Genomic DNA, 57,545 nt, shown 5'->3' on the forward strand with positions numbered 1-57,545 from the left:
CGCCCTGCTACCGTCACGCCTTACCCCGTCTGGACTTGAAAAGCGGCCGCCCTCGCGAATTCCCTCGAGCTCCTTTTGCTGGAAGCTGTTGGAAGGCCATGCAAGCCGAGTATGAGGTGAGCTGGAAACCGAGTTTCTGGCTAGCTGCCGTGGCTAAGCTGCGGGCCGGAACTTCTGATGACACGATCCTGTCAATGAACCAGGCACAGGGCAGGCGTCGCGACATGTAACCGGAGCTCCTTGGTGAAATCGACCTTGCCAGGACCGTCTTTGAGCACGCTGAGAACCGCGGCGCGAACCTAGGCTTGGTGCTTCGGACAAGCCGGGCGTCCTCGCTTCTCAGCTCCGGGCGCTTCGTCGATCGCGTCGTGTTCAGCGCTGCGAGCGCCCGACAGTCTGATGAAGCCGGTGACCATCGACGCGATCCCGGGCGCTGTCGGAGCCATCCGTTCTGTCGGTGCTGTCGATGGCCGCGCGAACGACCACGTCGAACGCGGGGCCCTACATTCTTGCTGACCGGCGCGAGCGCGATATCAGGCGGCAGAGAGCCGCGACCAAATTGTCCAGTGCTAGGACGGACGTTACCTGAGCGCAGCGCTCCGAATCTTGAGCGGCGCAGTCTCAGGAATCAAGAGCATGGCACAGAGCCCGGCCGCGCTCGCGACAAGCATGTACCAGGCCGGCGCCAGCGCGCTCCCGGTCAGGTGGATCAGCCAGGTGACGATGGGTTGGGCTGTACCTCCGAAGATCGCAATGGCGAAGGCGTAGGTCGTCGCGAAGGCGCCGCCACGAATGTTCTTGGGCAAACCTTCGGCCATGCTCACATAGAAGGCGCTATACGGAATCGTTCCGATCATGGTGAGCGCGCCGAGGCCTCCGAGAAGTGCGAGAGCACTGCGGCTCTCCGAGATCCAGAAGAACACTGGATAGGTCATCAGCAACGCCGCGATCTGCGGCCAAATCATGATGTGCCGGCGGCCCGCGCGGTCTGCGAGCCAGCCGCCCAGCAGTGCGGCGGCAATTCCTACCGTATTGCAGATGAGTGTGGCGCCAAAGGCGAGAGGCGCGGAAACCTGCAAGGTGTTCAGCGCATAGGTGGTCATATATCCCGTGACGTAAGTGATGATCGTGCAGCTGGCCAAAATGACAAATCCCAGACTCATGATGCGGCGAGCGGCAGGCTGCCTGCTTACAGGCTGAACGCCGGGAGCCGGCGTGTCGGGGCGATGCAACGTTTCGGGCAGGGCGCTCCGCAACCAGAGTCCGAACGGCAGCGTAGCGGCGCCGAGCAAAAGCGCGATCCGCCATCCGTAAGCACTGAGCGCCTCGCTTGTCATGGTCAGGGAGAGTATTTCTCCCACAAGCGCTCCGGCCGTCGCGGCAATCTGTTGGCTGGCAGGCTGGAACGAAACAGCAAGACCGCGCCGTTCGGCCGGGGCCGTTTCCATCAAATAGGCAGTCGTCGGACCAACTTCACCGCCCAGTGCGAAGCCCTGCACCAAACGTGCGAAAATCACCAGTAGCGGCGCGGCAATTCCTATTGTCTCGTACGAAGGCGTCACCGCCAACAAAAGGACTGCGGCGCTCATCATTGCAAAGCTCGCGGTCATGGCGGGTCGGCGGCCGGCTCGATCCGAGTACGAGCCGAGCACGATGGCCCCGATCGGTCTGGTCACAAAACCAGCGCCGAAGGTTGCGAGCGACAGCATGAGGCTGGCGAACGGGTCGCTTGCCGGGAAGAACGTCTGACCGATCTGGATAGCGAAAAAGCTATAGGTCCCAAAGTCGTAGAATTCGAGAATATTGCCGATGGTTGCGCCCAACACGGCGCGGCCGGTCAAGCGTTCGTCTGCCGGAACAAGGACCGCCTCCGGCTTCTTTCGAGTCATTTGTCCGGCCAATCTCGGTCCGTCTGAAGCGCGATGGCTGGCCTGAGCATTTCGATCGGTGAGGTCGCGCCACATTGCACTTCACCTACTCTATACGCCGTCTGGTTGAGGTGGTCGGCTCCGCGTCTTGGTGCTCTGCATGTGCCTGACGCATGCCGGACCGAAGCTCACGACGGTGAGTGCAATAAAAATGCCCGCCCCTCGCAACCCCATTCAAAACTTGAACTGATCGCGGCAATCGCAGCAAGCATGAATGAACGAACATTCCAACTGCCGGGGGGCGCTCCAGTGCAGTGGCGAGTTTGCGACAACAATGGCCGTCGCCGAACATTGCAGTGCCTGTTTTTCACGCGAAGAACCGTCGTGCATGTTGCTGCGTTCAACTGGTTGCGCACGGCGGACGCATCAGGCGATTTGGCCCAACTTTTGCTCCGCTGCTTGTTGGTTGCGCGCAGCCGCCGCCTCGTCGGATTGGGTCTGCTGCAGAATGCAGGACCTTCGTGCGATCAAAAGGCAATAGGAGTTCGCATTGCTAACGGCACCATGAAATCGATCGACATAGGCGCGGCACCGCAGGCGGGCGGTCATATTCGGTCTGACGAGCAGCGCTCGGCGGGTCGCAAATGGCAAGCGTGATGTGCCAGAGTCTGAGCTCCAGGAATTTGAAATCAAAGTCACCAGCAATGGGGACACACCTCCTTGAGCGGACTTGGTTTCATCAAAGCCGATCCAGGGAAATGGCTTTCCTTTCGTATTGAAGTGCTGCCGTCAGGTATCGCGCGCGAACTACGCACGCCGATGTCTGACCAATGACGGCCGCGCTTCGCTCGCCCATCTGCGTGCACCCGCGCTCGAGTTAGATGGCAAAACACACCTGTAATCAATGCATCGAAGAGAATGTGTAGTGTAGTATGAAGACGAAGACGAAGACGAAGACGAAGACAGTTACGGCCATCGTACTTGCGGCTAGTGCGTCGCTGGGTTCGCCCAGTAGGGCCCTTGAAACTTTCGATGTCACGGATACGAACGGCGTGACCTTCATGCGAGCGCAGATATTCGGACCCGGCGATGGTCCTTATTGGGAAGGTGACGGGGTTTCAACGAGGAATTTGCCGAAATCGGAAATAGATCATTCATTGGCGGCGATTCGGTATTGGGCAGAAATCATCAAGCTTATGCCGGGTCACGCGCCGGCCATTGTCAACTTCGGGGGAAATAGCGAGAAAAACGCATCTGCCTATAGTGGTATGTCCCCCGGTGGCGGCACCAAGGTGCAGGCGTCGCTCATGGGCCAGGATCCAGGCGAGCTGCACTACGGTGCGCATGGCATGGTTACAATTGGCCTGATGGGGTTTTCGTCCGAAGCATACATCCCTTCGCAATTGCCGACGACTGCAAAGATTGGTCTTACGCCCGTAGTGCTTCATGAGCTCGGCCATGCACACGGTATGCTCAGCACTATCAACTATGAACCATCTCCGTATTTCCCTGGGCCGATATCAACGTATTTCCCGGAAAAGATAAATGCGTGGACCGAGCATTTGCGCGACGACAATGGCAAACAAGCCAAGCCTGGGCAGACGATCTATTGCTCCGTCTGCACGAACCTACCAGCTGACGACGTTTTCGATCTGCGCCGCGATCGGGGCTATTTCGCTGGAAAGCATGTGAGTGAAGTGCTGGCCGGTGCCATGCCTGGTATTCCGGTGCGCGTAATGGACGAGCATGGTCGACGGGATGCGCCCTTCGCCTCGCATAGCGAGCTTAAGAACAGCCTGATGAGCCACCAGGGATACCGGAACTACACCGCCCTGATGGAGGCGGAGATCGCCGCGTTTCAGGATATGGGCTACAGCATCGATCGGCGCAACCACTTCGGTTACTCCATCTACGCCAATGGCCAGACTCTGGTAAACGACAATCCCTTCTTCGCTCGTAATGCTGACGGCACCGCCTATCTGCCGAATACGTACAATACGGCTACGCTCGGACTTGGGCTGCACGTCTATGGCAGCGGCAATATTGTGGTCCAACGTGCCGACCTGCTTTCGAAGGGAGCAGGGGGCGCCGGCATCCGCGTCGACGGCGAAAACAACCAGATCATAATCCCGCCCGGAACCCGCGTGTACGCCGATGGCGCCTATGGGCGCGGCGTCATGTTCGCCTATGGCAAGGATCACACGTTTACTCAGCGCGGGGACGTGCAGGCTCTCGGCGAGCATGGCATCGCAGCAAGTTTCGACTTTGGCAACAATGCGATGGGCAACGACCTTGAATATCGTGGCTCGTATATTCGCACGATCGGCAATAACGCGGCGCCGATGCTGAACGAAATCGAGGGCCCCCTCGTCAGCAAATTCGATCTGACCGGGCGCCTGGCTGGCAGTCATGCAGCGATGTACATGTCGAACAACGGTTATGTCGGCGAGATCAATGTAATGCGTGGCGCAATGCTGTCAGGGGACATCCTGTCCGATTACGCCCAGCTTGACGAGAAAGGTGCTCTGCGGCTGACCAAATTGACATTCGGTATGACGCCTGATGCGAACGGTCACTCAACGCAGGAGCCCGACCAAAGCTTTGCGACCCGTTATGAAGGGAATATCATTGGACGCAACCTGTCGCTGCAGTTGTCGGGCGGCGTCACGCTGTTTACCGGAAATCATGAACTGTATGACGCAACTGTCGCGCAAGGCGCAACCTTGTCCGGCAATGGCAGTTATCTGCTCAGTACTGACGGCCGCTTCACCAATAGCGGTGCTGTCGCGCCTCTTATCGGTCGCCTTGACAGCAGCATAACGGTGAATGGCGACTATCTGCAGACCTCGACCGGTCGCTTGCAGGTCGCGGTGAATGATAGCGGTGCGTTCAGTCGTCTGGTGGTGAACGGCAATGCGACTCTCGACGGCACGCTCACGATCATCCCGCAGCGTGGCTGGTATGGCAGCGGCTTCAAGTTCTCCTCCAATCAGTGGCTGAATGCAACAAATCTCTGGGGCTCGTTTGCGAACGTGACGACATCCCTGCAATCACCGACCTTGCTGGCGAGTGCTACAGCCGAGGGTGGCAACACCTATGCGTTGACGCTCTCCCGTCCATCCGATGCTTACTCGCGATATGGAGCCGATGCCAACAGCCGCGAGGTGGGCGCGGCGCTCGATCAAGTCGCCGGCAATGCTGCGTCGGGGCTGCACCCGCTCGTCGCGGCACTCGACTTCTCCTCGCCTGACGGCACAGCGGTGACATCTGCGCTGCGACAGCTCTCGCCCTCCGTCTATGCCTCCGAACAGGGCAGACGTATCAATGACAGCTTCTATGCGCGATCGGCGGTTTACGACCGCCTGGAACAGGCGTTTGGCGGGGCGCCATCATCAGCGATGAATGCAGTAGGTTATGGTCCTGAGCAGAAAAGGCCAGGTGACGATTCCGTCCCTGCCATCGGTGCCATCGCCGCGGCGTCTTCTGATCCGCCATCCTATGACCTGCAGGGTTATGCCGCGTGGGCTTCTGCCTTTGGCGGATGGACGACCCAATCAGGTGACGGCAATGCCGCAAGCACCAGATCCAGCATCAGCGGCTTCATGACCGGTATCGACAGGCCGGTATTTGAGGACTGGCGCTTCGGTGTTCTTGCTGGCTATAGCCGCTCCACTTTCAAGGCTGGCGCTGCTTCGTCGTCAGGCCGCAGTGACAATTACACGTTCGGGACCTATGCCGGCACCGAGTGGACCGCACCGGAAGGAGCCGTCGCATTCCGCTCAGGCATTGCCTATACATGGCACGATCTTGAGATGAGCCGCAACGTTAGAGTCCCGGGGTTCAACGACAACTTGATCTCGGATCACGATGCGGGCACTTTCCAGATTTTTGGCGAATTGGGCTACAAAGTCCATCTCGGCAAGTATTCCATGATCGAGCCCTATGCCAATCTCGCCCACGTTCGCGTCGCGACGGATGCTTTTTACGAAAGGGGATTGAACGGGGCGGCGCTTGGTATTCGCGCTGACACGATGGATACGACGCTCTCCACGTTCGGCGTCTACGCGACGACCCGTATTCAACTTGGCCACATTGCCGCGACTGCGCGCGCTGATGTTGGCTGGCGTCATGCCCTGGGTGACATTGTTCCGCTGTCGACAGCCAGCTTTGCTGCAGGTTCCAGCGCTTTTGCAGCTTCGGGCGTATCCATCGGCAAGGATGTGGCACTCGTGCAATCCGGTCTGGACTTCCAGATTTCGAGCAACAGCACCCTTGGCATCGCCTATCAAGGCCAGTTCGGTTCAGGCCTCACCCAGAACGGACTGAATGCCACCTTCAACGTGAAGTTTTGATACGCATGCTCAATCCATTGTGGCCCGGCGCGCTGCGCGCAATGGACCATGTTGGCTTCGATACAGATCTCGTGGCCAAAAAGCCTGGCCGGCGAGGTTGGCCTGCTTGAACGCCGCGCTGGTAAGCGCGATGTCGTTGCCGGCGCATTCGCCATCGCTCCCGATCTTCAACTGATTGACTTGATGTCGGGTCCCGTTCAGATCGGCCTTAGCGAACCTCCAAAGGGCATAGCCTAAGGTCACCAGCTCATTGGTCGCAAGAGCGTGCTTGCTTGGCCTGCCATAGCGATGGCACAGGGTTTCTGTCGCCCTGCTCAAGCCAACGCAATCCGAACCGGTCGGCGACGGCCTCCAGGCAGCTGTTGAGCTCGTCCTTTTCGGCCGGATCTTGGGTGAGAACATTCTGCGTTTGGGAGCTAGTCAGGCACTCCGGGGTCTCCATTGTCAATTGTGGTCCTGCCGGGGCCCCGGTCGCCCCGGGAATGTCCTCCGCTTGAACACATAGGTGAACTTGATCTTCAGGGCTGTGGAGTGGGCCCGACTGGACCTCGTCGGCGAAAGCGGGAGAGCAGGAGCGCCAGACGTGAACGGGGCGCACCGGAGGGGTTCGGACGCCTCCAGCCGGCATTCCCGCCGACGGAGTGCCTAGTACCCACTTTTCTTGGAACGTGAGTCGTGATTCAAGGTCGGGATGATACCCGAAGCAAGAGAAGTCCGCCTTTCGAGGCAAGATCGCAAGGTGCTAGAGGCGTGTTGTCGCTCACCGATGACATTGCAGCGCGATTTGAAGCGGGCGCGGATAGTCTTGTTGGCGGCGGACGGGCGCAGCACCCGGTCGATCGCCAAGGAAGTTGGGGTCCAGCCGCGGATTGTCAGCCTTTGGCGGCATCGCTATGCCGACCATGGCCTTGAAGGGCTGCAAGACAAGCCGCGACCGGGCAAGCAGCCGATCTATACGAAGACGACCGACAAGCGGATTCTGAAGCTGTTGGATAAGCCGCCGCCGCACGGGTTTGCGCGCTGGACCGGTCCTCTGCTGGCCGGAGCGCTGGGCGATGTTGACGTCCAATATGTCTGGCGGTTCCTGCGCAGCCACAAGATTGACCTCGCGGCTCGCAAGTCCTGGTGCGAGAGCAACGACCCGAACTTTACGGCCAAGGCCGCCGATGTTGTCGGCCTCTACGTCGCCCCGCCGGCGAAGGCCATTGTGCTATGCGTGGACGAGAAGCCTTCGATCCAGGCTTTGGAGCGAGCGCAGGGTTATCTGAAGTTGCCCAATGGCCGCGCCTTGACCGGCCAGAGCCACGATTACAAGCGGCATGGCACCACAACATTGTTTGCGGCGCTCGAAGTCGCCACCGGAAAGATCATCGCAACGCATTCAAAACGCCGTCGCCGCGTCGAGTTTCTCGATTTCATGAACAGCCTCACCGCGGCCTTTCCGAGCCGCCAGCTTCACGTCATCCTCGACAACCTTAACACCCACAAGAAGAACGAGGACTGGCTCAAGGCCCACCCCAACGTGCAATTTCATTTCACGCCGACAAGTGCGTCCTGGCTCAATCAGGTCGAGGTATGGTTTTCGATCTTGCAGGGGCAGTCGCTCAGCGGCACCTCCTTCACAAGCCTCAAGCAGCTTCAGGACCACATCGATGCCTACGTCAACGCGTACAACGACAAAGCCGAGCCCTTCGTCTGGACCAAGAAAAAGGTCCGTCAACGCCGTTTCAAAGGCCGCCGTATCACTCAGCTCTGATTCCGGGTACTAGTTTCAGGGCCAGTTACCGGGAGGCGCGGTGGGCCGGACAGGTGCCGCGTCGGTCCAAAGCAGCGTGCACTTCATCGAGCTTGATGGAGGCCCGCTTCGCGACGAGCTGCCGTAGGAACTCCTCATGATCGTCGATCTGTGACTGGACGCCGAACTTGCGCGGCGCGACGGCACCGGTCTTCCGGCAGTCCTCGGCCCACGGATGGCCTAGCGGTAGGGTAGGTCCATAGCAGGGTGGATAACGTCAGGAAGGCGAGTGCCCGTCTTACGTTTTGCGGATCTGCCGGGGCCTGGTTTGTTTCCCGCCGGGACAGGGGAAGCAATCGTGGACGCCGAGGGCGCAGTGCCAGGAGCCAAGGGGGACTGACTGGACGGCCGAGCAGGTCGCCATCGTGGTCGCCAATTATTTCCTGATGCTCGAGCGGGAGCGGGCCGGCGAGAAAATCAGGCTATTCGGATTACGGTGTGGAGCACGTCCAATTCTTCGTTTAATCCGCAGCCGATGCATCCGGATGCCTGTTAGCTGGTTGCAGTCCAGGGATCGATTATCGTCAGACCGGCAGCATTGAATGCACTCGTGTCGCGCGATGCCACCGCGAAGCCGTGTGCGGCGGCGATCGCGGCGATGTAGCCATCGGGCGTGGGGAAGCCTTTTCCGGCCGCGCGCGCCTTAACGGCGAGTTCGGCATAGCGCCGCGCCGCGGCGGTATCGAAGGGCAGGATGCGGGCCGTGAAAAGGTCCAGCACGCCGTCGAGCGCAACTGCCAGCCTGTCCTTGCGCCTGCCGCGCGGCAGCGCGCCGATACCGAACAAAAGTTCGGCGACGGTAACGCTGGAAAGAAACACCGTCTCGGCCGCTTGGGCGTCGAGCCAGTGGCGGACCGATGGATGCGGTTCGGGCTTCATCGCCTCGGAGACCACATTGGTATCAAGCAGTATCACTCGAGGTGCATCGGCTCAGCGGGACGCACGTCGCGCCCATGTTCAAGTGCCTCGACATCGGCATTGGTGAGGCCAATCTTGCGGCTCATCTCCGAAAGGGCGGTGCCTAGCCGCAGCCGGCCCTGGGGACGCACGGCGGCCTCCAGAATGGCGCGCATTTCCGCTTCCGCGCTGCGATTGTGCTGCGCCGCACGGACTTTCAGGGCGCGATGCGCCTCCTCAGAGAGGTTGCGGATGGTGACAGCGGCCATGATAGCGTCCTCCGGAGATTGATTGCGATGATATCAAAGTAGAGCTCTTGATGGCATTTTTCAAGGGTGATCGCGGTGCTCACGCGCCGGGCCCCGGGAAACCTAAGGATGAGCGCGGCTGGCGCGGCGCCTCCATTCCTCCCTCTGCGGATAATCCGATTTTTTCCAACATCCCCACACCGTAATCCGGATAGCCGAAAATCAACATGGCCGATCTGTACCGGCGGCTATCGCCGGAGGTGGGGCGATCCGAAAAGGCGATCGAAATGGAAGCTCGGCAACGTGTCGGCCGTCCTGGAGGAGCCCGGGATCGCCCGGATCCCCGGGGCTGCTCCGGCCAACTACCAGGATTCCCTGGTGGAGGCCGTTGAGGCCCAGTTAGGGCAGCATCCGAAGTGATCGACTGTGTCGGTGAAGCCGCCTTTCACGTCGGCTGGAGGCCGGTTCTGGTCCCGCCACCGGCGTTTTCCGAATTCGGACGCGCAGGATGACCGGCCGGCGCTGCAGCGCCTAGTTGGCAAGTACGATCCGGCAGCCAGAGACGAACACAACCGCTCCCTGAGGCGCGCTGGCGAGGAGATGGTGTTCAAGTTCGAGTACGACCGGCTGTGTCAAGCCGGCCGGCGCGACCTGGCCAAGAAGATGGATTGGCCCGCGGATCGCGGCGAGGACCATCGGGGTTACGACATCAGATCCTTTGCGCCAGACAACGGCGAGGAGCGGCTGTTCGAAATCAAGACCACCAACAGGCACGCTCGCACGCGCGTCTGGCTGTCCCGTAACCAGGTTGAGACGGCTGCGCATAACCCAGCGGGCCTACCGCGTCCGGAGAATCTTCGACTTCAGTAACGGAGCGGAGATGTTCGACATCAAACCGCCGCTTGATGTCTGCTTGTGTTTGACGCCGGACAAGTACGTGGCCGTGCCGAGGTGAGGCTCCAAGCAATTCCGAATACATCATCGGCGGCTCTGTCATTAAGACGTCCAATGGTCGACTGATCTCCACGACAGCTCGGTGGAAATATGGTTAGCCTTTACGCCCCGATGATTTGCATTGGGGCGGGCGGACTTGCCAGCGCCGGTACTAACCGACACTGATCATATTCGTGATGTCAACCGCGATGTCGCAGCAAAGAGTTCGATTATCGCGAGCAAGAATTTGGCGCTCATTGAGGGATTGAGGCCAGGAAGCGCCTTGCAACCACCCACAAAGCCGGGTGGTCGGGGCTGATCTCGCTGCGCGCGATGACGACCCGCGCGACTAACTCGTGGGACAATAGTCAAGCACCTAGGCGACATTGTCCGCTGACGCGCCAAACGTATTCGCTTTCGCACTAAGCTCTCGGTCAATTGACGCTGCTTGAGAGCTGAGCGGGTACCGGAGAGTCTTGAGCGTCAAAGTATTCTTCGAGCTCACCAACCGCTCTTTGCTCCCATTCGTCGGCCTGTGTCAGCAACGAGATTCGTTGGACTGGGCGGAATGCTGCAGCTTGACGGCACAGCGAAGCTATTGCGCGGTAGCGACGCACGTTTTCCAGAATTGCCGATCCTGTCATGTTTGATTTTTCCCATTCAGCTTCGCGACGCGAACATGAGGCGGATCGATTTTCGATTGGTTAGCGGCCGGCTCGGAAAGCATCTATGGTTGGCAAATCCTTGCGATTTGTAACCTCTCTGCCCCCTCAACACGGGACGTCTGATTTCCAACCGAAGAATTTTGGCCATGGGCATGATTGGGTTCTGGATACGGGACAATTTTTGGTACGTGGCCGAAATAGCCTCGCCATCCACCGCCAGAACGAACGTTGACGGGTTGGAAAAGATCAGCGACGAGCGGTATCGGAAGTGATGCGTCGGTGCTGTAGAGTGCGCTCCAAAACATCCGGAGGTGCAGCGCATGGCGATCGTATTCATTACTGGAAGCATGGATGGTCTCGGCCGGGCGGTGGCGCAGTCGCTACTCGATCAGGGACATCGATTGGAGCTGCACGCGCGATCGGAAGACCGCGCCGCAGCCCGGAGAGCTCGCGTCGTGCTCCGAACGTGTTGGGGTCGAGACCTGGAGAGCGGCGCCGAGACGAAAGGCATCGCGGACCAAATAAAGGCGATCGGGCGCATTGATGCGATCATCCAAACACAGGCGTCTCTTAATCAGCGGGTCCCAGGTTCGAGCCCTGGTGCGCCCACCAATCTTTCAGGGAAATCAATAGGTTGGGCGATCTTCGTGAGAGCGCAAGCTTCCCTTGCGCGCTGGGTCACAAAACCAATTGGGGAGCTCTCTTCGTCGATTGCGACCGCGGAGATAAGCGAGTGGCTTGGTCATGGCCTTGCGCTCGGTCTGCGCTCGCGTGAGGCCGAGGGGAGCTTCGTAGGTTGTTGGCGAAGGCCCATGCAAGAGCGAACTACTATTGTCGGCAACGGGGGGCTTTTCGCACGCCTTGAAGCGAAGGTTTGAAGGTCGCGACGGGCCGAGCCGAAGGCGCTGCTCTCGGTTACCTGCGGAATGCGTCGAAAGTATCCATTAGCTGATCGTCTTCCGGACTGGACAGCCCTAGCGCAGGACCGTGAGAAGGGAAGATGAGCAGCGACAAAGTCATGTCGTGGTATTCGGAGAATACGACGGACTCTAGCACGGGCTCGCGCGCATTCCACACGCCCGCCGGATGCTGAATTTCAGTCACGCCTGCGGCGATACCGAGAGCTGCGAGCGAGTGCTCGGGGACCGGTGTTGTTATCTGTTTGGCTTTGAAAAACACCCCCGACCTGAATAGCGCGTCACTGCCCCGAGACCAGTCGACGAAACCATCTTTGCTGACCACCAGCATGGCCCGACGCTTCGTCGCCTTTAGCCAGTTGAGGACGACTGCCGTGAGTGAAACTTCATAGCGGTCTCGCAACGTTTCGAACTGGGCCAACGTCGGCTTGATGAAGTCGCGCGTCTGCTCTCGGAAGTCGTCGGGAGGCATCAGTACGAAGGCAGCAAAGCTATTGGCCTCCGCCTCTATGCGGCCATACTCGGAATTCCACGACCACATGTCGCGCCGCGAACAGTAAAAAGGCTCGCCGGAGAGATGACGGTGCGCGAGATAATGCCCCAGCTCGTGGGCCATCGTGAAGTTGATGCGTCCTTTCGATGTGTGGCCGGTGTCGTAGAAGATCGCCCACTCTTTGTCGTCGTTGGGAACGAGAGCACCCTCGAACTTCCCAGCGAAGTTCTTGCCCTCGACGTGCACGATGGGATCGCCTGGAAAAACATTCCGAGAATAGTCCTGGGCGATTTCGGAGATCCTGATAGGAAAACGGGGCTCGCCCAGCAGCTTCTTACCTTCGCGGACATAAAGCGAAACCCGGGAGGCCCAACCTTCCCACGTCGTCGGCATCTTCATTTCTTCCGGCTCCAAGTGTCGATCATGTCCATCACCCGCCCCTTGGTGTCGTCATCGAGATTGTTGAATTTGCGGAAGAAGGCTTCTTTGACCTGCTGATCGTCGAAGCCCGCCTTGTCATCGACCAGGTAGTCGGTGGTCGTGTCGAGCACCCTTGCAATGTCGATAAGTTTTTCGGCCGATGGCTTGCGCTCGCTGCGGTTCTCGAGCTCCCACAAGTAGCTTTTGCTGGCGCCGCTGAGCTTGGCCAACTCGTCCAGCGAGTAGCCCTTCTTCTTACGGAGTTCTTTCAGCTTCTCGCGGAGCGAAGCGGGCATTCGCGGCAATTCTCCAGCCTATGCAATGAGTTAGTTTGTGTTCGATATACCGTACGGGAACGTGCTTGACAAGCGAACAATAGGTGTGTTCGATATACCGAACGTTTTCGTGATGGAGTCGGCTGGAGCCGCGGGTCGGATGACCTAACCCGGCACTGTGGTCAGGGACCCAGTGCTTACGACAAACTGGAGTTTTCTCGTGAGCAATTCCTGGAAATATGACCGCGCGAAGGAGGCGATCGACAAGCGCTTCGAAGAGGTCAAGACGGTCGAGATCGTCGATTACAAGCGAGAAATGTCGCTGGAGTCGATCCCGACCAACAAGGCCTATCGGGTCGACAGCGTCCATCTCTACGCCGACATTCTCAACATGGGCGACATCCTCGCCACGACCGAGAAGGAGGGCGAGCGCTGCCATAAGCGAACGTTGCGCTTCCTCAACCTCCACCAGCGCGCGGTCCATAGGATCCTGTCGCGCTGCGACGCACGTCGGGTGGACTTTCACAACCAGCGTCTTCATTCCCTGGTCGCAAAGCCATATGGGACCGACGAGGCGAAGAAGCGGGTTTGTCGTGCGGTCGCGATCGGCAAGCTCATCATCGACGTGCTCGCCGAGACCGGAGACGACGACGAGGACATTCCCAATGCGAAGGTCAGAATCGGCATCGACAGTGGTTTGACGCTGGCCGTCAACAACGGGCGCAACGGCAACCGCGAGCCGCTGTTCCTGGGGTCGGCGGCGAACCTCGCCGCCAAGCTGGCATCCAACTGGCGGGCTGAGGGCATCTACCTCACGAATGGGGCCCGCCAGGCGGCAGGTCTCGAACAGGCTGAGGACGGCAAGGAGGGAACGACGCCGCTCACGGCGGACCAGATCGCCTTTTGTCAGGATGTCGCCAAGCTCGAGGTCGGCAAGGACGCAATAGTCAAGGAATGGCGTCAGGACAACAACGACAACCCGATCGGCTCGTTCGACTTCTCGCGTCCGACGCCGCCGCTGCGCAGCTTAGACATCTCGGTCCTCACGCCCGGCAACTCCCGCCGGATGGAGGCCGTGTCGGTCTACGCCGATCTCGACGGGTTCACCAAATACGTCGCCGACAACATCGACAAGAAGGCTGCCGACGTCGTGCGCTGCTTCCACGTCATCCGGTCGGAACTCGACCGGGTCGTCGCCTCCGACTTCGGTGGCCGTAGGATTCGCTTCATTGGTGACTGCATCCACGCCCTTCTGATGGAGGGAACGGCTCATACCACTTACGAGGAGGATACCATTTCGGCCGCGACGCTGTGCGCGGGTGCGTTGAGGAGCAGCTTCGACCTCGCCCTCGAGCGTCTGAAGGCGAACAAGGTCGGCGTCGCCGGGCTCGGCTTGGCGATCGGCTACGAATTTGGCCCGATGACCGTGACGCGTCTCGGCATGCAGGGCGATCGCGTCCGTTGCTCGGTGAGCCGCGGCGTTCTCGCCTCGGAGCAGGAGCAGTGTCGTTGCAACGGCATCGAGACCGCGATCGGTCAGTCGGCATACGACGCCGGCAGCGACGCGGTCAGGAAGCTCTTCGGCAAGACGCGCAAGCTCTCCAGCCTCGACTACGACACGGCCGTGGACTCGCTCGAAGCGGAGGGCGACAAGGTCGCAAAGGACGCCGCGATCGCTGCGTACGCGGTGGCGGCTCCCGCAATGGCCAAGGCGGTCGAACAGCCGTTCCGCCCCTTCAGCGAAATGCCGTGAATGCCACCGAGCCCATTTGAAATCATCAGCGGTGTGTCGGCTGCGCATCATGCGCAGCCGATCGTGCTTGAGCGCAACCATGCCATCCTGGACGTCGCCCCGCCGACCGTCTCCGGGGCGCCCGGGCCGACCTACAGGCTGAGGATCGAGGGAGTCGGTTATGCCGCCGTGGTGCGCGAAGTCACGCCGACGCTGTTGCCTGCGTGTTGTCCCGAACGCCACATTAGTTGCGACGGCACCTTCTGCCTGTACTGGGAGGAAGCCGAACCTCTCTCCGTCACGGATGCGGATTCGGCTTCGGTCTGGTTCGGCAAGCTCCTCGTGTTCTTGCGCAGGCAGCGGGTCGCTGCGGCGCGGCGGCAATGGCCGGCCAAATCCGAAGCCAGAGCGCACGGAATGAGTGCCGCGCGGCACCAAGCCGTGGCGGAGCGTGCCGCCTCCGAGCTCGGCCCCCGATTCAGAAAGCATCTGGACGAGCTGCGTCTCAGCACGCAGCGCAAGTCGGTCGCGGGCCAGCCACGGATACGTCTTCTGCGCGACGGCGTTCGTCTGGTCACGGTCTCGGAACGGGATTCCCGCCTGATGACCAAGCGGGCCCGCTGCAAATGCGATGATGCAGCACGGCTTGGCCTTCCGGCGTGCTCTTGCGACGACCATGAGGCCTCGCTCACGGATCTCACTGTCGCATTGCACGGCTGGAAACGGGCGGAGGAGGATTTTTATGCAGCCTACACCGCGCTGGGTATCGAATGCTGCGGAACCATGGACGACTGTCCGCTGCGGAAGGAAGCCGCGTGATGATCAACAGATTTCACGGCGAACGGGGGCATGTCCTTCTGATCGAGGAACTGCGAAAGCAGAAGATCGCGGTCGGGATCGCCGGTGCCGCGGAAGCGCTGGCCGACAGCGGGGTCCTCGAAGCCGTCGTCAAGGACCAAACGCTGGTGGAGCAGAACGGTACAGACAACGACATCTACCTGGTGGTCGCCGGCGCGTTCCGCGTAGTCGTTAACGGCAAGCAGGTCGCTCGCCGCTTCAGCGGCGATTCGATAGGCGAGATGGCGACCGTGTCGCCGATCCAGAAGCGCTCGGCCACTGTCGTCTGCGACGAGGACGCGGTGGTGTTGAAGATCGAGGAGCCGAAGTTCTCGGAGATCGCCACGCACTTCCCGGAAATCTGGCGTCGCGTCGCCCAAGAGGTGGCGAGGCGTCTCGAGCAGCGGAACGTATTCATCAGAGAGCCCAATGAGAAGATCCGCGTCTTCGTCATCTCGTCGGCCGAGGCCCTGCCGGTCGCCCGAGCGATTCAAAACGCCTTCGCACATGATCCGTTCGCTACCGTCGTCTGGGCCGACGGCGTCTTCCGGGTCACGAACTACACGCTCGAATCCTTGGAAAACGAACTCGACCGCTCCGACTTCGCCGTGGCCATCGCCCATCCCGACGATCGGACCGAAGTGCGAGATGTGGACTGGCCGACGCCGCGCGACAACGTCGTCTTCGAGCTCGGGTTCTTTATGGGACGCCTGGGTCGAAGCCGCGCTATCCTGATGGAGCCACGGGCGACACGCGTCAAGTTGCCGAGCGATCTCGCCGGCGTCACGACGATTAGCTATCGTTACGACCCGAAGGACCCGGCCCCAAGCATGGCCTCCGCCTGCAACGAACTGCGCGAGCACATCATACGGCTTGGGCGAAACGTCTGATGGCTACGCGGCAGTGTCGGGGCGCAGGCGAGCGTTCGACCGCGTCCGGGTCACCGTCTTGGCGGCACAGGTTCAACCCGACGTCATCCGTCGGTTGCTGGCCTCAAACTTCGCTGCGAGGCCAACGAAATGGAGGCTGCGTTGAAAAGACTTGCCATCTTTCTTGACGGAACGTTCAACACGCTCAACAACAACACCAACGTGTGGCGCTTGCGCTCCCTCACATCCGAGACGGCGGACCAGCGGGTTTATTACAGCCAAGGCGTCGGCACGATTCGCGGCGAGGTCTTTCGCGACGGCGTCGCAGGCTATGGCATCGACAACGAGATCATCGAAGCCTACACTTGGCTGATCCAGAACTTCGACGACGGCGACGAGATATTCATCTTCGGTTTCAGCCGCGGAGCGTATACGGCTAGAAGCCTTTCCGGCCTGATCAGCAAATGCGGGATCCTGAAACTAGGTGCGCCGCTTTCGATAGAACAGCTTTACGCGCGGTATCGGCTGTATGTGGCGCCGACCATCGGGTCGTTGCTCGGAAAGCCGCTACCGCAGGACGCCTCCCTCGAGGAGAGATGGCTGACGAAGTACTCGAGGCCGACCAAGATCAAGTTTGTTGGCGTTTGGGACACCGTCGGCTCGATGGGCATCCCGCACGGTAGCGCCGAAGCCAAAGTCCACAAGTACCGTTTCCTCGACACGCACCTGCGCCTCGACAACGAATATGCGTTTCACGCGTTGGCACTCGACGAACACCGCGAGGACTTCGAGGCGACGTTCTGGACGCGGACCGTGAAGACAGGAGAGGTGGGCGCTCCCGATCGGCCGGTCGGGAACGTCGAGCAGTGCTGGTTCGTGGGTTGCCACGCGAACGTTGGCGGTGGATACGCGAGCGATCCGTTGTCGCAGCGGCCCTTGGTTTGGTTGATGGATAAGGCCGGAGCGCTGGGACTGGTCTACAGGACGCGGTCGACCTCGACACGGCACAGATCGCGCCGCCAACAACGACTCATACGCAGAGTTCGGAAAGGGGATCTATCACTTCTTCTCGAAGCGGTTCTATCGCTCCGCTGGAGCCACCCCGGAGAAGGGGACGGCGGCGATGACATCGCGCATCAATGAGACGATCGACGGATCGGTATTCGCCCGCTGGCGCGCTGACGAGACCTATCGTCCGCTGAACCTCGTCGCTTGGGCGAAGAGCAAGCAGGTCGACCCCGCCAAATTCGTCGACACCGTGATGGCTGCCGATCCCAATGTTGTCGTGCCATGACGGGGACGCCCGCGGCAAATCGCTCTTGCGCGAGACGGCACGCCTGTTCCCCGCGCACGGCCTCGGTTCCTCCTACGCGAGCGCGCTGCTTCAGGTGAGGCGTGCGGTAAGGTCGGGCGCGCGGAGAGACAGAACAAGGCGGACCATCGGCTCGGACCGTCGGGTCCAATCATTCCGAGTATTGGAGCAGCCGCGGAACGATGACCGTAGAAGGCCGATCGGCGACCTTTCTGCGTTCTAAAATCCGGATTATCGTATGGGAGGCGGCTGACCGAAAATGCTACGAAATACTCTGTGTTTGTCGTGGGCAATCTCTAGCCGCGTCCCGAATTAAGGGGCAAGGAAATCAATAGAAGAGTCTGTTTCGATGCGAGGCCATACTATGGTCAGAGCGGGTAATCGTCCGGACGGTGAGATCGTCTCGCGATCATTTCCTGGCTTTGAGGACCAAATCCACTCGTCGCACTCAATTGGCGCGATAGTAGCCGAACTGGTGAAACTGGACGTTGACGCATCGGCCGCGCTCGAGGGCACCGATCTTACCATTTCTCATCTCGATTCCCACGCGACGAGAGTTTCTTATCGGCAACTCGACAATGTTATTCGCAATGCCCTGAATCTTTCGAGCGATTCAGCGATCGCGCTACATGCCGGTCGGCGGATACATGTAACGTCGTACGGAATGTACGGATATCCGCGCGCCATCGAGAGGGACCCCGGAGATGATAAAGACGCTTCTCGCTCCCATTCGAGCGGTCACGCGGTTTCCTCTCGTTCAATTCGCCGTGGTGATCTTTGTAATCTTTGTGCTGCAGGCCGCCGATGATAGCTCTCTCTTTGGCCAGATTTTCGGTGGCCTAGACAGGCTTGTAGATGAGACAGTTCGGTCGGTTTCGGCTGTTTTCACCGTCAAATCATTCACGAAGTCATGGCTGACATTCGGCTTTATGATCGCCTATGTGTACCTGGCTTTTTGGCTGATGCTGTTAATTTGCGGCGCGGTGATGCGATCTCTAATCGATTACGCGGGCCGGATGAACTTTTTGTGGTCGAGGAATCTGATAGCCAGGTCACGTGGCGTCGCAGCGTACCGCGCGTGGTTGCCCCTTGAGAAGATCCGGCCGCGACATATTCCTCAACAGGCTTGGGAAGAGCAATTTGCCTGGCCTCCGAACGATAGGCCGCCGTACCTGCCGTTGGGGCAGCGTGTCTTGCGAGCGGCGGCGGCATATGTGCTTATAATCACGCTCGCTCTCGTGATCCTTCAGTTCCTTACGCCATTTCACGTACTTACCTGGTTGGGCGCCACGCTAGGCTATCGGACCGGCTGAGACGGGGGGCGACCGGTAAAATCTAGGGTTTGGCCAGCAAGGTAATGTGGTCCGTCGCAGTCGGTCCGGAATTTCCAAACGTCAGCTCGACGTCGACTCGGCCTTCTCCTTCTATTTTGATTGAACCGACGGCATATTCGAATCTTGTCATGGATCCGTCCAAACGTCGCGCGGTGGACCTGATTTCCGTTCGTTTGATTTCCGCTCCATTGAGTTTGACCGAAAGCAAGGCCACCGGGGCGACCGCATCGTCGGGAGCCGCGAGCGAAAGTATACCCGTAGCGGCGAAGCCATCCGGCACGCTATTGTCTTCGACGAGTTCGACGGACACGAATTCGATCGGGAATCTCGCGGAAATTCCTAACTGGCGGCCGACTTCGACTGTCGGAACATTGCCGTTGAAGTCGTTGAAGCCCATCTCGCACCGGAACAGAATGGTTTCAAGCTTTGCTTGAGCGTTCTCGTCGTTGAAGATGCTCATGTGAGGCATGAAGGAGAGAAAGCCACCACCCGGGTTGCCAAAAGTAGCGCTCCGCAGGGTGACAGTTCCGTCGCCACGCCGTTCGACGTAGAGCATCTTTCCTGTTCCGATGGTGACGCTTTGGCGGGTGCCGTTTCGATCTCCGGCAACGATGAAAAGGCCTTCAGCGGGCAAGCCGGTACACGTGGTAGCGTTGCGGATATGTTTCGGGAAACCACCCTCGACGATCTTCCTGAGTTTGGCAGCGGCTTTCAAGGCGTCGGTGGCATGCTCGATTGAGATATCGTGCCTTGCGAGATCGAGCGGCAGGGCGGAGAAATCGGCGGGATCGAGTAAATCTAGCGAACGGGGTTTTGGGCCGTCCGTGGACACGCAGCAGTTTTCGTAGGTAGGCAGCAACTCGTAGAGCGAGGGCCAGGACATCAGCGTCCGTATGATGGTGTCGGTGCCGCCTATTAGCCAGCGCGAGGCGCGGCCCCATCCTAAAAAAGGAGTTGCGACGGCGGTGACCGATCCCCAAAAAGGCGTTCCCATGGTGATGACGGTCTTCACGCGACAATTCCTCGGGAAGTCGCATTTGCCGTCCGGACCCGACGGTGCATCGTATTGGGTGGTGTAGATTAGGGATACCAATCCGCCCATACTGTGCGCGAGGATGTCGATTTCTTTGCCCGCCAGCTCAGGTCTGCTCTTGATGAAGGCATCGAGGTCGGCTGCGGTGTCGAAATTGCTGCGGCGCCAGTCGTAGGGGAACAGAAAGAGGTTTCTATGCTCACCCGAGCGCGAATAACCGAGAGATCGTAGGTATTGCCAGAGCGGCTCGTATACGTCGACCTTCAAGGGCCCCAAAGCGATGAATTGATTTAGTGTGCCGCAAGTTGCTCTGTAGGTGGCATCCGAATTGCCGGGGTCGCATGTGTCGGCCGCCGATATCTTTCGGGGGCCGTCCACGATGCGGAGATTTTCCAGGTGCCGGAGTCCGTCGAGCGTCCCCCAGACGAGCTTGCCATCGATCCACAATTCCGACCCCGCGATCCCGGGGATGACGATCAGGGGACGGGGCGGAGGCGCGTGCGGCTGAGTGTTTCGGTTGCCTGCCGCGTGACAGTCACCTAACCAAAGGCAGGCAATCAAGATCGTGACGACTCTCAACATAGCGATCAATTGGGCAGTTTTTCAGGATTGGGTGGAAGTGGACATTTGTCCGTCAGTGCGAGTTTGAACGTCGGTCCGGAACGGTATCGTAACTGGCAATAGAATTTGTACTGCGCTTCGCGAACGATGGCGGCGCCGCCTCTCATCCCGGTGAAAAATCGCTCGTCTAGCTTGCCGTGGTCCTCGATCGACACGTCCTCGCCAGGATGAGAATTCATCTCGGATGACCTGAGAGCCCCGCAGTAGCCTTCGCTGGTTGATCCGCCTCTGAGCCAGTCGGATTCATTGCGTGGGCCGAGGATGTCGCGATCGTAGCGCTCAACACCATGGCTCGGATCGCGGCAAGCGACCGCGCAAGCCCCGAGAACGAAGCTTCTCAGCTCCCGTACCGACGTGAAGTAGCTCTCTGGGCTAACGCCGAAGGATTGGCCTCCCTTTAGCACGCCGACCAGATGCCACTCATCCTGTTTCTCGACGAGAAATACAGGGCCGCCGCTAAAGCCAGGCCTAGTCTGAGCAGATAATCGCCGGAGCTTCCGATCCTGCGGTTGTCCTTCATTCAGGACGCCCACGTTCAATTCGAGGCGCGGGACGTATCCGCCCTCAGTATTGGAGATACCTGCCACATTCAATTGCGTGCCAACTTGGTCGACGTCGGCATCCGGACAGGTACTCAGTCCTCGCCGCGCCAAACCCTCAAATTCGAGCAGGGCGGTATCCACGTCAGGGACGCTCTTTTGAACGTTCGCTCGCCTGACTTCGGTCAATAGCCCGGTTTGTTGGTCTCTGAACCTTATGACGACGGTGAAGTCGGCTAAGCCAAAGTCGGTTTCGCCCATCCTTCGGGCGGAGCCGCGACGACGTGATTTGCGGTTATTACGCTTCTGGTTGTACCGACGACGAACCCAGTCCCGTTGCGCTCGACGGCGGTCCCGTTGGCCGCCTTTCCGCGCACGGCCACCATCACGATCGCATTCGCGACATCGTTGCGGCTGTCAGCCGCGGCGGCTTGAAGCGATGGCGCCGCTCCAACCAGAGCGATTTATGGGTAATAACAGCCGCACTCTTGTCCTCCGGTCCGTGGTGGTAGTGCCAGCATCGAGGTCGCAATGGTATCCCGCAAGCTCGACGAGGTGAAGTATCTAGTTTACTCACGCCAAGATTGCGTACATACTTCGGCTTTCATCTTTGCGTCCGATTGTTTGAGACTGTTATGTCGAAGATCATTCGAAGGAATGCCTTAGCCGCCTTGGCCGTCATAGCGACGGTGGTGCCATTCTCCCTACGAGCGACTTCGGTCAGATCGTCCGCCCTCCAGGTCGCTGTTCCGCTGACCGACGACAAAGGAAAACCAAGCAACGACATAAGCGGTATCAGTTGCCTGGAGCCGCAAGGCGGAAAACGGACTTGCGTAGTCATCGACGATCAAGGGCGCCTGGCGCAAGTGGCGACGGTCGAAGCATCGACGCTCACGGGCCAAGCCAAGATCAGGCTGATAGGCAAGGCTCACGCGCCGGTTGATATTGCTGGGACCGAGCCAGGCATCGACCCGAAAGTCGTGAAGTGCTCGGCGGGGAAGGACGACTTCAAGGATCTGGACGGAGAGGCTGTCGCTCTCGACGACAAGTTCTTCTATGTCGTCGGCTCCCACGGTTGCTCGCGCAATAGTAACAAATTCCGAACCTCGTCTTTCATTTTGGCGCGTGTCCCGATTGACGTCGTCAGAACCGCCTCTGGCGCGCCCAACAACGTCGATACGATTGGACCAAAATCCACGAGTTACCGCCTTTCGGAGGCGCTTCTCGCGTCGCCGACTCTCAAGGACCACTATGCGCTGGATCTAATGACCAAGAACGGCCTCAACATCGAAGGACTGGCCGTCGCCGGCGGCAAGCTCTATGTGGGCTTGCGGGCACCGGTTATCGGAAAGAAGGCCTATCTGGTCGCCGTCGACCGCGATTGGCTATTCGATGCCTCTCGCCCCGTTGCGCAGGCCGATATCCGCGAAATCGATCTCGATCTGGGGGGCCGAGGGATCCGAGATCTCGCCGTCATGGCGGACGGCCGGCTTCTCGCCCTCGGTGGTCCAGCGCAATCGGACGACTTTTCCTTCGCCTTGTACGCCGTGGAGCCAGCGAGCAAGACGGCGACGCCGATCGCCGAACTCGTCGATGTACCCGACGGCGGAAAGGCGGAAGCGTTGCAAATCTTGGCGCAAGCTCCGACCACGCTCGATCTTCTGGTTCTCTTCGACAGCGCGAAGGGTGGGGCACCCCGAAGGTACCTGATCGACTTGAAATGATGATCGGCGGTGAACAACCGTTCATTCCGGAGGAAGGCGGAAGCAATGCGGACGGTTTCGAATACCATAGCCGGGTCGGCCTCGACGATGGTTTTGCGGAAAATACCGGGTACGCGGCCGTCGATGTTATGCACGACAAGTCTCGGCGCTCCGATGTCGCCGGCGACCTTTTCGAAAAGACGTTCGATCGAGACAGGGTCCGTGGCGTCGCAACCATACCGGCGCACACCGTGCTCCTTCTCGAGAGCCTCAAGAGCGGCTTTATCGGGATTGCGGGCTGCGATGGCGACGCGCATGCCGCTGTTTGAGAACAGGCGAGCGCAGCTTGAGCTGACGCCCGGGCCGCCGCCAATGATGAGCGCAACGCCTCGGCAGAGGGTTTGTTGGACTTGGTCATACCACACGCTATTCTAGGCGGTGTCGCTTTGGCTAGGCGTCAAAAGGCCGGTCCACCGGCGAACATCTGGCCCGTTTCCCTGGCGGATACCCGTCATCCTGCCTATCTAACCTAAATGGATGCTAGGACAGAGTCCCATCTTGCTGCACTGAAGACGGCGCTCCAGACGCTTAAGGACAGCGGCACGGATGGCTTCGAAGGATTGCTCGCGACAGTTCTGTCCGAAGTGTGCGGACAGCCGTTTCGCGTTGCGTCCAGCGGATCACAACGGGGCCGTGACGGCGACTCGGCCTTCGACGAGGGGGCGACTTACTTCGAGGCGAAGCTGTACGAAGATGCGGTTCCCCAAGCCGCCGTGTCCGGCAAGATCGTCGACCTTGCGAACGACGACAAGGGGCAGGTCGATACCTGGATTCTGTGCGCGACCAGCCCGGTGAACTCCCAGCACGCGGACAAGTATCGGGGTTCGCTCGCCGCGATCGGGATAGGCTGCCTGATTCTCGATTGGCCTCCGGGCACACTGCCGCCGCTTGCGGTGCTGCTTGCCATGGCCGCGCCGCGGGTCGAGCGGTTCGTGCTGGATCATTCGCAAGATCCCTCCACTGTGACCGGCATTCGAGACGATCTCGATGCCGTCGCTGCTGACAGCCAGTTCGCCGACATGTCGACCAATCTGAGGTCGATGGTTCGCGATGGAGCGGTCGGGCTCGGCTTGGCGAAGGCCGCCAATCAGGCGGCTCTCGTCAAGGCGTTCTCGGACCGTCGGGAGGCGCGAAGGCTGTTTGGGCAGCCGCTCGCGCCGATGGACAAGTCCGGGCTTGCTTGGGCCGAGCGACCGGCGCTCGTGCAGCGGATTCAGACCGCGATTTCCGGTCCTCCCGATAACCGGGTTGTCCTCGTTCTGGGAGACGAGGGGACCGGCAAATCCTGGCTCGTTGCGAAGGGATGGAGCGCCAGCCAACCCACGCCGTTGCTCGCGGCCTTCATGGCGAGCGACCTGTCGATGCCGGAGGCCATAAATAACCTCGAGGAGTTCCTGGTATCGAAACTTGTGTCGCAGACCGGCGGGATCGTGACGGACGCTATACGCAAGCGTTGGAAACGGCGCTTTGACGGATGGCGGGCGAACCCCGCGCCGAAGCACGTGCGGCTCGTGGTCTGGGTCGATGGGCTTAACCAGGCGATTAGCTTTCCTTGGGCCCGTTGGATCGATGCGATGGCTGGCTTTCTGGAGGAGATCGGCGGCCGGTTGATCGTCACGACGAACAATTGGCATCATTCCCAGATACGCTGGACAGTGACGACGCCATTGGAGCGCGTGATAGTCGCTGATTGGTCGGAGGCCGAGCTCAAGGGGATTCTTGAGGCCAGGGGAATCAGGTCGGATGTCTTGGCGGCCGAGGTTTTCGGGTTTTTGCGGAATCCTAGGATTCTAGGGATCGCTGTCGAGCTTCTCGACGCCAGGGAAATCGAACGTGTCGACGAATTGACCGTCGGCCGACTGCTGTTCGAGCACCTCCGTCGGCACGATGCTGACCCTACAAGCGCCGGCTCAGCGCTTGATTTCGCGAAGACGCTCAAGTCGCATGCCGAAGAGATGCTTGAGCGGCTGAAAAGCCAGAATCATGACGATCTCACGATCTTCGACCTGGGAAAGGAACTCAACGCGGTTTCGAGGAGCCGCTTCTTCGAGCCGGTGGAAGGCGAAAGCGATCTGTACGCCGTGCGGAAGGAAGGACTTCCCTTGGCGCTCGGCCTGGCTTTGACGAGCGTTCTTCGCAAGGAGCTGCGGGCCAATCGAGACCCCGAGGCCAAACTAGCCGAGGTGATGGAGCCCATCAGTGCCCTTTCGGAGACCTCCGATGTGGTCTTCGCAGCGTTGCAGATTTCCTTTCTTCAGGAAGGTTGCCCCATCGAGGTGCAGGCGGCGTTGGCAAAATATTTCGTCGGCTTGCAGAATGTATCCGATGATCTTTATCCGGCGTTCGAGGCGATGGCGAAGCGATCTCCAGAGCCATTCTTGAGGGCGACGCACGACGCCGCGTTTTCTCTGGTTATGCTGCCAAACTCCAGATGGCTCATAGTAGCGCTGCTTTCGGCATCGGCAGATCCAAAGCATGCCGCGGAGATAGCCCGCCAGGCGCTGGAGTGGCTAGCCCGCCATTCTCTAGTACCCACTTTTCTTGGAACGTGAGTCGTGATTCAAGGTCGGGATGATACCCGAAGCAAGAGAAGTCCGCCTTTCGAGGCAAGATCGCAAGGTGCTAGAGGCGTGTTGTCGCTCACCGATGACATTGCAGCGCGATTTGAAGCGGGCGCGGATAGTCTTGTTGGCGGCGGACGGGCGCAGCACCCGGTCGATCGCCAAGGAAGTTGGGGTCCAGCCGCGGATTGTCAGCCTTTGGCGGCATCGCTATGCCGACCATGGCCTTGAAGGGCTGCAAGACAAGCCGCGACCGGGCAAGCAGCCGATCTATACGAAGACGACCGACAAGCGGATTCTGAAGCTGTTGGATAAGCCGCCGCCGCACGGGTTTGCGCGCTGGACCGGTCCTCTGCTGGCCGGAGCGCTGGGCGATGTTGACGTCCAATATGTCTGGCGGTTCCTGCGCAGCCACAAGATTGACCTCGCGGCTCGCAAGTCCTGGTGCGAGAGCAACGACCCGAACTTTACGGCCAAGGCCGCCGATGTTGTCGGCCTCTACGTCGCCCCGCCGGCGAAGGCCATTGTGCTATGCGTGGACGAGAAGCCTTCGATCCAGGCTTTGGAGCGAGCGCAGGGTTATCTGAAGTTGCCCAATGGCCGCGCCTTGACCGGCCAGAGCCACGATTACAAGCGGCATGGCACCACAACATTGTTTGCGGCGCTCGAAGTCGCCACCGGAAAGATCATCGCAACGCATTCAAAACGCCGTCGCCGCGTCGAGTTTCTCGATTTCATGAACAGCCTCACCGCGGCCTTTCCGAGCCGCCAGCTTCACGTCATCCTCGACAACCTTAACACCCACAAGAAGAACGAGGACTGGCTCAAGGCCCACCCCAACGTGCAATTTCATTTCACGCCGACAAGTGCGTCCTGGCTCAATCAGGTCGAGGTATGGTTTTCGATCTTGCAGGGGCAGTCGCTCAGCGGCACCTCCTTCACAAGCCTCAAGCAGCTTCAGGACCACATCGATGCCTACGTCAACGCGTACAACGACAAAGCCGAGCCCTTCGTCTGGACCAAGAAAAAGGTCCGTCAACGCCGTTTCAAAGGCCGCCGTATCACTCAGCTCTGATTCCGGGTACTAGCGCCCGAGGTAGGCACGTTCCGTCATTCGAGTGGCGATCCGGCAAAGGACGCCGCGGAATCGGAACGGCTGAAGCAGGAGCTCGAGACTCGCCGCTCGGCCTTGTCGGAGGCTGAACGCGAATTTATCGGCAAGCAACTGAAGGAAGACTCCCGAAAAGGTCTGCCGCAGCTCCATTCGTATGCCCTCGAGCTCATGGCGGGAAAGCCACTAGCGCCCGCCATCCCCGCGCTTATGGGATGGGCCGTCGCCAGCGCCTTGAATCCGGACTTCGACCGACCGGATAAGCATTTCCGACATCTCATGCGTTTCAATGCCGTTGATTGGTTGCCGATGCGGGATGCCGTCCGAACCGCTTGCGAGCCGTTTCTGGCGACGGAGGCGTCGAATACGGGCAAGCGCGCGGCGGCCACCATGTTGAGTGCGACCGGAGATCCGGACGATGCGGCGCAAGCGCATGCCATTTTCGGGACTATCACCCCCGACCGACCGCGCTTTTCCTTGAATGACCCGCTCTACAGTGCGGTCGATCCTTGCGATCCGACCGCAACACAAGCGCCGGAGAATATCGGTGCAATCGTTACGGCCAGCAGGAACGCCAACGTTGCGGAGCTGAGCACAGGCCTTGGCATGACCCCTCAGGATCACCAGGTCACCAGGTCCATGCCCGCTCTTGCCCGCTTCGAGCCAGCCACGGCCGTCGAACTTCGCCATAAGTTCGCCCGGCAGGCGCTCGATCGGGCGAACGTGCTGTCGTTGAGGCAGGCCATGATGGCGCTATTGAAGGACAGTGCGATCCTGGAGCCGGAAATCGTAACCCGACTGGTTTCGATCGGCTCTTCGCCGCCGGCGTCCGAATTCTTGACGGACAAGGGCGGGGTTCGAGACGAATGGCTCGTGCAGCAGTATGCCCTTCGCGCAGCCTTTCCGCACCGGAGCGGCGATGAGCAGCTCCGGGCGCTGGAGGCCGGAGGAGGCAACGAGGCATTGCTAGATCTGCTGGAGGCTACGTCACCCGCCAGCGAGACGGAGATTGACGCTGCTCTGGATCGCGCACTCACATCCCGCGACAACAACAGATTGGCGATGGTCGTAAACTTCGCTCAGTTCAGCAAAAGCTCCCTGTCGAATGCGGCGAAATCCCGACTCATTCCCTTGCTCTCGTCCCCCGATGGTGGAATGAGAATGAGAGCATTGGCGCTCGCCGCGCGGTCTCGAGACCCAGTTCTGTTGAAGCAGTTTCTGGCGACGGGCTGGGACGCCGCGAATTGCGACGCGAAGAACGGCCATCGTGAGATCTGGTATGGCTCGCGGTGCCTGCTGGTAGCCGCCGAGTTGGGCTTGATCGGCGCCGCCGAGGCCGTTGGTCGCATGGGGCCGAACTTCTATGGCTTCGCGGCGCAGTTGAGCGATGAGGGCGCCAAATCGGTCGCCGATAGGGTCGATGTCGCATTCCACCGTGCGATCGGTGTGAACGACATCCCTGAATTTCCCCTGGTGCAGCAGCCAGTCACCGCGATCGAGGGGCAGGAGCCGCCGCTTCTGTCCTTGGTGGATCAGCCGGCCCGCGACATGCAGCAGGCATTCGAGAGACTGGGAGAAGATGATGACGCGTTTCAGCAACGGCAGAAGCGCTCTTGGAAGGCCTTCGACCGCTTCGTCGATCACGTTACTCTCGCCGACGCCCGGATCATCCTGGACGATTTCTCCTGGGGAGGATTCGATGCGATTGTAGCCCGGATGCCTTCTCTCGCGGAGAGTTGGAAGCAAGCGTTGCTGGTCGCCGGCGAGGGAGTGTTCCGCGCCATGCATGCATTCGCAACGGGGCTCGCGAGGGCAATCGCGCCAAGCGATCCCGCGGGTGCTGCAGAGCTGTTCGCTCGAACGGCCTCGCTTCGACCTTTCGTAAACCGTGTCATCGGCGTATCGAGCATTCCCGCGGAGGCCGTTGCGGCCTGGTCCCGTGCTTCGATCACGGAGGTGCGTAAATTGTGCTTCGCCCGACTCGACGCGGCCGCGAACGACTCCTTGACCCCGCGGGTCACTTCAAATTCCTCCGGGTGAGGTCAGTCAAATTCCTCCACCCGCGAGGCAGGACATGGTGATTGTTAGTTTGACATTGTCTCCCGGGCAAGGGCTTCAGCGGCCTCTTTGAGCCGATAGCTGCGTCCGTCGAACTCAAGCAGATGGCAATGATGCATCAGGCGATCGAGGATCGTCGTGCTCATGGTGTTGTCCCCCAGGTATGTCCCCCAGTCTTGCACGACGCGATTGGAGGTGACGATGACGCTGCGGCGCAGTTTGTAGCGCTGATGGATCAGGGTCTGCAGCAATGCGCCGGCGTCGTCAGGGATGGCGCGTGCGAGGAACAGATCGTCCAGCACGAGGAGATCGCAGTCGATGATGGTTCGCAGCCGGACCTCGCGTTGTGCCGGGGAGTTCATGGCGTAGCGGTGGAAGAAGTCGTCGGTCTCAAGATACTGGATCTTGTGGCTTTGCAGGATTGCCTGATAGGCAATCGCCTTGGCGATGTAGGACTTCCCGGTGCCAGGTTTGCCGACAAGCAGCGCGTTCTCGCCAGCGGCAATGAACGCCAGGGTGTGGAGCTGGAAGCAGGTTTGGCGCGGCAATTTGGGATTGAAGGACCAGTCGAACTCGGCGAGCGTCAGCTTTTCGTCGAGCCCGGATTGCTGGTAGCGGCGCTCGATGAGGCGGGACTGACGACGGTCGAGTTCGTCCTGCAGGATCAGGGAGAAGGTCTCGAGGAATGGCTGGTTGGCGCCCTGCGCCTGCAGCACGCGCGTCTGCAGCGTGTCGCGGACGCCCGACAGGCGCAGCTGTCGCAGGCAACGCTCAATTTCCGGCATGGTCATCATGTGGCTGGGTCTCCAGTTTGAGGTGAGAAGATGCAGCGGGAGCGCTCGTGGCGCCGGAGCTGGCCGGGGTTGCGCAGGCGACACGAGCGTGGCTGTCGTGAGCCTCGGCCTGCCGGCCATTGTCGCCGGCATCGTGCCGCACGGCACGGCTGAAGAGATCGCCGTATTCGGCCGGGGCACGGATCAGCGGATGATCCTGGGTGAGCGGCGATGCCGGTTGTGGCGTCGCTCCAACCTGCTCGATCGCCTGTTCGAACAACCGCTCGACGGTCGCACGCACGTGCTTGTAGCGGTAGATGCGGTTGTCGATGGCGTGCGCGCAGGCTTGCTCGACCAGCCGCGCCGGATACTTCCGGCTCAGCCCGACAATGCCCCACATCGCGCGCTGTCCGGGACGTCCCTCGGTGTCGAACACCTGCTGGCACAACGCCTTGGTCTGCGGCCCGATGCGCTCGGCGCTCGCCAGCAACACGGCGGTTTGCCGCGACGGATTGAACGGCCGTTCGTTGGTTGGCAGGACGACAGAACCGGGGTGCGTCATCCTGGAATGAACACGCAGCAGCGCACGGGTGTGGCGATCACGGATCTCGATCATGGAGGCGTAGATCCGCACAACGACCTGGCTGCCGATGGGCGCGGGTCGCGCGGCGTAATAGCTGTTGTCGACGCGTACGGTGGTGTCGTCGCAGACGGTCCGAACGACCTCGGTGAAGATGCGGAGGGGCGCGACAGGCAGCGGCCGCAGGTGCGGCTTCTCCTCCTGGAACATGGCCTCGACCTGACGGCGCGTGCTGCCGTGGATGCGCCTGGAAGCCCAGTTCTCCTCCCAATGCCGCAAGAACTCGTTCTGCGCTTCCAGTGTCTCGAAGCGCCGTCCAGCCAGCGCGGTGCCCTGGGTATGTTGAATCGCATTCTCGACGCATCCTTTCCGATTGGGGTCGGCCACCCGCGCGGGATCGGCGACCACGGCGTAATGAGCCAGCATCGCGCTGTAAATCGGGTTGAGCTCGGGCTCGTACAGATCGGGCTTGAGGACACCTTCCTTCAGATTGTCGAGCACGACATATCTGACAACGCCGCCAAAATACCGGAACGCTTCTTCGTGAAGCTGCGCCCAGACTTGCTGGCTGGATTGCCAGACCACTCGCCGGAAGCTGCGCCGCGAGTAGCGCAGCGTCATCACGAACAGGCGGGGGCGGCGGTACCGGCCGCTCCTGGGATCGATCGTCAGAGCGCCCTCGCCATAGTCGACTTGAGCCTCCTCGCCGGGGAGGAACTCAAGTCGATCAAACTGCTCGGGATCGCTGTGGCGCAACGTGCGGACAAACCGCTTGACGCTCTGGTAGCTGGACGGAAAGCCAAATTGATCGACCAGGTCCTGGTAAATCGCCTGCGCATTCCGCTTCAGGCGGACCTGTCCTTCGATCCACGTCCGATGCGGTTCGCAGGCCGAGCGGGCCAGGCTGCTGCTGACCGTCGCTTCCGATGCCCCAAAAGCCGGTGGTCGGGGTGGAGGAATTTGGCCGTCCTCGCTCACCGGGCCGGTGGTCACTTCCCCGGGGGAATTTGCCTCCGCACCAGCCCGCAGCGCCCGGTAACGCCGGATCGTCTTGCGATCGACCCCCGTCAACCTGTGGATCTCGCGCTGGCTGGCGTTGCGATCGAGTAGCGTAAATACCGTGCTTTGCAGGTGTGGCTTCAAGACGTTCAACTCCCCGGTCCCTTGCTGGCTAGACTAAAGGGACCGAAAATAAACGTCCTGCCTGACCGCTACCGCTGTTCAGCGGCGCTGACGGCGATCATCAGGTGGGGGAGTTTCAAGTGACCATACCCGGGGGATTTTGACCGACCCACGGGGCCTTGATAGCTTCGGAGGTTCTCGCCGCGCATGAGGCCGGAGCGCAAGCGTTCATTCAGCAATACGTCGACGAAAGGTTGGCGATCCAGGAGCCGGCAAAGACGGCGCGGGCTCTTCTTGTCTGTGGATTTTCAGACCTGAATGAACATGCCACCCGTACGCTGCAGCGGTTCGAGGCTTGCGAAGGATTTGTCGGGCAAGCCTACGGGGCGGCAACTTATGCCTATCATAGGAACGCATGGGCACGGCATTGGTACGGGATGATGAAGTCTGCCACGAGCCCTGAGGAATTCTGGAGCTGCGCCGTCCTATTCGCGAAGATCGTCGACGGTCGCTTCGATTTGTGGCACGCGGAGTGCGGATCGCCGGGTGAAGTCTTCGCGCGCTTCATGACCACCATCGATGATAGCGTCAATTCACGCATCAAGAAGTGGCAGTCCGAGCGGCAATCCAAGCTCTTTGGCGGAGACATTCCGGATCCGATCTTCACGTTCGGGCAAAGCGGGTCCTAGTTGCCGGGAGCCTTCGCGCCACGGCACTATCCCTTCTCATCAATCGCTTCGGAAGGGCTGTCGAATGGCAAGCGGATGTGTCGCCGATGTTCGTACAGCGGGATCATACAAAGTTGGAAGATCAGCCAGCACGCATACAGCGAGTCGTCCGAGTATGGCTCTCCGTCGTGTAGCAGTCCATGGGCTATCGAGTGACGGATATAGGGCCCCGGCTTCTTGAGGAAGACGTTCTCGATGTCGGTCGTGATGGGGCTGCCGAAGATCGAATCCAGCTCCGGTCGCATCTGCTCGAACAGTGCGGATATCGTTCGGTCCTCCTGAATCTTCGTGGCATCGTCCAATTTTGTGACGTCGTGGCTGTGCGCTCTGAGTACGTGCCGAAGCGAAGCTTCCAGCAAAGGCGTCAGGATGTAGAGAGCGCTAATGAAGTCGCCGCGGAAGAAGCATGTAAAACCGTGGCTGTAGGTCATGACGAGCCCCCGCGGTACGAAGGGGCTGAATTCCAATAGCGCTGCGAAGATCTCCTCGGACAAGTAGTGGTTCGAAACGATGGATTGCCTAGCTACTTCGATCTCGGCAGAAGCCGTAATATGGCGGCGTAGCCCCTCATCGCGCGCGATTTGTTGACGCAGCGTCGAGTCATCCTGCGTTTCGCCAAAGTTGCCCCCTTCGCTGCGATAGATGACCTTGCCATCGCGGTCGTGGTGACTGCCGCCAAATAGGGACGAGAACGGATGCTCTCGGATGGCCTTCTCCGCCTCGGCTATAAGTTGATCCGGATCCGGAGAATGACTGAGGCCCGCGAACGTGAAGAGTTTGTCGAGCAAAGTAGGCTTTTGCATCCTCTTCTCGACCTCTTTGGCGATATCTTCGAGGTCCATCGGAATTGCAAAAGGCGACATTTCGTCGGCGATGCCCGCCTGAATATCCACCAGGAGATGCCGCAACTCCTTCCGGCGATCCTTGCTGCCTGGCAAGCCGTGCAGCTCTTGGATGGCTTCCGTAAGCGTATGAGCAGCCAACATGGCCGAAGGCTGGCGCTTGGCCATCGCGACCAGCAGCTCGCCTGCCGTTGACCGGCAACGGTTCGCGTCGTCGTCGTGTTTGGCCTTATGGTAAGCTCGGGCGGAAAGGCGCCAAAGCTCCACTAAGATGTGGTCGTCAGCGCCGGCGGGGAGGCCGGCGATCAAGTTTTCGACCTCCTTGCCGACTTCGGCTGCATCCGAGATCCCGAAGTGAAGGTCGAGACGCCCGAACATCAGGGCGGGACTAGTCAGTCGCTTCGCGATCGCTCGCTTCCGCAACGCCACGACGAGCTTCTGCGCGTCCGAAGGGCCATTCTTGTCCATTTTGGTGGCGCGACCGATGAAAAGGGCCCGCTTGAGCAGATCGCGCGCCTCGTGCCGTAGGGCGCCGGTCTCGTTCTCGTCGAAACGCAACTTGAGGATGCCGGCATCGACCTTGGAGACAACTTCGACGTAGGCGGTCGCGGCACATACTCCGATCCGTCGTCGTTTAAGATCGAGCAGCCAGCACAGGTCCGCGAGCCGGGCTCGCAACACAGGGTGCTGTGCCCGCTCGGCCATCGCGGCCAGGGAATCAATCGCGCCACGAAAATCGGCCGGTGTCGCCGAGCGCCGACCGTCTGCCCAGACGATCATTGCAGCGAAAGGGTCGTTTGGCTCGTTGGCCTTGAAATGCATTCCCATGGCCCCAGCGAGCATGGAGTAAACACGGAACGTTGGGGTCTCGGGTTCGGGCTGCGTGTCGGGGAGAGCGCGTCGGTATAGGTCTCCCAGCTCGGCCGCATCGGCGCTGTCCAATGACCGAACCAGCTCTTCGAAGTCGACCTGCGTGACGTCATTCAAGGTCGCCCTGGCCCACGGAGGGGGCGGTGGCGCGGTGTTCTCGGGGCTATCGTCGATCGTAGGGCTCTCGTCGCTCAAGTCGTCTCCTGGACGTTTATGCAATGAGGGTTTGCCGCTCCGTGCAATTGCGCCCGGCGGCAGCACTAAAGGTTGTTCCCCATATGCTCACTCGTCGAGCGATTTCAATGTGGCGGGAGCTTTGTCACGGATGCCTTCCCGACTATTTTGCCTTGGGGCGCCGCGGTGTCGAATTCGGGACTTCATCGGCCGCGCGAGAAAGGACAAACGCACGCTGCAGAAAGTTTTCTATGATGTCGACGATGTGTCCGAGTCGCTCGGCAGTGGGTGTGTATCCTCGGTGAGCAGACGCGTTGCCTGCGTCTGCAACGGCCTCGAGAGTTGTCTTTTCGCGAGGGCTGATGAATCCGCGATCGACCAAGCCGGATAGCTTGCCCTCGAAGCCGCCTTTAGGATCCTGCTCCAGCAGCAGATGGCCGGCCCTGTCCAATAGCGTACGTGCGCCGACGGACGCTAAGACCTCATCCCGGCATTCAGCGGCAGATAGAGTTCATCCATAACGTTTCTCAGCACTTCATCGCTGATCATGTCCGACCAGGCGGGCTTCGGACGAAGGGATGGCGCACCGCGGGTGGGTGACCCAGATCCCGTCGACCATGTCGAAATGCTCGACGTTTCGCGGGCGCGCCTGCGAGACGATCACGGCGATATCGGCGCCGCTGAGCGACCGAAGGCGCCGGCCTGCCCGATATGATCCGTAGGCAAGCGACCATGATACAGAGAAAGGCCGACTTGCACGTGAAGGAGCTGCAGTTCGAGCGGCGGCGAAAGCTTTCGGATCTGGCGACAACCCTGGAAGAGCAGCAAGGCGCCCGACATCGCCATGAGTGGAATGGCAGATCTTCTCAAATTTCAAAATCCGTTGCCGGAACGCTTCGACGCCTACCTTTCGACTACCGTGCGAAGCTTGCCGCAGCTTCGCGAGATCGGTAGCCCTCATCGTAGGCACTCCTGCTACCCAAGATTCTAAGATCGCATGCTGCAAGACGCGAGGGAGCAAGGCCCCGTTGCAAAGATCACGTTGCTCATCATCACAACCATGCCTATGCGGCTTTTGTCCACAGCATGCCATCGCACCATACGTGGTCAACTCGTCCCCATTCACAAGCTCCTGCAGCATCCGGAAAGAACCCACGTCCATTGAGATTGGCACTCGTATTGCAAAGCAGCGGGATGCCGGTAAGTTCTTCGTAGACCACGAGGAGTTCGGCGATCTTGTGTTCAGAGGTTCTGGAAACAGTCTGCAATCGCGCAGATCCATCAAGATGTACAACAGCTGGTACTCTATCGAGCCATTCCGCTCGCGTCTGATGATCGAACAGCATGTAAGGATCCGGGGTTCCGGGGAAGAAGATTTCTGGCGCACGATCTTCAATGCATATGGGCGCCACTGGCCGAAAGCATTCACGACGTTTGATCTGATTGAGATGATCCTTCATCCCCGCTGATGTGGCAGCCGCTAGGATGCTTCGTCCGCCTAATGCTCGCGGTCCGAGCTCAGCGCTGCCGGCGAGAAAGACGACGGGCTTGTTACTCGCAAGGATCTTAGCAAGCTCGCGCATATTGCACGGTGCGGCTTCCCATCCTGCTGGCGCCTCGTTCCGCAGAAGTCGCGGACCACCGTAGACCGACCATTCGAGTGGCACGAAGCCCTTCCGCTCTGCTAATGCGGCACAAGCCGCACCTATAGCCGCGCCGCTGTCATTCGGAAAGGGGGGCACCCAAACAGCATCGAACAGTCCGGCGGACCGCATTGCGCTATTCCACTTTATGTTAAGACCACAGCCGCCCGCTATGCACAGATTGTGTCGCCCTGGGAGCCGTGAATGACGTTGTACAGCAGCTGCCAATCGCTCAACCAGGAGATGCTCGAGAAAAGAGTGAAATGATGCGAGTATATCTTCATCTCGCTTGTGATCCAATCGCGAGGCGCTGGCTGCAAAGAAAGCGTGCATGGCAGGAAACCAATCCCCGCTCTCGATCTCCGTACGGTAGCCACGAGCACGCTGCGTGTCGCCGGCAAAGCATTCCTCGTAGAGCTCCCGAAAGACACTCACGATCGCATCATCGACACAACCCAGCGCGATATAGGCCATTAGCTTGCCAGCGACACCTAAATCCCAGGGTTTGCGGTCCAGATCTTTGTAAGGCCCAAAGTGATCGCCGGCCACAGCATAGGCATGACCAACAATTGGAAACAGACATTCAACGAATCGGGCGCCCTGACGTTCAACGTGGTAGAGACGTGGAAGGATGGAGCCGTCCCACACAAGACAGAAAGCCGATTGTCCGGACTGAGCAAACGGGCTTGTGCAGTACGCGGAAGCCACATGGCCCGAGACGTGTGAATAACTTTTATAGGGAAATGCTCTGCCTTCTAGAATCAAGCCAGAGCCGTTGTACGAAGTGAGAAGCCCTTCCGCATGGGGCTCTACGTACGGTCCCCATTTGAGAGTGACAGAGTCAGTACCACTGAGCACTTGGGATTGACCGTCCCCCCCGCCGTCGATCACAAACTGATCAACATCGCACGAATCCAGTCCGTGCTCGGCCAAGGCGGCGACGACATCGTCAAGGTTTTCGATGGCTTGATAGCGGAGATTGTTGTCCCGCTTCTCTTGCTCAACACAAAAAGCCAGTCTTCCGTTCTCGATGAGCGCGATCGCTCCATCATGCCTCAATTTGATGCCGCAGATGCGCATAGCTTCTCCATGTCTAACGTCGGACATCTAGTGTCCGCCGTATCACGATGCAGAAAGCGGGCCAACCAGCGGCAGTGCTTGACGTTTTAGATCCGGAATGTCGTTCCGCCAGCAGTTTAAGCTGCATACTCGGCGTGTGTTCGATCTGGTGCAACTGTATGCGCGCCATGTGCGCACCGGATCATTGGTACTCGGCGGTCGGCGCGTTCCCGTGTCACATTGAGCGGCGTGAAATGGTATTGAAAGCAAGCGCGCGAAAATGGCGTCGAGGCGTCAGCGGATTGTTGCAGGCGCGGCTTCATTGACGGTTCATATATTGTCCGCCGCCTAATTGTTCCGGTTGGGACACGATCCGATCGTTTGTGCATCGTGAAAGCTCCGCAAGGATTCGAATCCACGAACGAATTCCCTTTTGAAAAGTGTAGAGATCGTACTTTTCGTTTGGGCTGTGGTGACGATTATCAGCTCGCGCGAAACCGATGGGTAGGGACTGCAGCCCTAGCCGGCGCTTAACAGTGTTCACGATGGGGATCGACCCTCCGCTTCCTATCAGCACCGAATCGCAACCCCACTCCTGTTTCAGAGCGGCGCGCGCGCAGTCCAGATACGGGCTCCTTGGCTGGATAAAAGATGCGGGGTGGCCTGTGAGCCCGGCAAACTGCACTTTGCAGTCGCGCGGTGTTCGAGCGCGAATGTGATTGCGAAACGTCGATCGTATCCTTTCGGGATCTTGACCATCTACCAACCTGAAAGAGACCTTGGCGACGGCACTGGACGGAATGATCGTTTTCAGGCCAACTCCGCAATGCCCGCCTGCTATTCCATTGATTTCGCACGAAGGGCGAGTCCAGAGTTGCTCCATTACCGAGTAAGAAACGTCCCCAGCCGACTGAGAGAGGCCAACAGCTCCAAGGAATTGCTCGGTGTCGAAATTCAGCTTCAGCAACTCGTCTCTGACAGTGCTGTCCAACTCCGATATGTTGTCGTAGAAGCCCTCAATCGCGACTTCTCCGTTCCTGCCTCTCAGGCTGGCGATGAGTTCAGCGAGAACCTGGATTGGATTGCGTACAGCATTCCCATAAGCACCCGAATGCAGGTCCCGGTCGGCGCACGTTACTCGGACCTCCTCTTCTAATAGGCCGCGAAACATAACGGTGATCGCGGGTACCGCGTCGTTCCACAATGAGGTGTCGCAAAGCAACATGACATCAGCAAGCAATTCATGTTCGAATTCGTCCAAGAATGCCTCCATGCTTGGACTGCCGCTTTCTTCCTCTCCCTCGAACAACATAGATACGCCAACTGGCAGACTTCCTGTTGTCGCGTTCCAGGCACGGCACGCCTCAATGAAAGTCAAGAGCTGGCCTTTGTCGTCAGATGCGCCTCGGGCAACAATGTGGGTCTCCCCGTTAGGCTGGACCCTAAGCGTCGGCTCGAAGGGTTGAGACTCCCATTCCTGCAGAGGCTCTACGGGTTGGACATCGTAATGGCCATAGAATAGAACGTGTGGACCGGTGGCTTGCTTGCTGTGTCCGACCACTACAGGGTTTCCAATCGTAGCTCTGACGGATGCATCGAAGCCAATGTCAGATAGCTCATGGGCGAGCCAGGAAGCGGCCTCGCGGCATTGCCGTGCATAATGCGGTTCGCACGAGATGGACGGAATTCGCAGCAGTTGGAAGAGCCGGTCAAGGCTAGCATTCAGGTTCGTGTCCGCATGCTGCAGGGCCCTTTCAATGGTTTGCTTGGGCATGTGATGGCTATCTTCACAGGATATTTTCGAAGACATGCCTCTTTGTCCTTTCTTCGGAAGCCGTTGTTTGAATGGTCTGGCTCGCCTCCGACAGTAATTTCTCCAGCAAATAAGCAATGTGCGCTCTATTAGCTCCTCGGTGGACGATCTTTACATTTTCTATGGCTGTCAGGGCAATGTCCGAATTCGTCTCAATGGCGCCGATCCCCTTTGTCGCTCTGCACACACACATAACGTCCGCCGGCGTGTCTCATTCGTGACACAGGCAATGTGTCGACAACTATAAATATCGCAATCTTCATCAGGTCTCTGAAGACCACTTTTCCTGTCGAGTTGGCATACCCTTTGCTGTTCGCACGGCTCATTACCTAATGTTGCAACCGGCGCCATACGTTGTCACAACAGAGGAGCGCGAATTGTTTTGGCTACCACGCGAGCATGTCCTCTTGAATGAGTGGTTGCGGAACGGAAGTGCTGTTGCAGTCAAAGAAGCGCGAAAGGCAGGGTCGTCATACTATGAACTTTGTATCGAGGCTCGATATGCCGTTTGCAGGACCGCTTGGGCAACGGAGGCCCCTTGGGGTAGTGGGCGGAATGGGAAGCTTCGCAACTGCCAAATTCTTGGAATCTCTCGCGCGAAAACGCCGAGCGGAGAAAGATCAGGATCACATTCCGTATGTTGCTTTATCGCTTCCCGATATCACTGATCGATCACAAGCAATCTCAGAGGGGAGTGACGCGCCATTGCAGCAGATATTGGAGCGGGCTCATTGGTTAGAGCAAGCGGGATGTGGAGCGATAGCCATCCCCTGCAACACCGCGCACTTCTGGGTTGGTGAGATCAAGCAGGCGCTGTCGGTGGCTTTGATTGACGTAACCGAGATCACAGCCAAGGTGATTTGCGGCAGGAGGGATGCCGCAGCTCGCGAACTTCGTTTGATCCTGCTGGGAACGAATGCGACTATGCAGCACTCTCTATACCCGCAAACGAATGAGAAGTGTTTCGGCGAGAAATTCGCATGTTGTCGTGCAGAGTTTCAACGAGAAGCCGTTCAGATCATCGCGGATGTCAAGTCTGGAAATGCCGTGGAAGCACGACCAAAGCTGAAGCAGCTTGTTGATCAGATCAGACCCTTCGCGCCTGACGCAATTATTCTTGGTTGCAGTGAATTGTCGGCCATTTCCGACGGTCTGGTAGACGACGATGACATCGTTGATCCAATCAGCATTCTTGCTGACTCCTGTATTGCCTGGTGGGAAAAGGAAAACGAGCTCGTAAACCAGGCGCGCGACGGGGGAGAATGATGAGCCGGGTCATACTCGCGAACACTGGCTCCGCTGCAATGACGCCCTCGGCTCATACGCTATCAGATGAATTCCTGAGAGCAAATGCAGCCTCGGCCAAGAGGCTGCTCTGGCTTGCTAGGGACGACGATATGCTTATTACCCCAACTCCGGTCACGAAGGAGTTCTTGAACTACGTCAATTCCCTAAAAGGTGGAGGTAACATCAAATTGCTGTCGACCTCATCGACATCCACCAAGCGTCCCCTGCCAATCTCGGAACAGGACATCGCGCCCGGTAGCGCCTTTTCTAGATCGCTACGTCTGATGACTATGGGTGCTCAATTTTCATGTCTGGAGCCGTATATCGCTGACGAGGTATCAATTTCCATCGCGAGAGCTTTGGGGAATCTTCCTGTAAGGTTTTCAGATGAGAACGTTGGAGCAAGCCCGGTCGCAACGCGACTTCTTAACGACAAGGAGAAATTCCGCCAGTTTGCCTCCGATCTTGGCGTGCCGATCGCTAATGGCAGCAATTGTGCAAGCATGCAACAATTGGTCGAAGCCGTATGTGCAGTCCTGTCAGAGTCTGAGAGTGCCATTCTGAAGATGGCGCGTCATGCAGGTGGTGACGGCAATATCGTCATTTCGAAAAGCGCGGCGGGATCGTCGCAAGGCGCGACGCGGGCCGTGGCGACACCAAAAATTGATGCGGCTACCTTGCGCGAGGCCGTTCATGAACTTGGGCTGTCTCCGACAGTAGAAGAGCCCGTGATTGTCGAGGTATATAGTGAAAATGAGTCTTCGATGGGCGTCCATTTTGATGTCAGGAGAGACAGGGTTGAGCTTGTAGGTGTAGCTTCGATCCTCTTCAATCCAGGATACGGCGGGGCATATTGGAGTAGCGCTCTGCTCGATCATTTGCCCAACGATGTTCTCTCGTGGTGCAAAAGTCTTGGCAACTACGCCCAACAAATCGGGTATTTCGGACCACTTAGTGTCGACATCGTTAGAGCCAAAGAGGTTGGGTTCTTTGCATGTGAGGTAAACGGGCGCCACGGAGGCTTCTCTTCAATCAGGGCCGTATCAAGCGCGCTAGGATTGGAATGCGCTATCAAAAATGGAGCGCGTGTTGCTCTTTCCCGAAATTGCGTCTCCATTGCGCTTCGATTTCCCGACCTCATTGATCTGCTGCGGCGAAAGCAGCTTCACTATAGGCCTGCCGATAGACGGGGCGCAATTGTGATGGTGGAGGGCCATCAAGATGCCGGACCCTACGACTTTGTAATTTTCGGAAGAGATCTGGAAGAGCTTCAAGGTATCGAGCGTGAACTCGCTCAACTGTCGCATGCGAAAAACTGACGACGACGGCAGCATCACTGTGGGCAGGGGCGGTCATGGATAATCGATGCGAAAGCTTTGACGAAGAAGTGGGAGAGCTGCTGTACTTGGAGGAGCAACGCCAATTAAGCCAGCTGAGCTTAGTCGCTTCTGAAAACTATTCCTCTCCCAGAGTCAGGGAGTTCGAAGGCAGCATATTTGCCGACAAGAATGCGGAGGGGTATCCGGGAAGCCGTTGTGTGTCAGGCTGCGAGTATGCTGACAAACTAGAGCGGCTGGCAATCGAGAGAGCAAAATCCGCGTTCGCATGCGAACACGCGAATGTGCAAGCGATGAGCGCTACCATCGCAAATTTCGCAGTAATGAACGGCCTTTTTCAGCCTCAAGACAGGCTGATGGCGATGCGGCTTCAAGATGGCGGCCATTTGAGTCACGGTGCTTCATTCCATGCGAGCGGTCAAAACTTTCGGTGGTGCTTCTATGGAGTGTCAAAGAGCGACGAGCAACTGAACTATGATGCGGTGCGTTCGATCGCGCTCGAGAATCGACCCGTAGCAATCATCTGTGGCGGTTCTTCATATCCACGCTTGTTTGATTATGGGAAGATGCATGAGATCGCACGTGAGATTGACGCGCTTCTTTGGGTGGATCTAGCGCATACCGCGGGTCTCGTTGCTGGCCGCGCCGTTCCGTCTCCCTTCCCTCACGCCGACATTGTAACAACTTCGACACATAAGACACTCCGAGGCCCGCGGGGCGGCGGACTTATTTTGTGCAAAAAGCGTTTAGGCAAGGCGATCGACCGTGCCATATTTCCCGGACTGCAAGGGGCGCCTAAAATGGACCTGATTGCGGCAAGAGCCGCATTGTTAGCTGAGGTGCAAACGTCCTCTTTTCAGAGGTATGCCGGAAAGGTGTTGAGAAACGCCAAGGCGTTGGAGGCTGGCTTGCTTGAGACGGGCGCTACACTCGTTTCCGGAGGTACTTCGTCGCACTTATTGCTTCTCAGTCTGATGAGTTGGGATATGAGCGGTCGTCAACTTGAAGCGGCGTTATCGGCAGCCCAGGTCATCGCCAATAGGAATCCGATTCCCTTCGACAACCGTCCGCCATCAGAAGCAAGTGGACTGAGAATCGGTAGCGCCGCTCTCACGACGAGAGGCTTTGATGAAGCGCAGTTCGTTCGGCTCGGGAAGTTGATTGGAAATGTGATTACTTCGACCAATAAGCATAACGGTATTGCTAACTTGAGCGCTTTCGTTAAGGAAAACACAAAGGGGCTGCCTTTGTTCAATGAGAAGTGGTTGGCGTAGATAGACTCAATTCACGTTGAAGTGTCTATCTTGTCGGTGTCTTCCGCGACAGCGACTTTCAACCTGATCAGAGGTCAGTGTCATTTCCGTATCACTCTTTCTGCCAGACAGGCCGAAGACCCGACCAGGATAAGTCCGGTACCAAGCCACATCATAGGAGTTGGAGTGATGCCAAAGCAGACCAGATCGACCAGTAAACTTGCTGGCAGACGGACGAAGTCGAGTGGAGCGGCGCGCGCGAGGCGGACGAGAGCATAACCGCGCCCCAGCGCGATCTGTAACAGTGCGGCCAACCCCGCAATAAGCAACAGTAACGGCCAATCAGCGGGTGCCGGCCAAACCCACACAGGGATTGCAAAAGGCAGGCCGATCACAGAGCTCCAAAGCATAAAGTATAGGGCCATCTGTTCGGGAGCATCGACGCTGGCTATGCGCCGTATCATCATGACAGCGAGACTGTCGAGGGCTGCGCCAATCAAGCCAATGACAATCCATGTGTCTGCGCTGCTGATGGTCGGTTGAACTATGGCAAGCATGCCGAAGAGCCCGAGAATCAGTCCAAAGGCCGTCGCGATGTTCTGCCGCTCCTTCAGTACCAGCGCCGACAAGAGCAAGGACCAGATGGGTGACGTGTAGAGTATTGAGGCAGCTACCGTTAGGGGAAGCTTCGATGCACAAGCGACGAATGCCAGAAATCCCGTATAGCCAAATACAGATCTGAAAAAATGTTCTTTCGAAAAAAGGAGGCGGGAGTCGAAGCGGACGTGTTTAGGGAGAATAAGGAAGATGATTGGGATCGACAGGACGCTACGCAGAACAGTCACCTGCAAGGGGGAAATCGTCTGCGTTACAACCTTGATAGCCGAAGACATAGTAACGAAGATCAGGCTGGCGAAAGCAACATGGGCCATGCCGCTTAGTTCGGCATCGCGGTTCATCCGCGCTCTCCTTAGGGATCTGGAAGGTGAACACCTGATGGGTCTTATGGCAGGGCTCTCTGACCCAGGCAGGAATCTGTAGGTCGCGGTCGCTCATAGAGAGGGGGGCAGGACGAGATTGTCCGAAGACACTTCGTGCAGTCACCGATGGTCAATTTGTATGCGTCAAATGGCGGCCCGCGCCTTGAACCGGTCCGCGCGAGAAGCGGATGCTGGATTATATCAGCTAAGTGTGCCGTCCGGCACGACTGTGCATGATAGCGAGCAGCAACATGCGAGCGGTGCGTGCCAAGGATCGGGCCTGAGTCGGATTGGCAAAGATGCGCCAAGCGGATCTGTCGTTTCAGGGGGAGTGGTGCCGTGATCGTGCATGAAGGTCGGCGCACTGCAACTATTATCCCGTTTGAGCTCTGGCCTGGCATCTACCTTGCCAGATGCCCTCCATCTCGATCAACCACTAGGCATGCTAGTTGACGATGGCGCTGCGGCACAGTCCGTAACGGCGATGGATCAGGCTTGTGGACGCTCGAAGATCTTGCCGCCACGACTTGCCGAAGGAGAAATCCATTCTCTTTCTCCCGGCCAGAAGGAGCGGAGCCGAGGGATCCGTCTCCTCAAGTATCCTCAAGGGTTTCGTCCTCGCTATCCGTCTGAAGGATGGTTTGCGACAGGAGCTCGGCGGCTCTTTGAAGTGGAGGAATGAAGCGCTCAAGCTCTGCAAAGCTGACTCGGGCCGCGGGCACGGACACGCCGAGACAGGCGATCAGCTCTCGGTCCGGAGAAACGATAGGAACCGCACAGCCGACGACGCCCTTCACGTATTCCTCATTGGTCTTTGCCCACCCTCGATGGCGCGTCTCCTCGAGAAGCTTCAGGAGGGTCTCGCAATCCACGATGGTCTTATCAGTGTATTGCGTCAAAGCGAGTGAGCGGCATAGCTTTTCACGCGCTCTTTCGGGTAATCGGCTCATGTAGATCTTTCCGGTCGAGGTGCAGTGAAGCGGAGCTGCCTCGCCGGGATTGAATTGAAGCCCCTGTGGTTGGGACACGCGTACGCTGTCGACGTAAGTGACGAGATTGTCGCGCACGACACCGATCTCGCACTGTTCGCCGATCTCGCCGGCAACCGCGCGCAGCACCGCGTGCCGCCGCGCCGTGCGAAAAGCCGCGCCGATGACCTTGGCGGACAGCATAACCAACTGATTGCCTACCACGTAGCGCTTCGATCCAAGCGCTTTCTGAAGCAGGCCGCGTTCTTCCAGATTTCCGACAAGCCGATGCGCGGTTGGAACGGGTAACGAAAGGGCGTTCGCGATCTCTGCGACCGAGACGGCCTTTGTCTGATTAGCGACATGGCCAACTATGGCGAGCGCCCGGTCGAGGGGTCCTGCAGTGTTTTTCTGTTCCGCCATTGTGACCTCCATCTAAGATAATTATCAGATTTCGGAATTATTGCTACTGAAATATGAAAAAACGGCTTGGACCCTACGCGGGTTTGCTCATAACGTTGGCGTTGTCGGTCGTTGATCGGTTTTTGTGCATTGCACGAGCCCGGTTTGGATGACGACCAAGCCCGGGAATCGGCGGTGCGGGCGGCTATTTTGAAAGGGAGATTGGGAATGTCTCGTCATTACGACGTGGAAGCTGTGCGCAAGGAGTTTCCTGCAGCCGAAAGGATGGTCTACCTCGACTCCGGTTTTCAGGCGCCGCTCGCGCGTCCCGTAATGGCCGCCATCGAAACCTTTCTTCGTGAAGGCTTGGAGACCGCCGGACCGAAAGGTGTGTGGCTCGATCGGGTTGAGCAAACGCGTGCCAAAGTAGCCCGTTTCCTTGGGGTGTCGGCCGACGAAATTGCCTTTACGAAGAATACCTCGGAAAGCATGAACATCGCGGCGAACGCGTTGCCTCTGCGAGCCGGCGATAGCGTTTTGATGATCCATGGGGATCATCCAAACAACACCTATGCCTTTCTCAACTTGAAGAAGAAAGGGGTCGAGATCGACTTCCTTCCGATGACGGACGTCGTAAACGCCGACACGTTCCTTCCGCGCATCGACGAAAAGACCCGTGCGATCTCGCTGTCGCACGTCACCTTCCACGCCGGGCATCGCTTCGATATCAAGAGCATCGGCGCGCTTTGCGCGGACAAGAAGCTCTACTTCGTCGTCGACGTCATGCAAGCAATCGGAATCGTTCCAATCGATGCGAAGGCCACCCAGGCAACCTTCGTCGGCTCCGGGAGTCACAAGGGATTGCTCGTCCCCCAAGGTCTCGGGTTGCTTTATTGGAATAAGGCGTTGAAGGAACTGGAGCCTGCCTATCTTGCCGCTGCCAGTTTGGCGGAGATTCCTCACGACCTTATCGCTCGTCCCGACTGCCTGACGCCATCTCCCAGCGCGCGACGCTTCGAGCTGGGAAACTTCAATCTTCCCGCAGTTCACGCGCTCGGGGCTTCGCTTGACTTGATCGAGCAGATCGGCGTTGAGAACATTCAGAACCATTGCTTCGATCTGGGTGATCATCTCATCGCTCAACTGGACGAACTCGACGTTAGTCTCGTGGGTCCGCGTCAGCGGGAACATCGCTCGCCTCATATCTACGTCGTTGGTCTTCCCGCGGCAGAATGGCTCAGCTACTTCGAAGAGAACGGCGTGCGTGTTTCCCCCGAGCGCGACGGCATTCGCGTATCGTTCGGCATGTTCAACACCGCCGCCGATGTGGATCGTCTGGTGCATCTCATCCGCGGACGCCAGCTAAAAAAGTCATTCAGGGCCGCTTAGGATTTGGCATAGTTGGAGAAAACGCACGCGAAGCGGACGGCGGTCTTATCCCGTCCAAGGGTGAGTATTACGCCTTTCCGCTTACTGGCGTGCTGAAGGAGAAGGCCGCGTAATCAAGTGACGCGGTCGACTGGCACCGGCGCAACGCGCACGACGACCAGCCATGCGGAGCATGGTCGTTATGCGCACCTGCAATCGTGAGGCTCGCGATGTTCGGAGTTCTTCTTGAAAGGACCATGGATGGCCAGCGTTACATCGACTGGCTTCTTTCCGGTCTTGGTTGGACGTTGGCGCTTGCCTTCTTCGGCTGGTGGATTGCGTTCGCAATCGGAATCGCCGTCGGCATAGGGCGAACTGTACATAACCCCTTCTTCCGGGCTTTAGCACGATTGTACGTGGAGGTCTTTCGAAACATCCCCGTTCTCGTACAGATGTTTCTCTGGTACTTCGTCCTGCCCGAGCTTCTTCCAACTACCATGGGAGACTGGATAAAGCAGATACCGCCGCCTTGGGGATCTTTCTTTCCGGCCCTGTGGTGCCTCGGCCTCTACACCGCCGCGCGCATCGCAGAACAGGTTCGCGCTGGCATCGAAGCCTTGCCAAACGGGCAACACGAAGCGGCTGCCGCACTCGGCCTAAGCGGATATCTGATGTATCGTCATATCATCTTGCCGCAGGCACTTCGGCTCATTGTGCCAAGTCTGACAAGTGAGGTGATGGGCGTCTACAAAAATACGTCCGTTGCTCTAACCATCGGCTTGATGGAGCTGACCGCTCAGGCGCGCCAAATCAGCGATGCTACGTTCCAAACCTTCACGGCATTCGGCGCCGCCACTCTCATCTATCTTGCTTTGGCTCTGATCGCCTACCAGACGATGATGCTCATCGACAAAGCCGTGCGCATTCCCGGTACCGCACCGGGCAGGGAAGCCGTCGGATCAGATTTTGACGACATGAAGCTGGAGAGCCCCCTGCCTGGCAATATGGAGGTCGTGAAATGAACAGCCTCGATTTTTCGATTGTCGTGCAGGCGTGGCCCTATCTATGGTCAGGATTGTTGTTCTCGCTTTCCTTGACGGCGGCCGCCTTCCTGGTCGGGATGTTTCTTGGAACGCTCTTCGCCCTCGTGCAGCACTTTGAGCTCCGCATTCTGAGCCAGCTCGTGCGTAGCTATGTCGCCCTGATGCGATCGATTCCGCTCATTCTTGTCCTGTTTTGGTTCTTCTTCCTGGTACCCATCGTTCTGGGGTACCTCTCAGGCGGTGGCCGTCCGATTCCAGTCGGTGCCACCTATACGGCGTTCATCACGTTTGGCTTGTTCGAAGCCGCCTACTATTCGGAAATCATCCGCGTCGGGTTGCGTGCTGTGAACAAAGGACAATTCGAGGCTTGCCAGGCTCTCGCCCTGTCGACATTCGATACGTATCGTCATGTCGTCCTTCCGCAGGTGTTTCGGGTCGCCAGCCCGATCATACTGAGCCAGACTATTATTCTGTTTCAGGATACGTCCCTCGTTTACGTACTATCGCTCACTGATCTTCTTGGTGCGGCTTCGAAGCTGGCACAGCTCAATGGCCGCCTCGTCGAGATGTACCTCGCAGTGGCCGTTGTTTATCTCATCATAAGCTCCGCCGCGTCCCAATTTGTCGCCTGGCTCCGCAAGAACTCCGCAATTGCGGGCGCCCACCGATAGTCAATCGATTATCTGATGACCCGTTGTTCCTAGGGACTACAACCTGGAGATCAGTATGCAACAAGAGCGCACAGTTAGCCTGGGCGACCAGGCGTCGATGGTTGTCGTCGAGCACCTCGTCAAGCGGTTCGGCAGCTTCAATGCCCTGAGCGACATCAACCTCAACGTCGCCAAAGGAGAAAAGATCGTACTCTGCGGGCCATCGGGTTCGGGGAAGTCAACTCTCATCCGTTGCATCAATCATATCGAAAAGCCCGACGCCGGCCGTATAGTGGTCGATGGGATAGAGCTGACGGACCGAATTCGCGATATCAACAACGTTCGCTGTGAAGTCGGCATGGTCTTTCAGAGCTTCAACCTGTTTCCGCATCTCTCGGTGATCGAAAATTGCATGCTCGCTCCGATGAAGGTCAGGGGCCTTACTCAGGCTGAGGCGAATGACCGGGCGATGATGCTGCTGGGAAAAGTCCGGATCCACGATCAGGCCAAGAAATATCCCGCGCAATTGTCGGGCGGCCAGCAGCAACGTGTCGCTATAGCCCGTGCCTTGTGCATGCAGCCCAAGATCATGCTCTTCGACGAGCCGACTTCTGCCCTCGATCCGGAAATGGTCAAAGAGGTGCTCGAAACCATGGTTGAGCTCGCGCAGGACGGGATGACAATGGTCTGCGTCACGCACGAAATGGGTTTTGCGCGCGAAGTTGCGGATCGTGTGGTCTTCATGGATCGCGGTTCAATTGTGGAAGAGGGCGATCCGAGCACCTTCTTTCGCGCGCCGAACACGGAACGCGCGAAGGCCTTCCTCAATCAGATCATCCACTGAGGTCGCGGCCCGCACGGTCTTCCCCGAAAAGCCATGACAGAAATGAGAGTTTGATATGACTAGCGCATCGCCAACAGAGCGCATTGAAAGCGATTCCCTTGGGCCGGTGACGATCCCCCTCAAAGCTTACTATGGGCCGCAGACCGCGCGCGCGATCGAAAATTTCCCGATCTCTGGCATTCCGATCAACCACTTTCCCATATTCCTAAAGGCCTTGGCATTCGTGAAGATGGCCGCAGCCAGGGCAAATGCGAGCCTCGGAGATCTTGAGCAGAATAAGGCCGATGTAATCTGCGAGGTTTGCGGCGAAATAGCACGGGGAGTGCTGTGGAGAGAATTTCCGCTCGACGTCTTCCAGGGAGGAGCGGGAACGTCGACCAACATGAACATGAACGAGGTGATAGCAAACCGTGCCCTGGAAATCATGGGACTTCCGCGGGGACGATACGACGTCGTCCACCCCAACAATGACGTCAACCTGTCGCAGTCCACGAATGACATCTATCCGACCGCAATCCGGCTTGCGATATTGCTGTCCCACGGGCAGCTCCAGGCTGCACTTGAGCGCCTCGCGATTGCCTTTGAGGAGAAGGCAACTTGCTTCAGCGAAGTGATAAAGCTCGGCCGAACGCAATTGCAGGATGCCGTCCCAATGACTTTGGGGCAGGAATTCCAAGCCTTCGCGACGACCCTTCGCGAGGATGTCTCTCGACTCGGAGAGATCGCCTCATTCTTCCAGGAGATCAATCTTGGAGGCACAGCGATCGGTACCGGCATCAATAGCAATCCCGACTATCAGGCACTTGCCATTTCGGAACTTTGCGAGATATCGGGTCTCCCGCTCGTTGCGGCCGGCAACCTGATCGAAGCTTGTTGGGATACCGGAGCCTTCGTTTTGTTTTCCGGTATGCTCAAACGAACGGCGACTAAGCTGTCGAAGATCTGCAACGACCTAAGGCTACTTTCTAGTGGACCACGCGGAGGGCTAAACGAAATTAATCTGCCGCCGCTTCAGCCCGGCTCGTCCATCATGCCTGGCAAGGTCAATCCGGTGGTGCCGGAAGTCGTCAATCAGGTCGCATTCCAAATCATCGGCTACGATCTAACTATCACACTTGCTGCGGAAGCCGGGCAGCTCCAATTGAACGTCATGGAGCCTGTGATTGCGTACAATGTTCTCCATTCTCTCGAGCTGCTGATCAATGCGATCGAGGTGCTACGCACGAAGTGCGTCACCGGGATCACGCCAAACGAGCAAGTATGTCTTAGACACCTCGAGGCCAGCGCTGCGGTTGCGACAGCCCTCAGCCCAGCGATCGGTTATGAGCGTGCGGCCGAGCTGGCGAAGAAGGTGCTGATCTCGGGCAAGACAATCCGCGAAGTACTTGACGAGGAGCCGGGTCTTTCCCCGGATTTGATTGCCCAAACGACCGATCCGCGTCGACTTACCAGGCCGACGCGAGCGCGATTGGCATCATAGATCCCGAGCATGGATCAAAAGGAAGTACGAGTTAACGAATGCAGATCGTCGTCTTCCGAAGTCGGTCAAAAGAGCCGAGCCGCAGTCGGTTCGATCCATGGAATCGATCGAACTCGGATGTCCTCGCCAGATCATTCTGATCGGGAGCCGGAAGGAATGCTTAACGCCGCGCGTACCGGCGGCGTTTTCCGCCGAAACGTAGCCAAGATGAAAATTGGTGGCGGGCAATTCAAGGACCTCGGAGACGTACGAGGGGATTTTCGATACAGCCTGCCGCCTGACACGTGTCGTGGGCTGCCCGTCAAGCTCGGTGATCAGCGTGTCAGCTTCCACTTCTCCCTGACTTGGCCACCGCGCCGGCGGTGGCCGCTCTTTTCTTGAGCCGTGTAGACTTGGAGCTTGCGTAAGGAATTGACTTGCGAAAGCGGCTGTATCGCCAGCACACCTCGAGGTGAGACGTCGTGTGATCAGTCGGGTCCCGAAGCGCCGACGACACCAACGAAGGCATCGCCAGCTTCACCCCCGGTTCGACCAGGACTTGCGTCCCATTTGGCTCGGTCTCGACCATCCCAGCCTTGGTCGGCGCCGCGGTGCTCTAAACGTGCACCCTTTGTGCTGCGGGAAAGACGCTCGAAGTGAGTGCCGCCCGCGCGAAGGGGCCGACTGTGAACGATGAAAAGCACGGATTCCCAAAGTTTAGAAAATGCACATTGCATGGATTTCGTGTTTCCCGATTGAGCATGATCGCCGACGGGCGGAAGCATCTCACGAGTGGTGGTTAGGGCGGACCTGTCGAATTTGTGACGTCGCCCGTAATTAAATTATCATATTTCGGAATTAAAAAACTCGCAAACTGAAATTTATATGGTGCCAAACGGATCGTGAGGCCTATCATTTAGCCACGGCTGAGTGCTGCCCGGTTTATGTGCGGTGCGGAAATGAGCGGATGTTTTGCTTCCAGGTTCGGGCACTAGGCGTCTGCCGGCTGTTGGAAGGGGCAATCCTAGCGAGGCCTGATCGCGCGTGGGTCGCGTGGCAACGCACGCGTTGCCCAAGGCCAAAGACGCAAAAGCGCGGCTCATATGAATCAGAGGAATTCCATGGCTAAAATGTTTGCACTGCTTTCAGCGACTGTGATCACCGGAATAGCGATCTCCACGGCCCAGGCGGGGCCAACGCTTGACAACATCAAATCGAAAAGGGTGATCAGCATTGGTTACCGCGAGGCTTCGATACCTTTTTCCTATCTCGGCGCCGATCAGAAGCCTGTTGGTTTTTCGCTCGACCTTTGCGCGCACGTCGTCGACCGTCTGAAAGTTGATCTTGGCACTCCGGACATTCAGACGAAGCTCACGCCCGTCAACTCGTCAAACCGGATCCCACTTATCCAGAATGGCACGATCGACATCGAGTGCGGTGGCACTGCCAGCAGTAAGCAGCGTCTGGAACAGGTGTCATTCAGCGTTGCAACCTTCGCCAGTCAAACGGCTTGGCTCGCAAAGGCGTCAAGCGGGCTCAAGACACCGAAAGACCTGAAGGGAAAGACCGTTGTCGTAACTCAGGGTTCCGATGCTCTCGGCATTGCCAAAGGCATTTCGCAGGGAGACGACCTCAATCTTACTATCGCGCAAGCCAAAGATCATGCGGAATCATTACTGCTGCTTACGACCGGCCGTGTGGCGGCGTGGGTGGAAGCTGACATTCTCTTGGCCGGCATGAAGGCGGATTATTCGAAACCAGCTGACCTCATCTTTCTAAAAGCTAACTACGGTACCGTTTATTACTATGGTCTGATGTTCTCGAAGGACGATCCCGACTTCAAAAGGATAGTTGACGACGTTCTCTCCAAACTCATGGCCTCCGGCGAGTTCATCAAAATCTACGACAAATGGTTCGTAGCTGCGATCCCGCCGAAAAACATCAATCTGAATTTCCCAATGACCGATGCGCTTAAAGAGCGCGTTGCCCACCCTAGTGATGTCGTCAATTACTGAGCTTGCCCGCGACGACGCGAAGCCGTCACGGCGGTACGACGTCAACACCGGACCGACAGAATGGTCCAATGCTCGGTGCGATCGTGAATGCAGACGCAAGCAACTGTCGTCACCAAAAAGGAGCGCGAAATGAGAAGCGGAGCGGTTGGCTGGGAGTCGATGACAGACGCAGATCGACAAATCGCGCAATGGGTCGAGGAGACGCCATTTGTGGACACCCATGAACATCTGATCGAGGAAAGTCAGCGCCTTTCCGGAGCGATCCATCCACGAACATTACCATGCAACGACTGGGCCTATCTATTCAGATCCTATGCTGCCGAGGATCTGGTGGTTGCAGGCCTGCCAGCTTCCGACCTACGAGCGTTTCTCGGGCCGGACCTTACGAGCCAGGAAAAATATCGGCTGATCGCCCCCTATTGGGAACGCATCCGCCATACCGGCTACGCCCAGGCGCTGCGCCATACGTTTCGTGGCGTTTACGGTGAAGAGGACCTGACCGCCGAAAGCCTGCCCCGCATCGCCGAGAAATACCGTGAAACCGTTCAGCCGGGTTTTTACGCACGCATTCTGGACCTGGCAAACATCAAAGGCTGCCACGTCAATTCGCTACAGCGCATCTTTATGGAGACCGAGCAGCCGGATTTGCTCGACCACGACATAAGCATCCTTCAATTGTGCCGGTGTAGTGCTGCTGACTTTGCGTGGGTGGAAGCCGAAACGGGTAGACGCCCGACGACGCTCGATGAATGGCTCGAGGTTGTCGACTTCTATTTCGCAACATACGGCCGCAAAGCCGTGGCTGTGAAATCGCAAATTGCCTACTCGCGCGCCCTCGATTTCGAGCCGGTCACCAAGGCGCATGCCGCAAGACTATTCCCCCACCATGCCGACAGAGTAGGCGCATTGCACGCCCTTGGTCCTGGGGACCTCAAGGCGCTGCAAGACTATCTATTTCGCTATTGCGTCGGCAAAGCTGGCGAGTACGGCTTGCCGGTCAAACTGCACACAGGCGTGTTGGCTGGCTACGGCGTGATGCAACTCGCCCGCACTCGCAGCAATGCCGCAGACGTTTGCCGTCTGCTGCAGGATTTTCCCGAAACCCGATTCGTACTCATGCACATCGGCTACCCATACGAGCACGAGTTTATCGCGCTGGCCAAACATTATCCTAACGCTGCGATCGACATGTGCTGGGCATGGATCATTAATCCGGTGGCGGGCGTTCGCTTTTTGAAGGAGTTCTTGATGGCGGTTCCGTCCAACAAGATCTTCACCTTCGGCGGTGACTATGTTGCTGTCGAGCCCATTTATGGCCATGCGTGCGTAGCGCGCCGTGGAATCGCACGAGCTGTCTCGCAATTGGTCGCCGAAGGCTGGATCGAGCTTGAGGACACCCGTGACCTGATTGACCGGATCATGCGCGGCAACGCACTTCAGTTCTTTCGGAAAGCGCATCGGGAGGATACGACGCAGCCGTGAACGCGGACAACCGCCTTGAGGTTTGTCGACGTCCAAGACCGTCAATGATACGAAGGCGGTCGGCGCGCCCACGGCATCGAGCATGCTTAAGCGGCCGGTGCCGCTTTCCCGTGATTGGCGCCTCGATGCCCGGAGAGTTAAGCGAGTAAAGAAGACCGGAGCCGACACCTATCGAATCTTCCATGCCTTCATGCCGTTGGACAATTCTCTTCGCCCGCGCCTGGATCTAGTGGTGAATTCGCCTCAGGGTTGGAGCTATTATGCAATGCCATACGATCGGATAGACGCTCGCATCCTCGAAATGGTGCAAAAGAACAATCGTCTGACCTCCGAGGTGATCGGCGAAATAGCGGGGCTTTCTGCAACCGCGTGCCAACGCCGGTTGAAGAGGCTGCGCTCGGAAGGCATCATCGAGGCAGATATCTCGATCGTTTCGCCGAAGGCCGTTGGAAGACCCATCCAGATGCTTGTACTTGTGACTATGGAGCGGGAGCGTTGTGATATCATTGATAGGTTTAAGAAGGCCATCAAATCGTCAGCTGAAGTCGTCAATGGCTTCTACGTTACCGGTGATGCTGACTTTATTCTATACGTGACCGCGCGTACCATGGAGGACTACGAGCAATTCACCAGAAGCTTCTTCTACAAGAATCCGGACATCAAATGCTTCAAGACGCTGGTCGTTATGGATCGGGTAAAGGCTGGCTTTGCTGTTCCCGTTGAGGTGCCTGCCTGTGATAGACCAACCAATCGTTGATTGGGTGTTTCGATCCAGCAGATCCACTAACAATTGCGCACAGCCGGCGTCTCACTCAGAGGAGGTCCGAGCCATCTTTGCTATCTCCGAATTCCATGCGTTTCCAGTCAGTGTAACTATAGGCTCCTGACCAATGATGGACGGGCTTCCCGCAACGCATGCAGACAAAAAGGCCCGAGCTCTTCAAAGGAGCGGATGCCGGCTCCTGAACCGCAGAATAACTGGTGCCGCAGCCCTGGCATGAAAAATAGACGATCATCGGTCTTCCTGGGTGGATCCACGCGCCCTAGGCTGCGTGGTCGGCATGATGCCAGAGCTCGATGCTCTTGAGGCTCAGATCACCATAGAACCGCTTCGATGCCCGACGGAAGCAGTTCCTAGCGGCCTCCAGATCAGTTGCACCCCGCCGCTATATGGTGGGACGGGTAGCGCCACTGACGGCATAGGTCCAGAACGCCGGACTGCGCTCAGTCGCCAACCTGATCCGGCGGCCCTCCGGTCTTCGTGGATCACCACGAACTCATTTTCGATCGGGCGCCGGCCATTCGGTGAGAGGGAGCAAAGCACATACGATCGATGATCGCGGCAGTGGCACGCGGAGAGAAGCTGTAGAGATGGGTCTAGGTTATCAAGTGGACTGCCATGAACGAGTCAATTCGCCAAACGCTATCCTGGCCGGCCTTGGTGGCGTCGGTGGTTTTGCCGAACTCACCACCGTTTCGCGCGACGGCGTCACTCAGCGCATCATCGATCGCTGGCCAGGGGACGAAATCGGCGGACCGCTGCATCCTGTTCCGAACGACTGGACCGCTTGGCGTCGGCTGAATCCTGCGCCTAGATAGAGTCGATTGAAACGCAAAATAGCTGAGCGCAGGGCGCATAAGATGGCGCTTTCATTCTGACGTCAGCTCTCTGATTGCGTCTCGGCCTTAATCGCGCTACGTTTTGCGAATGACGAAAGAAGCCGTCGAACTAGCGCTGAATCAGTCGTGGTCGACGTTGCTCTTGGTCGCTTGTGGTTACGTCGCATACTATATTGCGAACGTTGGAATTAGAGATCACCACAAGCCGGCCGACGTCACCTTTTCGATCTTAGTTTTTGCTTTCGTCTCCGCTTTTGCATTCTATTCTGGCCGGTGGGTTCTCAATCTTTCCCTGGTAGTCTCATCAGGCATCACGTTCCTTTTTGCGCTGGCTGCTGGCGCCTCGTGGAGAGTGCTCGGGCGGCCTCGCTTTGAACGCATGCTGCGAGCAACGCGCATCAGTCATTCGGACGATCTACCAAGCGCTTGGATGGCACTTCATGGAGAACGATGTGTGGCGACTCAACTAGTCGTTCAGTTGAAGGATGGGACTTGGCTGATGTGCGACAACCTTTCGAGATTTCAGGCGAGCCCGAATGGTCCCTGCGTATTGGGCGCAAAAGGCGATATCTTAATGTATGTCACCGACAAACTTACCGACAAACAAAGCAAACGCGGCGTAGGGTTCGTTCCAGTAGCAGATCCCATTGACGCAAGTTGGGGGCACGAGATTACGTAGTCGTCCGTTAAGAAGCCGATTGCAGCGGTGAACGGTCGCTGATGGCTGCGATGAGGGTGGCCAGGAAGAGGCGCCAAAGACCCCTCAGCCAGGCGAGGATGCGGCGGAAGTTGTGGCCGACGGCTGAGAGGATGACGTTGGCGGCGTCTCCGGCGCGGCCTTTGAGGTAGCAGCGGCCGAGGTGACCATCGGTCTTCAGGTGTCCGATGATGGGTTCGATGGCGGAGCGGCGGCGCAGCTCGCGCCTGATGATACCGAAGACCCCGCGCTTCTGGCCGGAGATGAAGACACGGCGCGGGTTCTGTGCGTCGTGGCCGCGATATCCCTTGTCGGCATAGGCCCGCTCGATCGCGCAGCCGGTGAGTGTCTCGGTGCGGTCGATGACGTCGCGCAAGGTATGACCGTCGTAGGGGTTATCGGGCAGCGCCCTGGCGTGCAGCACGAACAGGCCACCGGGAGCACGGCGGTTGTTGGTGACGATGGAGGCTTTGACACCGAACTCGTAAGGCGCGGCTGCTTTGCCCTTGCCGATGCACTCCACCTCCGGGGCGTGGAAGGAATAGAGCTTCCAGCCGCGCTGGCGCTGCTGCTGCGAGCGGATCTGCGAGGCCCGGCCGAGCGGGAGGGCGAACGCGTTCTCGAGCACGGCCTGACCTTCGATCTTGCGGCGGATATCGCGGATGATCCGGCCCAGCCGGCTGCGCAGGATACGCAACTGCCGCTGATGCCGCTTGAATTGCTTGGCATGGGCGTAGCGTCCCGCCATCATGGCCGCGGTCTTGGCAATGCGAAGATAGGACTGCCGCAGCCTGACCCCGTGCTTCCTCGCCAGGCGGTTGAGCCCCCTGATCGCCGCGTGCAGCAGCTTGGCATCGGTCGGGAAGGCGATGGCCTTCGGCTGCACGGTGGTATCGACCGTGACCCGCTTGAGGTCCTGGCTGCGTAACGCGCCGGCCTCGTGCGCCACCCGCAGGCTCTCGGCCAGCAACAGCTCCAGCTTGTCGCCGAGCCGCTTGCGCCAGTGGCTCAGGTCCGAGCGCTCGTGCGGAAACGCGTGCTGAAAGAACTCTTCGCCGGTGAAGTACTGGAAATACGGGTCGTGGACCCAGCGCTCGCACACCCCCTCATCGGACAGGCCGTAAATCTGCTTGAGCAGCAGCAGCCCGATCACGAAGCGGGTCGCGATCCCCGGCCGACCGTTCTCGCTGTAGAGCGGCGCGATCTCGCCGTCGATCCAGTCCCAATCGACCTTGCCGGCGAGCTGAACCAGCTCGTGCTTCATGTTGATGATCTGGTCCAGCCTGGCCCGGAACAGATCGCCAGATCCCGTCGTCCTTTGCTTCTTCGGTCGCATCGTCACCTCCGACGCGACCACGGAATCATGACTGGCGATTCGACTGAATCCTGAAAATGAAATTGCAAGGTTCCGAGGCTCGAAACATCAAAACCTTGCAATCCAAAAACAGTCCACACCAGCAAATGCGATTCTGCCTCAATCGCTTAGCCGATCTTCACGGACGACTACGTATATTCCCGCCGATCAAATCGCGAGAGTAGATCTCCGTCGCCGGATTTAAATCGAATTACTTCTTTGGCTTCGGCGGTGGTGAACTAGGAATCGTATCGGTCGTCGGAATATAATTTCCGTCTACCCCATGACCCGGATGCTGCTGGTTTGGCAGCGTCGCGGGTCTGTAGTTTTTGATGACTTCGGGAGTATAATTTTGGTTGACGGGCTGCGAACCGTCTTTTTCGTCGGACATGGTAATGGCTCCATTCAATACACGTTACTTTATGAGCTGTCTCTCGAGGTTGCAAGCCGATCTTAGCTAGCGCTATGCGATAGTCCCTATGGCCCTGAGGCGGAACGGTTGCTCCAATAGCTGAGTCACACATTCTGTCTTTGATCCGAATTAAAGCT

Annotated in this window: 51 protein-coding genes and 1 pseudogene (1 of these 52 running past the window's edge); 30 read left to right on the forward strand and 22 right to left on the reverse strand. The window is 58.4% G+C overall.

Annotation, left to right across the window (positions count from 1 at the left end; translation table 11 throughout):
• Positions 1–581 precede the first annotated feature (581 nt).
• The gene (locus ACE10X_RS09720; protein WP_016846328.1) at positions 582–1,889 is read right to left on the reverse strand and encodes an MFS transporter; all 1,308 of its coding nucleotides are present in this window, start codon (positions 1,887–1,889) and stop codon (positions 582–584) included.
• A gap of 249 nt (positions 1,890–2,138) precedes the next feature.
• On the opposite strand from ACE10X_RS09720, the gene ACE10X_RS09725 reads away from it, so the two are divergent.
• Together ACE10X_RS09725 and ACE10X_RS09730 are read left to right on the forward strand one after the other, a co-directional pair.
• Positions 2,139–2,525: a hypothetical protein gene (locus ACE10X_RS09725; protein WP_155258815.1), complete on the forward strand. Its 387-nt coding sequence runs from the start codon at positions 2,139–2,141 to the stop codon at positions 2,523–2,525.
• A 275-nt stretch (positions 2,526–2,800) separates the two neighbouring features.
• Positions 2,801–6,220, forward strand: a complete 3,420-nt coding sequence (locus ACE10X_RS09730; protein WP_244436109.1) for an autotransporter domain-containing protein — start codon at positions 2,801–2,803, stop codon at positions 6,218–6,220.
• A 9-nt stretch (positions 6,221–6,229) separates the two neighbouring features.
• On the opposite strand, the gene ACE10X_RS09735 is transcribed toward ACE10X_RS09730, so the two are convergent.
• Positions 6,230–6,538, reverse strand: coding sequence for a hypothetical protein (locus tag ACE10X_RS09735; RefSeq protein ID WP_157788226.1), 309 nt, complete (start codon positions 6,536–6,538; stop codon positions 6,230–6,232).
• Between the two features lie 373 nt (positions 6,539–6,911).
• Between ACE10X_RS09735 and ACE10X_RS09740 the strand changes: the two genes are divergently transcribed.
• Complete coding sequence (locus tag ACE10X_RS09740) at positions 6,912–7,976, forward strand: IS630 family transposase (RefSeq protein WP_038380919.1); 1,065 nt, start codon at positions 6,912–6,914, stop codon at positions 7,974–7,976.
• 531 nt (positions 7,977–8,507) lie between these two features.
• On the opposite strand, the gene ACE10X_RS09745 is transcribed toward ACE10X_RS09740, so the two are convergent.
• Both ACE10X_RS09745 and ACE10X_RS09750 read right to left on the reverse strand, forming a co-directional pair.
• Complete coding sequence (locus ACE10X_RS09745) at positions 8,508–8,930, reverse strand: type II toxin-antitoxin system VapC family toxin (protein ID WP_016846333.1); 423 nt, start codon at positions 8,928–8,930, stop codon at positions 8,508–8,510.
• Positions 8,927–9,181, reverse strand: coding sequence for a plasmid stabilization protein (locus ACE10X_RS09750; protein ID WP_016846334.1), 255 nt, complete (start codon positions 9,179–9,181; stop codon positions 8,927–8,929). The genes ACE10X_RS09745 and ACE10X_RS09750 overlap by 4 nt, the downstream gene beginning before the upstream one ends.
• Positions 9,182–9,586: 405 nt before the next feature.
• Between ACE10X_RS09750 and ACE10X_RS09755 the strand changes: the two genes are divergently transcribed.
• Positions 9,587–10,030: a DUF3883 domain-containing protein gene (locus ACE10X_RS09755; protein WP_080583587.1), complete on the forward strand. Its 444-nt coding sequence runs from the start codon at positions 9,587–9,589 to the stop codon at positions 10,028–10,030.
• A 497-nt stretch (positions 10,031–10,527) separates the two neighbouring features.
• Here ACE10X_RS09755 and ACE10X_RS09760 read toward each other — a convergent pair whose 3' ends face one another.
• A complete protein-coding gene (locus tag ACE10X_RS09760; protein ID WP_080583586.1) occupies positions 10,528–10,737 on the reverse strand; it encodes a hypothetical protein in 210 nt (69 codons plus the stop codon).
• Between the two features lie 368 nt (positions 10,738–11,105).
• Here ACE10X_RS09760 and ACE10X_RS09765 point away from each other — a divergent pair, with 368 nt between their 5' ends.
• On the forward strand, positions 11,106–11,636 hold the full coding sequence (locus ACE10X_RS09765; RefSeq protein WP_375764575.1) for a hypothetical protein: 531 nt from the start codon (positions 11,106–11,108) through the stop codon (positions 11,634–11,636).
• Between the two features lie 37 nt (positions 11,637–11,673).
• On the opposite strand, the gene ACE10X_RS09770 is transcribed toward ACE10X_RS09765, so the two are convergent.
• Together ACE10X_RS09770 and ACE10X_RS09775 are read right to left on the reverse strand one after the other, a co-directional pair.
• A complete protein-coding gene (locus tag ACE10X_RS09770; protein WP_028343750.1) occupies positions 11,674–12,567 on the reverse strand; it encodes an ImmA/IrrE family metallo-endopeptidase in 894 nt (297 codons plus the stop codon).
• Positions 12,564–12,884 (reverse strand): helix-turn-helix domain-containing protein, encoded by a 321-nt coding sequence (locus ACE10X_RS09775; protein WP_028343749.1) that lies wholly within the window; start codon positions 12,882–12,884, stop codon positions 12,564–12,566. Before ACE10X_RS09775 ends, ACE10X_RS09770 begins: the two co-directional genes overlap by 4 nt.
• A 199-nt stretch (positions 12,885–13,083) precedes the next feature.
• Between ACE10X_RS09775 and ACE10X_RS09780 the strand changes: the two genes are divergently transcribed.
• The 7 genes from ACE10X_RS09780 (at position 13,084) to ACE10X_RS09810 (ending at position 18,926) form a co-directional block, all read left to right on the forward strand.
• Positions 13,084–14,616: a transcriptional regulator gene (locus tag ACE10X_RS09780; protein ID WP_028343748.1), complete on the forward strand. Its 1,533-nt coding sequence runs from the start codon at positions 13,084–13,086 to the stop codon at positions 14,614–14,616.
• Entirely contained in the window at positions 14,617–15,414 is a 798-nt protein-coding gene (locus ACE10X_RS09785) for an E2 domain-containing protein (protein ID WP_051448097.1), read from the forward strand. It abuts the gene before it with no gap.
• The gene (locus ACE10X_RS09790) at positions 15,414–16,322 is read left to right on the forward strand and encodes a TIR domain-containing protein (RefSeq protein WP_028343747.1); all 909 of its coding nucleotides are present in this window, start codon (positions 15,414–15,416) and stop codon (positions 16,320–16,322) included. Before ACE10X_RS09785 ends, ACE10X_RS09790 begins: the two co-directional genes overlap by 1 nt.
• 141 nt (positions 16,323–16,463) lie before the next feature.
• The gene (locus ACE10X_RS09795) at positions 16,464–17,444 is read left to right on the forward strand and encodes a DUF2235 domain-containing protein (RefSeq protein WP_202948944.1); all 981 of its coding nucleotides are present in this window, start codon (positions 16,464–16,466) and stop codon (positions 17,442–17,444) included.
• Positions 17,425–17,595 carry a hypothetical protein gene (locus tag ACE10X_RS09800; protein ID WP_202948943.1) on the forward strand — a complete coding sequence of 57 codons (171 nt, stop codon included), beginning with the start codon at positions 17,425–17,427 and terminating at the stop codon, positions 17,593–17,595. The genes ACE10X_RS09795 and ACE10X_RS09800 overlap by 20 nt, the downstream gene beginning before the upstream one ends.
• 382 nt (positions 17,596–17,977) lie before the next feature.
• Positions 17,978–18,421 (forward strand): AraC family transcriptional regulator ligand-binding domain-containing protein, encoded by a 444-nt coding sequence (locus ACE10X_RS09805; RefSeq protein WP_157788158.1) that lies wholly within the window; start codon positions 17,978–17,980, stop codon positions 18,419–18,421.
• Positions 18,318–18,926: a hypothetical protein gene (locus ACE10X_RS09810; RefSeq protein ID WP_028343746.1), complete on the forward strand. Its 609-nt coding sequence runs from the start codon at positions 18,318–18,320 to the stop codon at positions 18,924–18,926. The genes ACE10X_RS09805 and ACE10X_RS09810 overlap by 104 nt, the downstream gene beginning before the upstream one ends.
• 22 nt (positions 18,927–18,948) lie before the next feature.
• Here ACE10X_RS09810 and ACE10X_RS09815 read toward each other — a convergent pair whose 3' ends face one another.
• Both ACE10X_RS09815 and ACE10X_RS09820 read right to left on the reverse strand, forming a co-directional pair.
• Positions 18,949–20,427, reverse strand: a complete 1,479-nt coding sequence (locus tag ACE10X_RS09815; RefSeq protein WP_157788156.1) for a triacylglycerol lipase — start codon at positions 20,425–20,427, stop codon at positions 18,949–18,951.
• Positions 20,428–20,567: 140 nt separating this feature from the next.
• Entirely contained in the window at positions 20,568–21,401 is an 834-nt protein-coding gene (locus ACE10X_RS09820; RefSeq protein WP_028343744.1) for a serine protease, read from the reverse strand.
• Positions 21,402–21,775: 374 nt separating this feature from the next.
• On the opposite strand from ACE10X_RS09820, the gene ACE10X_RS09825 reads away from it, so the two are divergent.
• Positions 21,776–22,864: a DUF3616 domain-containing protein gene (locus tag ACE10X_RS09825; RefSeq protein WP_051003292.1), complete on the forward strand. Its 1,089-nt coding sequence runs from the start codon at positions 21,776–21,778 to the stop codon at positions 22,862–22,864.
• 131 nt (positions 22,865–22,995) lie between these two features.
• Here ACE10X_RS09825 and ACE10X_RS09830 read toward each other — a convergent pair.
• Positions 22,996–23,268, reverse strand: a pseudogene (locus ACE10X_RS09830) (SDR family oxidoreductase); the annotation flags it as partial.
• A 108-nt stretch (positions 23,269–23,376) separates the two neighbouring features.
• On the opposite strand from ACE10X_RS09830, the gene ACE10X_RS09835 reads away from it, so the two are divergent.
• The 3 genes from ACE10X_RS09835 (at position 23,377) to ACE10X_RS09845 (ending at position 28,615) form a co-directional block, all read left to right on the forward strand.
• Positions 23,377–25,455 (forward strand): hypothetical protein, encoded by a 2,079-nt coding sequence (locus ACE10X_RS09835; RefSeq protein ID WP_304498898.1) that lies wholly within the window; start codon positions 23,377–23,379, stop codon positions 25,453–25,455.
• 19 nt (positions 25,456–25,474) lie between these two features.
• Positions 25,475–26,539 carry an IS630 family transposase gene (locus ACE10X_RS09840; protein ID WP_038380919.1) on the forward strand — a complete coding sequence of 355 codons (1,065 nt, stop codon included), beginning with the start codon at positions 25,475–25,477 and terminating at the stop codon, positions 26,537–26,539.
• A gap of 114 nt (positions 26,540–26,653) precedes the next feature.
• On the forward strand, positions 26,654–28,615 hold the full coding sequence (locus ACE10X_RS09845; protein ID WP_375764170.1) for a hypothetical protein: 1,962 nt from the start codon (positions 26,654–26,656) through the stop codon (positions 28,613–28,615).
• Between the two features lie 44 nt (positions 28,616–28,659).
• On the opposite strand, the gene istB is transcribed toward ACE10X_RS09845, so the two are convergent.
• Entirely contained in the window at positions 28,660–29,427 is a 768-nt protein-coding gene (gene istB / locus ACE10X_RS09850) for an IS21-like element IS1631 family helper ATPase IstB (protein ID WP_209946072.1), read from the reverse strand.
• Entirely contained in the window at positions 29,405–31,138 is a 1,734-nt protein-coding gene (gene istA, locus ACE10X_RS09855) for an IS21 family transposase (protein ID WP_209946074.1), read from the reverse strand. Before istA ends, istB begins: the two co-directional genes overlap by 23 nt.
• A 224-nt stretch (positions 31,139–31,362) precedes the next feature.
• Between istA and ACE10X_RS09860 the strand changes: the two genes are divergently transcribed.
• Positions 31,363–31,797: a hypothetical protein gene (locus ACE10X_RS09860; protein WP_375764171.1), complete on the forward strand. Its 435-nt coding sequence runs from the start codon at positions 31,363–31,365 to the stop codon at positions 31,795–31,797.
• A gap of 26 nt (positions 31,798–31,823) precedes the next feature.
• On the opposite strand, the gene ACE10X_RS09865 is transcribed toward ACE10X_RS09860, so the two are convergent.
• The 5 genes from ACE10X_RS09865 to ACE10X_RS09885 form a co-directional block, all read right to left on the reverse strand.
• Positions 31,824–33,521: a hypothetical protein gene (locus tag ACE10X_RS09865; protein WP_051003288.1), complete on the reverse strand. Its 1,698-nt coding sequence runs from the start codon at positions 33,519–33,521 to the stop codon at positions 31,824–31,826.
• Positions 33,522–33,885: 364 nt separating this feature from the next.
• Positions 33,886–34,173 carry a DUF4145 domain-containing protein gene (locus ACE10X_RS09870; protein ID WP_080583582.1) on the reverse strand — a complete coding sequence of 96 codons (288 nt, stop codon included), beginning with the start codon at positions 34,171–34,173 and terminating at the stop codon, positions 33,886–33,888.
• 84 nt (positions 34,174–34,257) lie between these two features.
• Entirely contained in the window at positions 34,258–34,683 is a 426-nt protein-coding gene (locus ACE10X_RS09875; RefSeq protein WP_209910182.1) for a DUF2130 domain-containing protein, read from the reverse strand.
• Between the two features lie 103 nt (positions 34,684–34,786).
• Positions 34,787–36,445 carry a nodulation protein NodU gene (gene nodU, locus ACE10X_RS09880; RefSeq protein WP_080583581.1) on the reverse strand — a complete coding sequence of 553 codons (1,659 nt, stop codon included), beginning with the start codon at positions 36,443–36,445 and terminating at the stop codon, positions 34,787–34,789.
• A gap of 298 nt (positions 36,446–36,743) precedes the next feature.
• Positions 36,744–38,198, reverse strand: coding sequence for a M20/M25/M40 family metallo-hydrolase (locus tag ACE10X_RS09885; RefSeq protein ID WP_035632939.1), 1,455 nt, complete (start codon positions 38,196–38,198; stop codon positions 36,744–36,746).
• A gap of 477 nt (positions 38,199–38,675) precedes the next feature.
• On the opposite strand from ACE10X_RS09885, the gene ACE10X_RS09890 reads away from it, so the two are divergent.
• From ACE10X_RS09890 to glyA, 3 genes are all read left to right on the forward strand, one after another.
• Positions 38,676–39,503: an aspartate/glutamate racemase family protein gene (locus ACE10X_RS09890; protein WP_157183416.1), complete on the forward strand. Its 828-nt coding sequence runs from the start codon at positions 38,676–38,678 to the stop codon at positions 39,501–39,503.
• A 131-nt stretch (positions 39,504–39,634) separates the two neighbouring features.
• A complete protein-coding gene (locus tag ACE10X_RS09895) occupies positions 39,635–40,843 on the forward strand; it encodes a peptide ligase PGM1-related protein (protein ID WP_244436023.1) in 1,209 nt (402 codons plus the stop codon).
• Between the two features lie 35 nt (positions 40,844–40,878).
• The gene (gene glyA / locus ACE10X_RS09900) at positions 40,879–42,135 is read left to right on the forward strand and encodes a serine hydroxymethyltransferase (protein WP_018269983.1); all 1,257 of its coding nucleotides are present in this window, start codon (positions 40,879–40,881) and stop codon (positions 42,133–42,135) included.
• Positions 42,136–42,215: 80 nt separating this feature from the next.
• On the opposite strand, the gene ACE10X_RS09905 is transcribed toward glyA, so the two are convergent.
• Together ACE10X_RS09905 and ACE10X_RS09910 are read right to left on the reverse strand one after the other, a co-directional pair.
• Positions 42,216–43,073 carry a DMT family transporter gene (locus ACE10X_RS09905; RefSeq protein ID WP_018269984.1) on the reverse strand — a complete coding sequence of 286 codons (858 nt, stop codon included), beginning with the start codon at positions 43,071–43,073 and terminating at the stop codon, positions 42,216–42,218.
• A 614-nt stretch (positions 43,074–43,687) separates the two neighbouring features.
• Entirely contained in the window at positions 43,688–44,485 is a 798-nt protein-coding gene (locus ACE10X_RS09910; RefSeq protein ID WP_026192335.1) for an IclR family transcriptional regulator, read from the reverse strand.
• 207 nt (positions 44,486–44,692) lie between these two features.
• On the opposite strand from ACE10X_RS09910, the gene ACE10X_RS09915 reads away from it, so the two are divergent.
• The 10 genes from ACE10X_RS09915 (at position 44,693) to ACE10X_RS09960 (ending at position 55,624) form a co-directional block, all read left to right on the forward strand.
• Positions 44,693–45,853 carry an aminotransferase class V-fold PLP-dependent enzyme gene (locus tag ACE10X_RS09915; RefSeq protein ID WP_080583579.1) on the forward strand — a complete coding sequence of 387 codons (1,161 nt, stop codon included), beginning with the start codon at positions 44,693–44,695 and terminating at the stop codon, positions 45,851–45,853.
• Between the two features lie 209 nt (positions 45,854–46,062).
• Positions 46,063–46,854: an amino acid ABC transporter permease gene (locus tag ACE10X_RS09920; protein WP_018269987.1), complete on the forward strand. Its 792-nt coding sequence runs from the start codon at positions 46,063–46,065 to the stop codon at positions 46,852–46,854.
• Positions 46,851–47,546 (forward strand): amino acid ABC transporter permease, encoded by a 696-nt coding sequence (locus ACE10X_RS09925; RefSeq protein ID WP_018269988.1) that lies wholly within the window; start codon positions 46,851–46,853, stop codon positions 47,544–47,546. Before ACE10X_RS09920 ends, ACE10X_RS09925 begins: the two co-directional genes overlap by 4 nt.
• A 55-nt stretch (positions 47,547–47,601) precedes the next feature.
• A complete protein-coding gene (locus tag ACE10X_RS09930; protein ID WP_018269989.1) occupies positions 47,602–48,369 on the forward strand; it encodes an amino acid ABC transporter ATP-binding protein in 768 nt (255 codons plus the stop codon).
• A gap of 55 nt (positions 48,370–48,424) precedes the next feature.
• Positions 48,425–49,849 carry an aspartate ammonia-lyase gene (locus ACE10X_RS09935; RefSeq protein ID WP_026192337.1) on the forward strand — a complete coding sequence of 475 codons (1,425 nt, stop codon included), beginning with the start codon at positions 48,425–48,427 and terminating at the stop codon, positions 49,847–49,849.
• 1,100 nt (positions 49,850–50,949) lie between these two features.
• Positions 50,950–51,843: an amino acid ABC transporter substrate-binding protein gene (locus ACE10X_RS09940; protein WP_028343737.1), complete on the forward strand. Its 894-nt coding sequence runs from the start codon at positions 50,950–50,952 to the stop codon at positions 51,841–51,843.
• An 87-nt stretch (positions 51,844–51,930) separates the two neighbouring features.
• Positions 51,931–53,325 (forward strand): amidohydrolase family protein, encoded by a 1,395-nt coding sequence (locus tag ACE10X_RS09945; RefSeq protein WP_028343736.1) that lies wholly within the window; start codon positions 51,931–51,933, stop codon positions 53,323–53,325.
• A 265-nt stretch (positions 53,326–53,590) separates the two neighbouring features.
• The gene (locus ACE10X_RS09950) at positions 53,591–54,082 is read left to right on the forward strand and encodes an Lrp/AsnC family transcriptional regulator (RefSeq protein WP_026192338.1); all 492 of its coding nucleotides are present in this window, start codon (positions 53,591–53,593) and stop codon (positions 54,080–54,082) included.
• Positions 54,083–54,696: 614 nt separating this feature from the next.
• Positions 54,697–54,924, forward strand: a complete 228-nt coding sequence (locus ACE10X_RS09955) for a hypothetical protein (RefSeq protein ID WP_155258721.1) — start codon at positions 54,697–54,699, stop codon at positions 54,922–54,924.
• Positions 54,925–55,033: 109 nt separating this feature from the next.
• Positions 55,034–55,624: a hypothetical protein gene (locus ACE10X_RS09960; protein ID WP_051448095.1), complete on the forward strand. Its 591-nt coding sequence runs from the start codon at positions 55,034–55,036 to the stop codon at positions 55,622–55,624.
• A 7-nt stretch (positions 55,625–55,631) separates the two neighbouring features.
• Here ACE10X_RS09960 and ACE10X_RS09965 read toward each other — a convergent pair whose 3' ends face one another.
• The 3 genes from ACE10X_RS09965 to ACE10X_RS09975 all read right to left on the reverse strand — a co-directional run.
• On the reverse strand, positions 55,632–56,978 hold the full coding sequence (locus tag ACE10X_RS09965; RefSeq protein WP_026191834.1) for an IS5 family transposase: 1,347 nt from the start codon (positions 56,976–56,978) through the stop codon (positions 55,632–55,634).
• 229 nt (positions 56,979–57,207) lie between these two features.
• Positions 57,208–57,387: a hypothetical protein gene (locus ACE10X_RS09970; protein ID WP_141382075.1), complete on the reverse strand. Its 180-nt coding sequence runs from the start codon at positions 57,385–57,387 to the stop codon at positions 57,208–57,210.
• 125 nt (positions 57,388–57,512) lie between these two features.
• Positions 57,513–57,545 carry the final stretch of a hypothetical protein gene (locus ACE10X_RS09975; RefSeq protein ID WP_129964851.1) on the reverse strand. Its footprint extends 273 nt past the window's final position, so 33 of the gene's 306 nt are visible here — the last part of the coding sequence; its start codon lies off the right edge, out of view; its stop codon occupies positions 57,513–57,515.

The organism is Bradyrhizobium sp. Pha-3 (assembly GCF_042258325.1).
GTDB classification, from domain to species: domain Bacteria; phylum Pseudomonadota; class Alphaproteobacteria; order Rhizobiales; family Xanthobacteraceae; genus Bradyrhizobium; species Bradyrhizobium elkanii.

Excerpts from the sequence above, each read along its gene's own strand:
- ACE10X_RS09720 (WP_016846328.1), bottom strand. The coding sequence starts at position 1,889 with ATGACTCGAAAGAAGCCGGAGGCGGTCCTTGTTCCGGCAGACGAACGC.
- ACE10X_RS09725 (WP_155258815.1), top strand. The coding sequence starts at position 2,139 with ATGAATGAACGAACATTCCAACTGCCGGGGGGCGCTCCAGTGCAGTGG.
- ACE10X_RS09730 (WP_244436109.1), top strand. The coding sequence starts at position 2,801 with ATGAAGACGAAGACGAAGACGAAGACGAAGACAGTTACGGCCATCGTA.
- ACE10X_RS09740 (WP_038380919.1), top strand. The coding sequence starts at position 6,912 with ATGATACCCGAAGCAAGAGAAGTCCGCCTTTCGAGGCAAGATCGCAAG.
- ACE10X_RS09750 (WP_016846334.1), bottom strand. The coding sequence starts at position 9,181 with ATGGCCGCTGTCACCATCCGCAACCTCTCTGAGGAGGCGCATCGCGCC.
- ACE10X_RS09760 (WP_080583586.1), bottom strand. The coding sequence starts at position 10,737 with ATGACAGGATCGGCAATTCTGGAAAACGTGCGTCGCTACCGCGCAATA.
- ACE10X_RS09765 (WP_375764575.1), top strand. The coding sequence starts at position 11,106 with ATGGATGGTCTCGGCCGGGCGGTGGCGCAGTCGCTACTCGATCAGGGA.
- ACE10X_RS09770 (WP_028343750.1), bottom strand. The coding sequence starts at position 12,567 with ATGAAGATGCCGACGACGTGGGAAGGTTGGGCCTCCCGGGTTTCGCTT.
- ACE10X_RS09775 (WP_028343749.1), bottom strand. The coding sequence starts at position 12,884 with ATGCCCGCTTCGCTCCGCGAGAAGCTGAAAGAACTCCGTAAGAAGAAG.
- ACE10X_RS09785 (WP_051448097.1), top strand. The coding sequence starts at position 14,617 with ATGCCACCGAGCCCATTTGAAATCATCAGCGGTGTGTCGGCTGCGCAT.
- ACE10X_RS09790 (WP_028343747.1), top strand. The coding sequence starts at position 15,414 with ATGATCAACAGATTTCACGGCGAACGGGGGCATGTCCTTCTGATCGAG.
- ACE10X_RS09800 (WP_202948943.1), top strand. The coding sequence starts at position 17,425 with ATGACATCGCGCATCAATGAGACGATCGACGGATCGGTATTCGCCCGC.
- ACE10X_RS09805 (WP_157788158.1), top strand. The coding sequence starts at position 17,978 with ATGGTCAGAGCGGGTAATCGTCCGGACGGTGAGATCGTCTCGCGATCA.
- ACE10X_RS09810 (WP_028343746.1), top strand. The coding sequence starts at position 18,318 with ATGATAAAGACGCTTCTCGCTCCCATTCGAGCGGTCACGCGGTTTCCT.
- ACE10X_RS09820 (WP_028343744.1), bottom strand. The coding sequence starts at position 21,401 with ATGGGCGAAACCGACTTTGGCTTAGCCGACTTCACCGTCGTCATAAGG.
- ACE10X_RS09825 (WP_051003292.1), top strand. The coding sequence starts at position 21,776 with ATGTCGAAGATCATTCGAAGGAATGCCTTAGCCGCCTTGGCCGTCATA.
- ACE10X_RS09835 (WP_304498898.1), top strand. The coding sequence starts at position 23,377 with ATGGATGCTAGGACAGAGTCCCATCTTGCTGCACTGAAGACGGCGCTC.
- ACE10X_RS09840 (WP_038380919.1), top strand. The coding sequence starts at position 25,475 with ATGATACCCGAAGCAAGAGAAGTCCGCCTTTCGAGGCAAGATCGCAAG.
- istB (WP_209946072.1), bottom strand. The coding sequence starts at position 29,427 with ATGATGACCATGCCGGAAATTGAGCGTTGCCTGCGACAGCTGCGCCTG.
- ACE10X_RS09865 (WP_051003288.1), bottom strand. The coding sequence starts at position 33,521 with ATGCTCGCTGGGGCCATGGGAATGCATTTCAAGGCCAACGAGCCAAAC.
- ACE10X_RS09875 (WP_209910182.1), bottom strand. The coding sequence starts at position 34,683 with ATGAGGGCTACCGATCTCGCGAAGCTGCGGCAAGCTTCGCACGGTAGT.
- nodU (WP_080583581.1), bottom strand. The coding sequence starts at position 36,445 with ATGCGCATCTGCGGCATCAAATTGAGGCATGATGGAGCGATCGCGCTC.
- ACE10X_RS09885 (WP_035632939.1), bottom strand. The coding sequence starts at position 38,198 with ATGCCCAAGCAAACCATTGAAAGGGCCCTGCAGCATGCGGACACGAAC.
- ACE10X_RS09895 (WP_244436023.1), top strand. The coding sequence starts at position 39,635 with ATGCTTATTACCCCAACTCCGGTCACGAAGGAGTTCTTGAACTACGTC.
- glyA (WP_018269983.1), top strand. The coding sequence starts at position 40,879 with ATGGATAATCGATGCGAAAGCTTTGACGAAGAAGTGGGAGAGCTGCTG.
- ACE10X_RS09905 (WP_018269984.1), bottom strand. The coding sequence starts at position 43,073 with ATGAACCGCGATGCCGAACTAAGCGGCATGGCCCATGTTGCTTTCGCC.
- ACE10X_RS09910 (WP_026192335.1), bottom strand. The coding sequence starts at position 44,485 with ATGGCGGAACAGAAAAACACTGCAGGACCCCTCGACCGGGCGCTCGCC.
- ACE10X_RS09915 (WP_080583579.1), top strand. The coding sequence starts at position 44,693 with ATGTCTCGTCATTACGACGTGGAAGCTGTGCGCAAGGAGTTTCCTGCA.
- ACE10X_RS09920 (WP_018269987.1), top strand. The coding sequence starts at position 46,063 with ATGTTCGGAGTTCTTCTTGAAAGGACCATGGATGGCCAGCGTTACATC.
- ACE10X_RS09925 (WP_018269988.1), top strand. The coding sequence starts at position 46,851 with ATGAACAGCCTCGATTTTTCGATTGTCGTGCAGGCGTGGCCCTATCTA.
- ACE10X_RS09930 (WP_018269989.1), top strand. The coding sequence starts at position 47,602 with ATGCAACAAGAGCGCACAGTTAGCCTGGGCGACCAGGCGTCGATGGTT.
- ACE10X_RS09935 (WP_026192337.1), top strand. The coding sequence starts at position 48,425 with ATGACTAGCGCATCGCCAACAGAGCGCATTGAAAGCGATTCCCTTGGG.
- ACE10X_RS09940 (WP_028343737.1), top strand. The coding sequence starts at position 50,950 with ATGGCTAAAATGTTTGCACTGCTTTCAGCGACTGTGATCACCGGAATA.
- ACE10X_RS09945 (WP_028343736.1), top strand. The coding sequence starts at position 51,931 with ATGCAGACGCAAGCAACTGTCGTCACCAAAAAGGAGCGCGAAATGAGA.
- ACE10X_RS09950 (WP_026192338.1), top strand. The coding sequence starts at position 53,591 with ATGCCATACGATCGGATAGACGCTCGCATCCTCGAAATGGTGCAAAAG.
- ACE10X_RS09955 (WP_155258721.1), top strand. The coding sequence starts at position 54,697 with ATGGGTCTAGGTTATCAAGTGGACTGCCATGAACGAGTCAATTCGCCA.
- ACE10X_RS09960 (WP_051448095.1), top strand. The coding sequence starts at position 55,034 with ATGACGAAAGAAGCCGTCGAACTAGCGCTGAATCAGTCGTGGTCGACG.
- ACE10X_RS09965 (WP_026191834.1), bottom strand. The coding sequence starts at position 56,978 with ATGCGACCGAAGAAGCAAAGGACGACGGGATCTGGCGATCTGTTCCGG.
- ACE10X_RS09970 (WP_141382075.1), bottom strand. The coding sequence starts at position 57,387 with ATGTCCGACGAAAAAGACGGTTCGCAGCCCGTCAACCAAAATTATACT.